The organism is Rhodococcus spelaei, assembly GCF_006704125.1.
Classification (GTDB): domain Bacteria; phylum Actinomycetota; class Actinomycetes; order Mycobacteriales; family Mycobacteriaceae; genus Rhodococcus_G; species Rhodococcus_G spelaei.
The window spans coordinates 1-56,831 of the sequence record NZ_VIGH01000008.1; the positions used below are offsets into that span (position 1 = coordinate 1).

General features: G+C 69.8%; 51 protein-coding genes and 2 pseudogenes (1 of these 53 running past the window's edge). 34 read left to right on the forward strand and 19 right to left on the reverse strand.

Annotated features, from left to right (window positions below; all coding sequences use genetic code 11):
• Nucleotides 1-243: pseudogene (locus tag FK531_RS16985) on the reverse strand (hydroxylase); the annotation flags it as partial.
• A 284-nt stretch (nt 244-527) separates the two neighbouring features.
• Between FK531_RS16985 and FK531_RS16990 the strand changes: the two are divergent.
• From FK531_RS16990 to FK531_RS17005, 4 genes are all read left to right on the forward strand, one after another.
• Nucleotides 528-1,400, forward strand: coding sequence for an alpha/beta fold hydrolase (locus FK531_RS16990; RefSeq protein ID WP_142101436.1), 873 nt, complete (start codon nt 528-530; stop codon nt 1,398-1,400).
• A 131-nt stretch (nt 1,401-1,531) separates the two neighbouring features.
• Nucleotides 1,532-3,067 (forward strand): tRNA (N6-isopentenyl adenosine(37)-C2)-methylthiotransferase MiaB, encoded by a 1,536-nt coding sequence (gene miaB, locus FK531_RS16995; RefSeq protein ID WP_142101438.1) that lies wholly within the window; start codon nt 1,532-1,534, stop codon nt 3,065-3,067.
• Nucleotides 3,064-3,642: an Rv2732c family membrane protein gene (locus FK531_RS17000; RefSeq protein ID WP_142101439.1), complete on the forward strand. Its 579-nt coding sequence runs from the start codon at nt 3,064-3,066 to the stop codon at nt 3,640-3,642. The genes miaB and FK531_RS17000 overlap by 4 nt, the downstream gene beginning before the upstream one ends.
• Before the next feature lie 13 nt (nt 3,643-3,655).
• Nucleotides 3,656-4,609, forward strand: a complete 954-nt coding sequence (locus FK531_RS17005) for a tellurite resistance/C4-dicarboxylate transporter family protein (RefSeq protein ID WP_142101441.1) — start codon at nt 3,656-3,658, stop codon at nt 4,607-4,609.
• On the opposite strand, the gene FK531_RS17010 is transcribed toward FK531_RS17005, so the two are convergent.
• Nucleotides 4,596-5,948: a DUF349 domain-containing protein gene (locus FK531_RS17010; RefSeq protein WP_142101443.1), complete on the reverse strand. Its 1,353-nt coding sequence runs from the start codon at nt 5,946-5,948 to the stop codon at nt 4,596-4,598. The genes FK531_RS17005 and FK531_RS17010 overlap by 14 nt on opposite strands.
• 141 nt (nt 5,949-6,089) lie before the next feature.
• On the opposite strand from FK531_RS17010, the gene FK531_RS17015 reads away from it, so the two are divergent.
• The 10 genes from FK531_RS17015 (at nt 6,090) to FK531_RS17060 (ending at nt 17,346) form a co-directional block, all read left to right on the forward strand.
• Nucleotides 6,090-6,806 carry a class III extradiol ring-cleavage dioxygenase family protein gene (locus tag FK531_RS17015; RefSeq protein WP_142101445.1) on the forward strand — a complete coding sequence of 239 codons (717 nt, stop codon included), beginning with the start codon at nt 6,090-6,092 and terminating at the stop codon, nt 6,804-6,806.
• The gene (gene miaA / locus FK531_RS17020; RefSeq protein WP_142101447.1) at nt 6,794-7,711 is read left to right on the forward strand and encodes a tRNA (adenosine(37)-N6)-dimethylallyltransferase MiaA; all 918 of its coding nucleotides are present in this window, start codon (nt 6,794-6,796) and stop codon (nt 7,709-7,711) included. Before FK531_RS17015 ends, miaA begins: the two co-directional genes overlap by 13 nt.
• Nucleotides 7,712-7,791: 80 nt before the next feature.
• Nucleotides 7,792-8,595 carry a TrmH family RNA methyltransferase gene (locus FK531_RS17025; RefSeq protein WP_142101940.1) on the forward strand — a complete coding sequence of 268 codons (804 nt, stop codon included), beginning with the start codon at nt 7,792-7,794 and terminating at the stop codon, nt 8,593-8,595.
• Between the two features lie 137 nt (nt 8,596-8,732).
• Nucleotides 8,733-9,602, forward strand: coding sequence for a diaminopimelate epimerase (gene dapF, locus FK531_RS17030; protein WP_142101942.1), 870 nt, complete (start codon nt 8,733-8,735; stop codon nt 9,600-9,602).
• A gap of 87 nt (nt 9,603-9,689) precedes the next feature.
• Entirely contained in the window at nt 9,690-11,189 is a 1,500-nt protein-coding gene (hflX, locus tag FK531_RS17035) for a GTPase HflX (RefSeq protein WP_142101448.1), read from the forward strand.
• A gap of 88 nt (nt 11,190-11,277) precedes the next feature.
• On the forward strand, nt 11,278-12,336 hold the full coding sequence (locus tag FK531_RS17040; RefSeq protein ID WP_246098226.1) for a hypothetical protein: 1,059 nt from the start codon (nt 11,278-11,280) through the stop codon (nt 12,334-12,336).
• 101 nt (nt 12,337-12,437) lie between these two features.
• The gene (locus tag FK531_RS17045; protein ID WP_142101450.1) at nt 12,438-13,496 is read left to right on the forward strand and encodes a beta-ketoacyl-ACP synthase 3; all 1,059 of its coding nucleotides are present in this window, start codon (nt 12,438-12,440) and stop codon (nt 13,494-13,496) included.
• Nucleotides 13,497-13,590: 94 nt separating this feature from the next.
• Entirely contained in the window at nt 13,591-14,925 is a 1,335-nt protein-coding gene (locus FK531_RS17050; RefSeq protein WP_246098227.1) for an alpha/beta hydrolase, read from the forward strand.
• A gap of 141 nt (nt 14,926-15,066) precedes the next feature.
• The gene (locus FK531_RS17055; protein WP_142101452.1) at nt 15,067-16,086 is read left to right on the forward strand and encodes a PHP domain-containing protein; all 1,020 of its coding nucleotides are present in this window, start codon (nt 15,067-15,069) and stop codon (nt 16,084-16,086) included.
• A gap of 78 nt (nt 16,087-16,164) precedes the next feature.
• Nucleotides 16,165-17,346: a lipase family protein gene (locus FK531_RS17060; RefSeq protein WP_142101454.1), complete on the forward strand. Its 1,182-nt coding sequence runs from the start codon at nt 16,165-16,167 to the stop codon at nt 17,344-17,346.
• Between the two features lie 412 nt (nt 17,347-17,758).
• On the opposite strand, the pseudogene FK531_RS17065 reads toward FK531_RS17060, so the two are convergent.
• Nucleotides 17,759-18,362 (reverse strand): annotated as a pseudogene (locus FK531_RS17065) (pyridoxamine 5'-phosphate oxidase family protein); the annotation flags it as partial.
• Nucleotides 18,363-18,531: 169 nt separating this feature from the next.
• On the opposite strand from FK531_RS17065, the gene FK531_RS17070 reads away from it, so the two are divergent.
• Together FK531_RS17070 and FK531_RS17075 are read left to right on the forward strand one after the other, a co-directional pair.
• Complete coding sequence (locus FK531_RS17070) at nt 18,532-19,818, forward strand: uracil-xanthine permease family protein (RefSeq protein WP_246098228.1); 1,287 nt, start codon at nt 18,532-18,534, stop codon at nt 19,816-19,818.
• Between the two features lie 151 nt (nt 19,819-19,969).
• On the forward strand, nt 19,970-21,115 hold the full coding sequence (locus FK531_RS17075; protein ID WP_142101457.1) for an acyl-CoA dehydrogenase family protein: 1,146 nt from the start codon (nt 19,970-19,972) through the stop codon (nt 21,113-21,115).
• 87 nt (nt 21,116-21,202) lie between these two features.
• Here FK531_RS17075 and lexA read toward each other — a convergent pair whose 3' ends face one another.
• Nucleotides 21,203-21,934: a transcriptional repressor LexA gene (lexA, locus tag FK531_RS17080; protein WP_142101459.1), complete on the reverse strand. Its 732-nt coding sequence runs from the start codon at nt 21,932-21,934 to the stop codon at nt 21,203-21,205.
• A gap of 346 nt (nt 21,935-22,280) precedes the next feature.
• On the opposite strand from lexA, the gene FK531_RS22455 reads away from it, so the two are divergent.
• Entirely contained in the window at nt 22,281-22,811 is a 531-nt protein-coding gene (locus tag FK531_RS22455) for a LysM peptidoglycan-binding domain-containing protein (RefSeq protein ID WP_181763002.1), read from the forward strand.
• Between the two features lie 108 nt (nt 22,812-22,919).
• Nucleotides 22,920-23,408, forward strand: a complete 489-nt coding sequence (gene nrdR / locus FK531_RS17090) for a transcriptional regulator NrdR (protein ID WP_142101463.1) — start codon at nt 22,920-22,922, stop codon at nt 23,406-23,408.
• Between the two features lie 42 nt (nt 23,409-23,450).
• Here the strand turns inward: nrdR and hrpA are convergent, their stop codons facing one another.
• Nucleotides 23,451-27,377, reverse strand: coding sequence for an ATP-dependent RNA helicase HrpA (gene hrpA, locus FK531_RS17095; RefSeq protein ID WP_142101465.1), 3,927 nt, complete (start codon nt 27,375-27,377; stop codon nt 23,451-23,453).
• 217 nt (nt 27,378-27,594) lie between these two features.
• Here hrpA and FK531_RS17100 point away from each other — a divergent pair, with 217 nt between their 5' ends.
• Together FK531_RS17100 and FK531_RS17105 are read left to right on the forward strand one after the other, a co-directional pair.
• Nucleotides 27,595-28,188 carry a Pr6Pr family membrane protein gene (locus tag FK531_RS17100; RefSeq protein ID WP_181763017.1) on the forward strand — a complete coding sequence of 198 codons (594 nt, stop codon included), beginning with the start codon at nt 27,595-27,597 and terminating at the stop codon, nt 28,186-28,188.
• Nucleotides 28,188-29,420, forward strand: coding sequence for an aminotransferase family protein (locus tag FK531_RS17105; RefSeq protein ID WP_142101469.1), 1,233 nt, complete (start codon nt 28,188-28,190; stop codon nt 29,418-29,420). The genes FK531_RS17100 and FK531_RS17105 overlap by 1 nt, the downstream gene beginning before the upstream one ends.
• Nucleotides 29,421-29,483: 63 nt before the next feature.
• On the opposite strand, the gene FK531_RS17110 is transcribed toward FK531_RS17105, so the two are convergent.
• Nucleotides 29,484-29,735 (reverse strand): hypothetical protein, encoded by a 252-nt coding sequence (locus FK531_RS17110; RefSeq protein WP_142101471.1) that lies wholly within the window; start codon nt 29,733-29,735, stop codon nt 29,484-29,486.
• A 17-nt stretch (nt 29,736-29,752) separates the two neighbouring features.
• Between FK531_RS17110 and FK531_RS17115 the strand changes: the two genes are divergently transcribed.
• Complete coding sequence (locus FK531_RS17115; protein WP_142101473.1) at nt 29,753-30,442, forward strand: hypothetical protein; 690 nt, start codon at nt 29,753-29,755, stop codon at nt 30,440-30,442.
• Nucleotides 30,443-30,806: 364 nt separating this feature from the next.
• Nucleotides 30,807-31,382 carry a transglycosylase family protein gene (locus FK531_RS17120; protein WP_142101475.1) on the forward strand — a complete coding sequence of 192 codons (576 nt, stop codon included), beginning with the start codon at nt 30,807-30,809 and terminating at the stop codon, nt 31,380-31,382.
• Between the two features lie 83 nt (nt 31,383-31,465).
• On the opposite strand, the gene FK531_RS17125 is transcribed toward FK531_RS17120, so the two are convergent.
• Nucleotides 31,466-31,996, reverse strand: a complete 531-nt coding sequence (locus tag FK531_RS17125) for a MarR family winged helix-turn-helix transcriptional regulator (protein WP_142101477.1) — start codon at nt 31,994-31,996, stop codon at nt 31,466-31,468.
• An 89-nt stretch (nt 31,997-32,085) separates the two neighbouring features.
• Here FK531_RS17125 and FK531_RS17130 point away from each other — a divergent pair, with 89 nt between their 5' ends.
• Nucleotides 32,086-32,970, forward strand: coding sequence for an alpha/beta fold hydrolase (locus FK531_RS17130; RefSeq protein ID WP_142101479.1), 885 nt, complete (start codon nt 32,086-32,088; stop codon nt 32,968-32,970).
• A 4-nt stretch (nt 32,971-32,974) separates the two neighbouring features.
• Here FK531_RS17130 and FK531_RS17135 read toward each other — a convergent pair whose 3' ends face one another.
• From FK531_RS17135 to FK531_RS17145, 3 genes are all read right to left on the reverse strand, one after another.
• Nucleotides 32,975-33,649 carry a PhzF family phenazine biosynthesis protein gene (locus FK531_RS17135; RefSeq protein ID WP_142101481.1) on the reverse strand — a complete coding sequence of 225 codons (675 nt, stop codon included), beginning with the start codon at nt 33,647-33,649 and terminating at the stop codon, nt 32,975-32,977.
• Between the two features lie 106 nt (nt 33,650-33,755).
• Entirely contained in the window at nt 33,756-34,283 is a 528-nt protein-coding gene (gene ahpD, locus FK531_RS17140) for an alkylhydroperoxidase, AhpD family (protein WP_142101483.1), read from the reverse strand.
• A 3-nt stretch (nt 34,284-34,286) separates the two neighbouring features.
• Entirely contained in the window at nt 34,287-34,874 is a 588-nt protein-coding gene (locus FK531_RS17145) for a peroxiredoxin (RefSeq protein WP_142101485.1), read from the reverse strand.
• 207 nt (nt 34,875-35,081) lie between these two features.
• Here FK531_RS17145 and FK531_RS17150 point away from each other — a divergent pair, with 207 nt between their 5' ends.
• Nucleotides 35,082-36,005, forward strand: coding sequence for a hydrogen peroxide-inducible genes activator (locus FK531_RS17150; RefSeq protein WP_142101487.1), 924 nt, complete (start codon nt 35,082-35,084; stop codon nt 36,003-36,005).
• A gap of 86 nt (nt 36,006-36,091) precedes the next feature.
• Nucleotides 36,092-37,228, forward strand: coding sequence for an alpha/beta hydrolase (locus tag FK531_RS17155; protein ID WP_246098229.1), 1,137 nt, complete (start codon nt 36,092-36,094; stop codon nt 37,226-37,228).
• Between the two features lies 1 nt (nt 37,229).
• On the opposite strand, the gene FK531_RS17160 is transcribed toward FK531_RS17155, so the two are convergent.
• The gene (locus FK531_RS17160) at nt 37,230-37,976 is read right to left on the reverse strand and encodes a LysR substrate-binding domain-containing protein (RefSeq protein ID WP_142101491.1); all 747 of its coding nucleotides are present in this window, start codon (nt 37,974-37,976) and stop codon (nt 37,230-37,232) included.
• A gap of 56 nt (nt 37,977-38,032) precedes the next feature.
• On the opposite strand from FK531_RS17160, the gene FK531_RS17165 reads away from it, so the two are divergent.
• The 4 genes from FK531_RS17165 (at nt 38,033) to FK531_RS17180 (ending at nt 41,862) form a co-directional block, all read left to right on the forward strand.
• A complete protein-coding gene (locus tag FK531_RS17165; RefSeq protein ID WP_142101493.1) occupies nt 38,033-38,470 on the forward strand; it encodes a DUF5997 family protein in 438 nt (145 codons plus the stop codon).
• A gap of 131 nt (nt 38,471-38,601) precedes the next feature.
• Nucleotides 38,602-39,384, forward strand: coding sequence for a hypothetical protein (locus FK531_RS17170; RefSeq protein WP_142101495.1), 783 nt, complete (start codon nt 38,602-38,604; stop codon nt 39,382-39,384).
• Nucleotides 39,385-39,519: 135 nt separating this feature from the next.
• Nucleotides 39,520-40,071: a TetR/AcrR family transcriptional regulator gene (locus tag FK531_RS17175; RefSeq protein ID WP_142101497.1), complete on the forward strand. Its 552-nt coding sequence runs from the start codon at nt 39,520-39,522 to the stop codon at nt 40,069-40,071.
• 195 nt (nt 40,072-40,266) lie between these two features.
• Nucleotides 40,267-41,862: a GMC oxidoreductase gene (locus FK531_RS17180; protein ID WP_142101499.1), complete on the forward strand. Its 1,596-nt coding sequence runs from the start codon at nt 40,267-40,269 to the stop codon at nt 41,860-41,862.
• Nucleotides 41,863-41,944: 82 nt separating this feature from the next.
• Here FK531_RS17180 and FK531_RS17185 read toward each other — a convergent pair whose 3' ends face one another.
• The 3 genes from FK531_RS17185 to FK531_RS17195 all read right to left on the reverse strand — a co-directional run bounded on the left by FK531_RS17185 (nt 41,945) and on the right by FK531_RS17195 (nt 45,412).
• On the reverse strand, nt 41,945-44,449 hold the full coding sequence (locus tag FK531_RS17185) for a DEAD/DEAH box helicase (RefSeq protein WP_142101501.1): 2,505 nt from the start codon (nt 44,447-44,449) through the stop codon (nt 41,945-41,947).
• A 40-nt stretch (nt 44,450-44,489) separates the two neighbouring features.
• Nucleotides 44,490-44,915, reverse strand: a complete 426-nt coding sequence (locus FK531_RS17190; RefSeq protein WP_246098252.1) for a cupin domain-containing protein — start codon at nt 44,913-44,915, stop codon at nt 44,490-44,492.
• 128 nt (nt 44,916-45,043) lie between these two features.
• Nucleotides 45,044-45,412 carry a DUF4267 domain-containing protein gene (locus tag FK531_RS17195; protein ID WP_142101503.1) on the reverse strand — a complete coding sequence of 123 codons (369 nt, stop codon included), beginning with the start codon at nt 45,410-45,412 and terminating at the stop codon, nt 45,044-45,046.
• Nucleotides 45,413-45,493: 81 nt separating this feature from the next.
• On the opposite strand from FK531_RS17195, the gene FK531_RS17200 reads away from it, so the two are divergent.
• Entirely contained in the window at nt 45,494-46,066 is a 573-nt protein-coding gene (locus tag FK531_RS17200) for a TetR/AcrR family transcriptional regulator (RefSeq protein ID WP_181763003.1), read from the forward strand.
• A 25-nt stretch (nt 46,067-46,091) separates the two neighbouring features.
• Here FK531_RS17200 and FK531_RS17205 read toward each other — a convergent pair whose 3' ends face one another.
• Together FK531_RS17205 and FK531_RS17210 are read right to left on the reverse strand one after the other, a co-directional pair.
• The gene (locus FK531_RS17205; RefSeq protein ID WP_142101507.1) at nt 46,092-47,129 is read right to left on the reverse strand and encodes an alpha/beta fold hydrolase; all 1,038 of its coding nucleotides are present in this window, start codon (nt 47,127-47,129) and stop codon (nt 46,092-46,094) included.
• Nucleotides 47,130-47,242: 113 nt separating this feature from the next.
• Nucleotides 47,243-48,190, reverse strand: a complete 948-nt coding sequence (locus tag FK531_RS17210) for a proteasome assembly chaperone family protein (RefSeq protein WP_142101509.1) — start codon at nt 48,188-48,190, stop codon at nt 47,243-47,245.
• Nucleotides 48,191-48,461: 271 nt separating this feature from the next.
• On the opposite strand from FK531_RS17210, the gene FK531_RS17215 reads away from it, so the two are divergent.
• Nucleotides 48,462-49,175 carry a sensor domain-containing protein gene (locus FK531_RS17215; protein WP_246098230.1) on the forward strand — a complete coding sequence of 238 codons (714 nt, stop codon included), beginning with the start codon at nt 48,462-48,464 and terminating at the stop codon, nt 49,173-49,175.
• A gap of 113 nt (nt 49,176-49,288) precedes the next feature.
• Nucleotides 49,289-50,356, forward strand: coding sequence for a DUF4192 domain-containing protein (locus tag FK531_RS17220; protein WP_246098231.1), 1,068 nt, complete (start codon nt 49,289-49,291; stop codon nt 50,354-50,356).
• A 23-nt stretch (nt 50,357-50,379) separates the two neighbouring features.
• Here FK531_RS17220 and FK531_RS17225 read toward each other — a convergent pair whose 3' ends face one another.
• From FK531_RS17225 to FK531_RS17235, 3 genes are all read right to left on the reverse strand, one after another.
• Nucleotides 50,380-51,387 (reverse strand): phosphatidylinositol-specific phospholipase C, encoded by a 1,008-nt coding sequence (locus FK531_RS17225; protein ID WP_142101511.1) that lies wholly within the window; start codon nt 51,385-51,387, stop codon nt 50,380-50,382.
• Nucleotides 51,388-51,510: 123 nt separating this feature from the next.
• Nucleotides 51,511-52,509, reverse strand: coding sequence for a UDP-glucose 4-epimerase GalE (gene galE / locus FK531_RS17230; protein WP_142101513.1), 999 nt, complete (start codon nt 52,507-52,509; stop codon nt 51,511-51,513).
• Nucleotides 52,510-52,515: 6 nt separating this feature from the next.
• The gene (locus FK531_RS17235) at nt 52,516-53,202 is read right to left on the reverse strand and encodes an iron-dependent transcriptional repressor DtxR (protein WP_142101956.1); all 687 of its coding nucleotides are present in this window, start codon (nt 53,200-53,202) and stop codon (nt 52,516-52,518) included.
• Between the two features lie 138 nt (nt 53,203-53,340).
• On the opposite strand from FK531_RS17235, the gene FK531_RS17240 reads away from it, so the two are divergent.
• Both FK531_RS17240 and FK531_RS17245 read left to right on the forward strand, forming a co-directional pair.
• Nucleotides 53,341-54,627, forward strand: a complete 1,287-nt coding sequence (locus FK531_RS17240) for an acetoin utilization protein AcuC (RefSeq protein ID WP_142101516.1) — start codon at nt 53,341-53,343, stop codon at nt 54,625-54,627.
• Nucleotides 54,628-54,649: 22 nt separating this feature from the next.
• Nucleotides 54,650-56,831, forward strand: partial view of a bifunctional acetate--CoA ligase family protein/GNAT family N-acetyltransferase gene (locus tag FK531_RS17245; RefSeq protein WP_246098253.1) — the 5' portion only. The gene runs 488 nt beyond the window's last position; only the first 2,182 of its 2,670 coding nucleotides appear in the window; its start codon is at nt 54,650-54,652; the stop codon falls past the right edge of the window.

The following is a 56,831-nucleotide window of genomic DNA, read 5'->3' on the forward strand; positions in this document are numbered from 1 at the left end:
GACGATGCCGGTGACCCAGCCGGTCGCGCCGTCCATCGCACCGATCGCCATCGCGGTCTCGGCGAACTCCCGCGGATGCACCTCGAGGCCGCCGTACTGCTTCGGCTGCAGCATCCGGATCGCGCCGGACTCCTTCAGCCGCTTGGCGTTCGCATCGGACAGGCGCATCAGCTTGTCGCCCTCGACGCCGCCCGCGCGGATCTCGTCCGCGTACTGTTCGATCCGATCCAGGACCTGACCCATGACATTCCCTCGTCTCCGTAGATGATCCGGCCGTCGAGTTAAAACTAGAACATGTTTCACCAAATCGGAAGTGGAATGGACCTACTGGTTTCTTCTTCTCGGCGGGGTCCTCACGCCCTCGCGTGACAACGGCGCGATTTGCGATTCGGTGGCATGTGATCGGCCTGATGGCGCTCACCCGCGTCTGTCCTTGTGGTCGGTTGGTCAGGGTTGTCAATGGTGGGCGGCGCGCCGATCCGGTGAATTGCGCGAGCGTGAAATGCAACGTGTTCTAGTCTCGCGGAATGGACGTGACCTACGAGGGGACCAAGCGGGAAGTCGCTACGGACAAGGGGGTGCTGCGGTATCACGAGGCGGGCGAGGGGCCACCGCTACTGCTTCTGCACGGCTCCGGCATCGGAGTGAGCGGATGGCGGAACTATCGGGGGAACCTGGAGGTCTTCGCCGAGCAGTTCCACTGCTACATCCTCGAGTTCCCGGGCTTCGGCGTGAGCGATCCGGTGGACGGCCATCCGGTGATCACGGCCAGCTCGGCGGTGATCCGCTTCATGGACGCACTGGGCATCGAATCGGCTGCGATGGTCGGCAACTCGATGGGCGGCGTGGTCGGAGTCAACGTGGCCATGAGGTATCCCGATCGGGTGAGCAAGCTGGTCACGATCGGGGGCGTCGGGCCGAACATCTTCAGTCAGAACCCGAGTGAGGGCACACGGCTGCTGCAGGAGTTCGCCGACGGTCCCACCCGCGAGAAGCTGGTTCGCTGGCTCGAGTGCATGGTCTACGACCGTTCGGTGATCACCGAGGAACGGATCGAGGAACGCTGGGAAACCGCCAGCGATCCGGCTTCACACAAGACACTTGCCGCGATGTACGGCTCCGCGGCGTTTGCGGCGCAGCAGCAGATGACGGCCAACTCGGACGTGCCGCCGTACTGGTCGATGATGCACAAGGTGCAGTGCCCGACCCTGCTGACGTGGGGGCTCGACGACCGGCAGTGCCCGCCGGACATGCCGATGGTGCCGATGAGACTGATCCCCAACGCCGAGCTGCACGTGTTCCCGAACTGCGGCCACTGGGTGATGGTCGAGGCGAAGGAGGCATTCGAGCGAATTGCCCTGGAGTTCCTGCTGCGGTCGGTCCCCGTCGCCGGCGGCTGACCTCGAATCACCGGACCGGCGTGGATCTGGCGGAATCCGCGCCGGATCCGTTCTGATCCACGCACTCCGGGCTCTACCAGGGCGTATGTCGGGGCGCTCGGGGTGGTGAGCTACCCTGAGACGTGTCAGCAATGCAGGATGAAACCACCCGGGACGGTGCCCGCTCGTACGAAGTGCGCACCTTCGGTTGCCAGATGAACGTGCACGACTCCGAGCGACTGTCGGGGTTGCTCGAGGATGCCGGCTACAGCAAGGCCGAGCCGGGAGTGGTGCCCGACCTGCTGGTGTTCAACACCTGCGCGGTCCGCGAGAACGCCGACAACAAGCTGTACGGCACGCTCGGGCATCTGCGTCCGACCAAGGAGTCCCGCCCGGGCATGCAGATCGCCGTCGGCGGCTGCCTCGCCCAGAAGGACCGCGACACCGTGGTCAAGAAGGCGCCCTGGGTCGACGTCGTGTTCGGGACCCACAACATCGGTTCGCTGCCGACGCTCCTCGAGCGCGCCCGACACAACCAGCAGGCCGAGGTGGAGATCCTCGAGTCGCTCGAGGCGTTCCCGTCCACGCTGCCTGCCAAGCGGGAGTCCGCCTACGCCGGCTGGGTGTCGATCTCCGTCGGCTGCAACAACACCTGCACGTTCTGCATCGTGCCCGCACTGCGTGGCAAGGAAGTCGACCGCAGGCCCGGCGACATCCTCGCCGAGGTGCAGGCACTGGTCGACGAGGGTGTCCTCGAGGTCACCCTGCTGGGGCAGAACGTCAACTCGTACGGCGTCTCCTTCGCCGACCCGGCTACGCCCCGTGACCGGGGCGCGTTCGCCGACCTGCTTCGCGCCTGCGGCAACATCGACGGTCTCGAGCGGGTGCGGTTCACCTCCCCCCATCCCGCGGAGTTCACCGACGACGTGATCGAGGCGATGGCCGCCACTCCCAACGTGTGCCCGCAGCTGCACATGCCGCTGCAGTCCGGCTCCGACCGCGTACTCAAGGCGATGCGCCGGTCGTACCGCAAGGCCAAGTTCCTCGGCATCATCGAGAAGGTCCGCGGCGCCATGCCGCACGCCGCGATCACCACCGACATCATCGTCGGGTTCCCCGGGGAGACCGAGGAGGACTTCCAGGACACCCTCGACGTGGTCCGGCAGGCGCGGTTCACCAGCGCCTTCACCTTCCAGTACTCCAAGCGGCCCGGTACGCCGGCCGCCGAGATGGACGGCCAGCTGCCCAAGGAGGTCGTGCAGGAACGCTACGACCGGCTGATCGAGCTGCAGGAGCAGATCACCCTCGAGGAGAACCAGAAGCTGGTCGGCGCCGAGGTGGAACTGCTCGTCGCCGCCGGCGAGGGCCGCAAGAACGCCGCCACCCACCGGATGAGCGGACGCGCCCGCGACGGCAGGCTCGTGCACTTCCGTCCGGAGGGAGCTGGAACACTCGAGATCGCCGCCGGCGCGATCCGCCCCGGCGACGTCGTCACGACGATTGTCACCGCCGCCGCGCCGCATCACCTGATCGCGGACGGCCCGGTGCTCGGTCACCGGCGCACCCGCGCTGGTGACTCGCACGAACGGGGCATCACCCCCAAGACCCCGCCGATCGGCGTCGGTCTGGGACTACCGCAGATCGGCGCGCCCGCGCCGCTGCCCATCGCGACGGGATGTGACGTATGACCGACAACCGCCCCGAGGACGACCTCGAGCAGTACCGCAAGGACATCGACGCCGCCGAGCGGAAGGTCACCTCGGAGATCGATCCGGGCCTGCGCGGCGTCGTGGTCGCGGTCGGGGTGCTCGCTCTGCTGCTCTCCTTCGCCCTGCCGCACACCGGCGGCGCGAACGGCTGGGACGTGCTGGTCGGCGACGACTCCGCGCTGGCCGAGTCGATCGCGCTGCCCTCTCGGGTGTTCGTCTGGCTGACGTTGGTCTTCGGCGTGGTCATCGGTGCGCTCGCGCTGGTCACCCGGCGCTGGGCGCTGGCGTGGCTGTCGCTGGCGGGCTGCGCGGTCGCGAGTGTGTTCGGCATGCTCGCGATCTGGTCGCGCCAGACCCTCTCGCCTGCCGACCCCGGCGGTGGACCGGGCATCGGACTGATCCTCGGCTGGATCGTGGTGCTGGTGTTGACCTTCCACTGGATCCGGGTGGTGTGGAGCCGCACCGCGGTCCAGCTCGCCGCCGAGCAGGAACGCCGCGAGAAGACCGCGGAGGCCGAGCAGCGTTCCATCTGGGGCGAGGAAAACCCCGCGTAAGTAAAGTCGGGCGATGGACCCGGACCGGGTGATCGCCGCTGTTCCCGCAGGTGCCGGTGCCGCCGCGATGGCGACGGGTGTCGTCTCGGTCGGGTTGCATCTCGCCGGAATCGAATGGTTCTCGATCCTGTGGCTCGGAATCGGCACCGGCATCTGGCTGGCGCTGCTCGGGGTCTTCGCGTTCCGGTTGACCGACGACCGAACCCGCTGGATCGCCGACGCCGACACCCCCGCCGCGCTGACCGCGGTCGCTGCCACCACCGTGCTCGGCACCCGATTCGCGCTGCTGGGGTGGCAGCCGGTGGCAATCGCGGCGCTCGCCGCGGCGTTCGTCCTCTGGGTCGTCCTGAACCCGTTCGTGATCTCGCACTGGACCACGCCGACCGTCGGGACGCACTTTCTGCTCTGTGTCGCCACCCAGGGTCTCGCGGTGCTCGGTGCGACGCTGGCGGCTGACCTGCACGCGCGCTGGCTCACCGGCGCCGCACTCGTGGTGTTCGTCGGGGGACTCGGCTGTTACGCCGCGGTGGTCGCGCGGTTCTCCTTCGCGCAGTTCCGGGCCGGCGCCGGTGACCAGTGGGTCTGCGCGGGCGCGTTGGCCATCAGCGCGCTTGCGGCAGGCAAGCTGATCGTCGCGACCGACGCGTCAGGTTGGGACGGTTGGCCGCACACGGCGGTGCGGGTGCTCGCCGTCGCGCTGGTCGCCGCCGACCTCAGCCTGTACGCGGTGCTCGCGGCCTGCGAGGTGCGGTGGCCGCGACTCTGGTTCGACTTCCGTCGATGGGCGACCGCGTTCCCGTTGGGGATGAGCGCCGTCGCCACCACGACGGTGGCGACGGCGCTCGACCTGCCCTGGTTGCGTGCCGTCGGCTTGGCGCTGATCTGGCCCGCCGCGGTGCTGTGCACGATCCTGCTGGTCGCGTCGGTCAGGTACCTGACCGACGCATCCGCTGCTACCGCTCGTTGACGGCGCCCTCGGCGGCGTCCGCCCACTCGCGCCACTGCTGCGCCTGCGCGAGTGCCTTCTCCGCGTCCTTGGCCTTGCCGGCGGCGGTCGCCTTCGCGGCCTGTTCCTCGAACTGGGCGACCCGCTCGCGGAACTGCGCGGCGCGGGCCATCGCCTCGGGATCGGTTCGGCGCCACTGGGAGTCGACCGCGTCGTGCACCTTCTTCTCGATGGCGCGCAGCTTCGACTCGAGGTCGTGCATCCGCTCGCGAGGCACCTTGCCGATCGCGTCCCACTTCTCCTGCAGGTCGCGCAGGGCGGTGCGGGCCGACTCCAGGTCCTTCGCCGGGTCGATGTCCCCGGCGTCACGCAGCAGCTCCTCCTTGGCGACCGCGTTGCCCTCGAACTCGGCGTCCCGCTCCGAGGCCGCGGCATTGCGGGCCTCGAAGAAGACATCCTGGGCGCCCTTGAACCGTTTCCACAGGGCGTCGTCCGCCTCGCGCGGCGCCCGACCGGCGGCCTTCCACTCCACGAGCAGGTCCCGGAACGCGCCTGCGGTCGGACCCCAGTCGGTCGAACCGGACAGTTCCTCCGCGCGGGTGACCAGTTCCTCCTTGGCCGTCTTCGCGGCCGCCCGGTCCCGGTCCAGCTCGGCGAAGTGTGCACCGCGGCGGCGGTTGAACGCCTCCCGGGCCTTCGAGTAGCGCTTCCACAGCGCGTCGTCGACCTTCCGATCGACCCCGCGGATGGTCTTCCACTCGTCCAGGATCTCGCGCAGCCGGTCGCCCGCGACCTTCCACTGGGTGGACTCGGCGCCGATCTGCTCGGCCTCCGCCGCGAGCTCCTCCTTGCGGTGGGTGTGCTCCTCGCGTTCGTGTTCGCGCTCCGCCTTCGCCGCGACGGCGGCCTTCTCCGAGCCGGCGATCACCTCGTCGAGTCGTCGGGCCAGCGCGTCGACGTCGCCGATGACCGCCGCGGTGGGCAGTGATTCCGCGAGCCCGGCCGCCGCCGCGCGGGTCTTCTTGGCGTCGCCCGCGCCGGAGGACAGCCGCGCCTCGAGCAGGCCCACCTCGGTGGCCAGGTCGTCGTAGCGGCGCCCGAAGTGTGCGAGGCCCTCGGCGGCGTCACCGGCCTGCCAGGACCCGATCTGACGTTCCCCGTCCGCGGTCTTGACCCACGCGGTGCCGTCCTCGTCGACGCGGCCGAAGAGGCTGGGATCGCTCGGCGGGGCCACCGAGGGCGCGTGCACCGCGGCCGGTACCGCAGGCACAGCCGGTTTCACCGCTCCGGGCCTGGGTGCGCCCGGTTTCGGGGCGCCGGGCTTGGGGGCGCCGGGCTTGGGTGCGCTGCTGTCGGTCATGACTCCTCTTCCCTGCCGCGCGTCACGGCTGCCGGTGGCTCGTTCCCTCAGGTTTCATTCAACCCGGAACGAGCGGTCACGACTATTGAAACAGTTCGGACCCCGAGAGTCGGGATTCTGGGGTCGACTACCGTTGCCAGCGTGTTCACCGCCGCTGCCCTGGTCTCCTCGCCACCCCTGCTGATTCCCGCACTGGCGGGTGCGGCCGCGGCCGAGACAGCGGACCTGCGCGAAGCGAGCCTGGCCGCCGCCCTTGCGCTCGGCGAACGCGCCCCGGACTGGACCGTGATCGGCGTCGGACCGACCGAATCGGAGGTGCCGGCCGACGCGCGGGGCACGTTCCGCGGCTACGGCGTGGACGTCCGGATCTCGATGTCGGCCGGTGTCGCGGCCGTCGCGGACCCCGACCTGCCGCTGGCCGCGCTGATCGCCGGATGGCTGCGGGCCGAGGCGTCACCGTGGTCGTCGGCGACCGCCGTGATCGTCGCCGAGGACACCTCGCCGGTGTACTGCGCGGAACTGGGCGCGCGTCTGCGGGACACCTTCGACGCCGAATCGGGCCCGCGCGGACTGCTGGTGGTCGCGGACGGAGCGAACACCCTGACCGCCAAGGCGCCCGGCGCCTTCGACGACCGTGCACCGCAGGCGCAGCGCGAGCTCGACCACGCCCTCGACGTCGGCGACCTCGAATACCTGCGGCAGCTCGACCCGGTCGCCTGCCGCGACCTCGGCATCGCGGGACGTGCGGCCTGGCAGGTGCTGGCCGGAGTGTTCGGTGACGACGCCCCGCGCTGCGACACCTACTACCGGGGTGCGCCCTACGGTGTCGGCTACCACGTGGGGATGTGGTTGCCGTGACCGTCCGCCCCGTCGCGGTGATCGGTCCCACCGCGACCGGCAAGTCCGACCTGGGACTCGAGTTGGCGCATCGTCTCGGCGGCGAGATCGTCAACATCGACGCCATGCAGCTCTACCGCGGCATGGACATCGGCACCGCCAAGCTGCCGCCGGACCAGCGTCGCGGCATCGTCCACCACCAACTCGACGTCCTCGACGTGACCGAGACCGCGACCGTCGCCCGCTACCAGCAGTCGGCGCGCGCGGACGTCGAGGACATTGTGCGCCGCGGCCTCGTCCCGGTGATCGTCGGCGGCTCGATGATGTACGTGCAATCCCTGCTCGACGACTGGGAGTTCCCCGCGACGGACCCGGACGTCCGGGCGAAGTGGGAGGCGGTGCTCGCCGAGCGCGGCGTCGGGGGTGTGCACGCCGAACTGACCCGGGTCGACCCGCAGGCGGCCGCGACCATCCTGCCGACCGACGGCAGGCGGATGGTGCGTGCCCTCGAGGTGGTCGAGCTGACGGGGCGACCGTTCGCCGCGTCCGCCCCGACGATCGGCGAACCCCGCTGGGGGACGGTCCTGCTCGGCGTCGACCGGGACACCGCCGAACTCGACGAGCGGATCGGGCTGCGGACCGACCTGATGTTCGAGCACGGACTGGTCGAGGAGGTGCAGTCGCTGATCGAGAGTGGCCTACGCGAGGGTGTCACCGCGCCACGGGCCATCGGCTACGCGCAGGTGCTGGCCGCGTTCGACGGCGAGTACGACCTGGCGCAGGCGCGTGAGCGGACCCTGATCGGCACCCGCCGGTACGTGCGCAGACAGCGGTCCTGGTTCCGGCGCGACCCGCGGGTGCACTGGCTCGACGGTGCCCGCCCGGACCTGGTCGAATTGGCAATGACAACGGTGGAGAGAGCGTGACGAAGAAGACGCAACGGACGACGGCGCCGCGGAAAACGGCGCAGCGGACGACGACGCAGTCGGGACACCGCGACCCGCGGGTGACAGTGCGCAACGCCCGTTTCCAGCAGTGGCAGTCGTACCTGAGCACCAGGACCAAGCGCACCAAGGCGGGCCGGTTCCTGATCCAGGGTGTGCGACCGCTGACCCTGGCCCTCGAGCACGACTGGCCGATCGAGACGATGCTCTACCGCATCGGCGACACGCCGCTGTCGGCGTGGGCGCGCGGCATCCTCGACGGCTGGTCCGGCGAGAAGGTCGGGGTCAGCAGCGAACTGATGGCCGAGTTGGGGGAGAAGACCGACACCGCACCGGAACTCGTAGCGGTCGCGAAGACCCGGCAGCGGGGGCTCGGCGCGCTCGACCCGACCTCCCGTGCGCCGCTGGTGGTCGTGTTCGACCGGCCGGCCTCGCCGGGCAACCTGGGCACGCTGATCCGGTCCGCCAACGCCTTCGGCGCCGACGCGGTGATCGTCGCCGGGCACGCAGCCGACCCGTTCGACCCGCAGTGCGTGCGCGCCTCGACCGGTTCGCTTTTCGCGCTGCCGGTGTACTCGGCGGCCGACGCGAGCGAGGTGTCGGCGATGCGGGAACGGCTGCGACGGGCCGGCCGTGATCTGATGATCGTCGGGACCGACGAGGACGGCGCGGTGCCGATCTTCGAGCACGACTTCGGTGGAGGCACGATTCTGGTGATCGGAAACGAGACCCGCGGCATGAGCGCCTCCTGGCGCGCGGCCTGCGACGTGACGGTGAGCATCCCGATCGGAGGGGCTGCGAGTTCGCTCGGCGCGCCCTCGGCGGGCGCGGTGTCTCTGTACGAGATCGCGAGGCAGCGAGCATGAGCGACGACGAATTCGACATCGAGTGGCAGACCAACCCGGACGGGCTGTCGCGGACGACCGCAGCCAGGCTCGCGGCCCGGCTGGCGCTGTTCGCCGGCGTCGACGAGAAGGACGGCCATCTCGGTAACATGACGGGCATGGAATTCAGCAAGGGCCACGGCACGGAGAACGACTTCGTCGTGCTGCCCGACCTGGATGTTCAGCTCGATTTGCGCGCCGACCGCGTCGCGACGCTGTGCGATCGCCGCAGCGGCATCGGCGCCGACGGCGTGCTCCGGGTCGCGCGAGCCGGTGCCCTGCGCGCGGCGGGGGTGCTTGCCGCGCTGCCCGAGGGCGTCGGTGAGGGCGACTGGTTCATGGACTACCGCAACGCCGACGGCTCGATCGCCGAGATGTGCGGCAACGGAGTTCGGGTGTTCGCGCACTACCTGCGTGCGACCGGGCTGGAGCGTGCCGACGAGTTCGTCGTCGGCAGCAGGTCCGGTCCCCGGCCGGTGGTCGTGCACCGCTGCGACGGCTCGACCGGTGAGGTGACCGTCGGCATGGGCGCGGTCCGTGAGCTGGGTGCGTCCACCGCGACGGTGGACGGGCAGCTGCTGACCGGTCTGGGCATCGACGTCGGCAACCCGCACCTGGCGTGCGTCTCCGACTCCCTCACCGCTGACAAGCTGGCGAGCCTGGACCTGACCCGCGCTCCGATCTTCGACCTGACGCTGTTCCCGAGCGGTGTGAACGTGGAGATCCTCACGCCGCTCGTCGACGGTTCGGTGGACATGCGGGTGTACGAACGCGGGGTCGGCGAGACCAGGTCCTGCGGCACCGGCACGGTCGCGGCGGCCGTGGCGGCACTGCGTTCGGCCGGTCGCGCCGAGGGCGAGGTACGGGTCCGGGTGCCGGGCGGCGAGGTGCTGGTCACTCTGCAGGGGGGCCGAGCGTGGCTCAGGGGGCCGTCCGTGCTGGTCGCCTCCGGTCGCATCGGCGAGGCGTGGTGGGACGCGCTGGCCTGACAGAGCACACGCCCTGTCGCGTCGCTCGCCCCGGCACACCGATAACCAGGTGCACGGGGCGGCCCGGCATGGGACCATGGGCGTCGTATGACGAACACACACGGCAAGACCGACTCCCACGGCTTCGACGAGTACGAGGCCGACCACTTCGACGAACGTCACGGCCACGATCCCTCGATCGGCGAGATGCAACTCGACGACCGCAGTGCGCTGCGCCGTGTCGCTGGATTGTCCACCGAACTCACCGACGTCACCGAGGTCGAGTACCGGCAGTTGCGCCTCGAGCGCGTCGTGCTGGTCGGCGTCTGGACCTCGGGCACCGCGGCGCAGGCAGAGGCCAGCATGGCCGAGCTCGCGGCGCTGGCGGAGACCGCGGGTTCGGAGGTGCTCGAGGGCCTGGTGCAGCGGCGCGACAAGCCCGACGCCGCCACCTACATCGGCTCCGGCAAGGCGAACGAGCTTCGCGATGTCGTGTTGGCGACTGGCGCGGACACGGTGATCGCCGACGGCGAGCTCACTCCCGCACAGCTGAACGCGCTGGAGAAGGTCGTCAAGGTCAAGGTCATCGACCGGACCGCGCTGATTCTCGACATCTTCGCCCAGCACGCCACCTCCAGCGAGGGCAAGGCCCAGGTCGCACTGGCCCAGATGCAGTACATGCTGCCGCGGCTGCGCGGCTGGGGTGAGTCGATGTCCCGGCAGGCCGGTGGCCGCGCGGGCAAGGACGGCGGCGTGGGAACCCGCGGACCGGGCGAGACGAAGATCGAGACGGACCGACGCCGGATCCGCGAGCGGATGGCGAAGCTGCGCCGCGAGATCAAGGAGATGAAGGGCGCCCGCGACACCAAGCGCACCCAGCGGCTGCGCAGCGAGGTGCCGTCGGTCGCGATCGTCGGCTACACCAACGCGGGCAAGTCGAGCCTGCTCAACGCACTCACCGGTGCGGGCGTGCTCGTGCAGAACGCGCTGTTCGCCACCCTGGACCCGACCACCCGCAAGGCGGCGTTCGAGGACGGTAGACAGTACGTGCTCACCGACACCGTCGGGTTCGTCCGGCACCTGCCGACGCAGCTGGTCGAGGCGTTCCGGTCGACGCTCGAGGAGGTCACCGACGCCGACCTGCTGGTGCATGTGGTGGACGGGTCCGATCCGTTGCCGACCGACCAGATCAAGGCCGTGCGCGAGGTCATCACCGAGGTGCTCCGCGAAGCCGACGCGCCGCGCGACAGTGACATGGGTCGCTCCGCAGGCTCCGCTCCTGCGGAACTGTTGGTGGTCAACAAGATCGACGCGGCCGATCCCGTGACGCTCACCCAGCTGCGCAGCCTGCTGCCGGGGGCCGCGTTCGTCTCCGCCCGGACCGGCGAGGGTATCGCGGAACTGCGCGAGCAGTTGGCAGAGCTGGTGAAGTCCCCGGAGGTCGAGGTCAACGTCCTGGTGCCGTACACGCGCGGCGACCTGGTTGCCCGAATTCACGCGGATGGGCGAATTCTCGGGTCCTCGCACGAGCCGGAGGGCACACTGGTCCGCGCGAAGGTGCCGGAGGCGCTGGCCTCCGCACTGCGGGACTACCGTCACAGCGCCTGACGGACGGGACTGACCATGACGGAATCGGGCGTACTCGCCTGTGTCGACGCCGCGCGCACCGCGGTCGAACCTGTGCCCGGGCGCGCCGATGCGTAGCAGGCTGGGGTTGCTCGCGCTGGCGGTGATCGGGTCTGCGCTGGCGACTGCAGCTCCGGCGGGGGCCGCGCCGGGGTCGAGTGGGTCGGCGGGCTCGGGCTCGGCGGTATCCGACGCCCGATTCGAGACGCTGTGCACCCCAACCGATCCCGGTCTCACAGAGCTTTCCGGGCTGGTGTCCACCGGGGACCGGATGTACGCCGTCGGGGACAGCGGCACCGACGACTCCGTCTGGGTGCTCGACAACCAGTGCCGGGTCACCGGGACGTTGCCCGTACCGCGGACGCCGGTCGACGTCGAGGACATGGCCTACTCGGGTGGCCGACTCTGGCTCGCGGACATCGGAGACAACTCCAGCGTCCGCCCGCACGTGTCGCTGACCGACATGGATCCCGGAACCGGTGCGGGCGCCATGCACCTGCTCACGTACCCGGACGGTCCACACAACGCCGAGACACTGCTCGTGGGCCGTGACGGGCGTCCGGTGATCGTGACCAAGGAAGTGCTGGCGGCGAGTGGGATCTACCGCCCCGCCGGCGGTACCACTCTCGACCAGCTCGGACCGGGCCCGGCGCCGCTGCAGCGCGTCGGGCAGATCGCGTTCGCGCCGACCGACACCCCCGGCAGCCCGATGCCGGTCGCGGGGTCGATCCTGGTCACCGGCGGCGCCGTCAGCGCCGACGGCCGGGTGGTCGCGGTGCGCACCTACACCGACGTCTACCTGTATGCAGCACCCGACGGTGACATCGCCGCCGCCCTGACCCGAACGACACCGATCCGGGTCCCGATGCCGAACCAGCCGCAGGGCGAGGCGATCGCGTTCACGCCGAACGGCGACCTGCTCAGCGCGTCCGAGGCCAACGGCGGGCCGCTGCCGCCGATCCAGATCCTGCGCGGCGCGACCGGACTGGTCGACCTGCCCGAGGTGACGGTCGCGGCGGCGCAGTCCGGTTCATCGGGTCGGGGCGCGGTCGTCGCCGCCGGCGTGGGCACCGGAATCGCCGCCACCGTCGGCGCCGCGGCGTGGCTGGGCGTCCGTTCCCGGCGTTGAGCGAACCGGCCAGATCGCGCGATCCGATCGGTAGGCTCCATGCCGATTCGTCGTCGGATGACCACGGGCACAATCTCACTGCTGCGGAGGGCTTGGATCAGATGTTCACCATTGCGGTCAAGAAGGGGCACGAGAACGTTTCGCTGCTCGGTATCGGCGCCTACCGCCCCAATCGCATCGTCAGTAACGCCGAGGTGTGCGAAGTCCTCGACTCCACCGACGAGTGGATCTACGACCGCAGCGGGATCCGCAATCGTCGTTGGATCAGCGGCGACGAGACAGCCAAGTCGATGGCGGTCGCGGCAGCCGAGCGCGCGATCCGGAACAGCGGCATCGACAAGGAGCAGATCGGCGCGCTCGTCCTGGCGACCGGCAGCTGGAAGACCAAGATCCCGCACGGCGGCCCGCAGGTGGCGCACGAACTGGGCATCAACGGCATCGCCGCGTTCGACATCGCGTCGGGCTGCGGTGGTTTCGGCTACGGACTCGGCGTGGCCACCGACATGATCCGGTCCGGTTCAGCCAAGTACGTGCTGGTCATCGGTGTCGAGACGATGTCCGTGGTGATGGAACCGACCGATCGCAACACCGCGTTCATCTTCGGAGACGGCGCCGGCGCGGTGGTGGTCGGGCCCAGCGAGCGGAACGGCATCTCGCCGACGGTGTGGGGCAGTGACGGTGAGAACGCCGGGGCGATCAGCCAGAACTACGACATTCCCGCGTACATGGACCGGGCGCAGGCCCTGCAGGACGCGGGTGTGGATGCGGAGCCGATCGGCCGCATGGTGGTCAACATGGAAGGCCCCCGCGTCTTCCGGTGGGCGGCGATCACCCTGCCCAAGGCGCTCGGCTCCATTCTGACCGAGTCCGGTGTCGCGATCGAGGACATCGAGGTGTTCGTGCCGCACCAGGCCAACGCGCGGATCAACGACCTGATGAAGAAGAACCTGGGGCTCGGCGATCATGTGCCGGTGGCCAACGACATCGAGAACACCGGCAACACCTCGGCGGCGTCGATTCCGCTCGCGATGGAGGAGATGCTGGTGTCCGGCAAGGCCAAGGGCGGGCAGCTCGCGCTGCTGCTCGGCTTCGGCGCCGGGCTTAGCTACGCCGGACAGGTCGTCACCTTGCCGCCGGCGCCGGTCGAAAGCAGCTTCTGACCTTCGAGCGCGGCGCGGCCTGCCCCCCACGCCGCGGTGCGTCGGCCGGGTGTCCGATTGGGTTCGGCGCGGGTGGTCCCGCGATACTGACCCGGTGCAGTCCGTCCACCACCTGCTGACCTCCGCGTCTCACCTGTCGGTCACCGGCCGATCGGCGGCGGCGGCGATGCTGGCGGTCGGAGTGGCCGGCGGACTCGGGCTCGCTGCCGCGGTCGGTCGAATGTCGTTGCGCGCCGTGGCGATCGCCTCGGCGGCCGCCTGCGCCGCAACCGTCGGTGTGGTCGTCGTGGTGTGGGCGGCGTTCAGGCCGCTGCCGGTGCAGCTGGCGGGCCGCGATGCGCTGGTGGTGGCGGTCGCACTGCTGGCGCTGTTCGTCGCGGTGGCCGTCGCGGCCCGCTCGTCGGGCCGTCGGCGGACGGTCGCGGCGGTGCTTGCGGCGTGCGCCCTGTGCGCGTCCGCGGTGGGCGTGGTGAATCGGGACGTCGGCAGGTATCCGACCCTCGGCGCACTGGCCGGGCACCGGCCGCCGCCGACCGCGCGGCTCGCCGACTTCGACGCGGTACCCGGCCCGCAGCAGCGGGTGCAGACCGGGTCGCCGACCGCCGCGGTCTGGCAGTCCCCGGTGCGCCGCACCCTCGACGGAATGGTCACACACGCCGAGATCCCCGGTATCGTCTCCGGTTTCACGGCGCGACCGGCGCTGGTCTACCTGCCGCCCGCCTACCTGGACACCCCGCGACCGCTGCTTCCGGTGCTGGTGTTGGTGGCGGGTGATCCCGGTCAGCCCGACGACTGGCTCGGCAACGGCCTCGCCGAGACCGTCACGGCGTTCGCCGCCGCGCACGACGGGTTGGCGCCGGTCGTGGTGGTGCCCGACGCGCTCGGCGCCACCGACGCCGTGCCGCTGTGCCTGGATTCGCGACTCGGGAACGTGGACACCTATCTGGCCGTGGACGTCCCGGCGTGGGTTGCCGGTCATCTGCAGGTCGACGACGCCGCGCAGGCCCGGGCCATCGGCGGGTACTCCTACGGCGGCACCTGCGCGATCCAGCTGGCCACGAACCATCCCGACGTGTACCCGACGTTCCTGGACATGTCCGGCCAGGACGAGCCGTCACTGGGCGAGCATGCTGCCACCGTCGCCGCGACCTTCGGGGGCGACGAGTCCGCGTTCGCCACGGTCAGCGCCCGCGAGGTGTTGGCCAAGCACCTTCGCCCCGGCGTGTCCGGCGTCTTCGTGGTCGGCGCCGACGACGACGAGTACCGGCCTCAGCAGCGGCGAATGTACGACGCGGCCCGCGCCGCCGGCATGGACGTGCGGTACTACGAGCTGCCCGGCGGCCACAGTGGGCAGGTGTGGGTCCCGGGCTTCGCAGGCGAGCTCGACTGGCTCGCGCGGCGCACCGGCCTGCTCCCACCCGTCGAGTGACGCCTGCCCGTCGAGTGACTCCTACCCAGCGAGTGAACGGACCGTTCAGGCCCTCCACGAGACTGAACGGTCCGTTCACTCGGCCCGGTGGCGGCGCCGAACCGGTGGCCAGGGTCCGGTCGATGGCTCAGGATGGAGGTCATGGACCCGGTCGCGGCGTTGCGCGAGATCGCCTTCTGGCTCGAACGCGCACGCGCCGAGACACACCGGGTCAAGGCGTACCGGCGCGCCGCCGAGGTCGTCGAGGCCCTGTCGCCGGAGCAGCGCGACCGGCTCGGCCGGACCGACACCTGGACCGCGCTCAGCGGTGTCGGGCCCAAGACCGCGGCCGTCATCGCGCAGGCGTGGGCGGGCCGGGTGCCCGACTACCTGACCGAGGTCAAGTCGAAGGCCCAGCGGATCGGAGAGGGTGGCCGCGAGCTGTTGGCGGCGCTGCGCGGGGACCTGCACACCCATTCGGACTGGTCCGACGGCGGTAGCCCGATCGAGGAGATGATGCGGCGGGCCGCGTTGATCGGGCACGAATACTGCGCACTCACCGACCATTCGCCGCGTCTGACGGTCGCGAACGGATTGTCCGCGCAGCGCCTGCGTCGCCAGCTCGACGTGGTCGCGGAGCTGAACTCCGAGCTCGCGCCGTTCCGCATCCTCACCGGCATCGAGGTGGACATCCTCGACGACGGCACCCTGGACCAGGAGCCGGAGCTGCTCGCCGAGCTCGACATCGTCGTCGCCAGTGTGCATTCCAAGCTCGCGATGGAGTCCGACGCAATGACCCGGCGGATGGTGCGCGCGGTCGCGAATCCGCTCGTCGACGTGCTCGGGCACTGCACCGGCCGGCTGGTCGAGGGTGGTCGCGGCACCCGCCGCGAGTCGGCGTTCAACGCGGAGGTCGTGTTCGAGGCGTGTAAGCAGTTCGGCACCGCGGTCGAGATCAACAGTCGTCCCGAACGCCGCGATCCGCCGTCGCGGCTGATCCGCCTCGCGCTCGAGCGCGGTTGTCTGTTCTCGATCGACACCGACGCACACGCCCCCGGACAGCTCGACTTCCAGGGTTACGGCTGCGAGCGGGCACAGTCCTGTGACGTCCCGGCCGAGCGGATCGTCAACACCTGGCCGGTCGACGAACTCCTGTCCTGGACGGCGGGAAGAGAAGCTTGACCAGATGGTCAAGCAACCCATAATGTCGCGGTGCCGTCCGCATCCCGCGAACGGACCTGTCTCGCAGAAGGAGCCGTCGTGAGCCCCTCCACTCGACTTCGCGCCGGAATTCTCGGTCTCGCTCTCGCCATCGGCGGCGGAGCCCTCGGTTCGGCGCCCGCGGTCGCCGCCCCGAACTCCACCGCGCCCGGCACCGTGACCGCCACGGCCCCGCTGCCACAGGAGCTCTGGTACCCCGGCACCGCACACGCCGAGAAGCTCACCTACTGGACCGTCGGCGCGAACGGTCGGCCGGCGCAGAGCACCGGCACTGTGTTCGTACCTGCCGGTCGGGCGCCCGCGGGTGGCTGGCCCGTGATCTCGTGGGCGCACGGCACCGTCGGCCTCGCCGACGACTGCGCGCCCTCGGTGGCGGGACCGGCCGCCCGGGACCGCGACTTCGAGTACCTGGGAACCTGGCTGGCCCAGGGTTACGCAATCGTCGCCAGCGACTACGCCGGACTCGGCACCGAGGGCACGATGCCGTACCTGGACGGCAAGGCGGAGGCCCACAGCGTCGTCGACATGGTCAAGGCCGGCCGGAGCGCCGAGCCGACCCTGTCGAACACGTGGGTCACTATCGGCCAGTCGCAGGGCGGCGGAGCGGCAATCACGACGGCCCGCTACGCGACCGAATTCGGTGGTCCCGCCCTCGATTACCGTGGCGCCGTCGGCACCGGCGTTCCCGCCTACATCGAGAACATCGTCGCGCTCGCCGGCCCTGGGGTGCCGCCGATCGGGCTGCCCGCCGGGCTGACCGCGTACGGGCTCTACATTCTCGCCGGCCTCAACGCCGCACACCCCGAGGTGAACATCCCGTCGCTGCTGAACGCCGAGGGCAAGGACTGGATGGCGAAGGCCGAGTCCGAGTGCATCGGTCCGTTCGAGGAGTCGGTGCGCGGACTGGTACTGGGCTCGCTGTTCGCCAAGCCGCTGTCGTCGATCCCGAACGTGCACGGCCTGCTCACCGAGTACATGGGGATCCCCGAAACCGGGTACGACAAGCCGTTCTTCATCGGTCAGGGCCTCAAGGACACCGACATCATCATGCCGTCGACGCTGCTGCTCGGTAGCACCCTCGCGCGCAACGGGGAGCCGGTCACGTTCAAGACCTATCCGACCGACCACAGCGGCACCATGGCCGCGTCCCTGGCCGACACGGTGCCGTTCGTGCGGGCCCTCTTCGACGGCAAGACGCCAGCACCGTCGTTCGGCAGCTGACAGTACCGGCCGAAGGGGGCGAAACCCGGTCCGCCGGCTCGGTGTTCGGGTGATCAACACCGGGCCGGCGGACGAACGGCTTGGTCAGCTGGATGCTGGACAGACGAGCGTCACGGCTCGGCCAGCACGGGTTCCGGCGCGACCGGCTGTGCGGCCTTCCTGGCCCTGGTCCGAGCCGGCGGGTCCGCGACCGCGGACTTCTTCGGCTGCACCGCCTTCGGTTCCGCGGGCCTGGTGGTCGTCGCGCGTGCAGCGGTGGTGCCGCGACTGGCCTTGACGGTCGTTGCTGCCGACTTCTTCGCCCGGCTTCGCTTGGCCGGGGGAGTAGCGGGCTGCGTGTCCCCGGGAGCCGTCGCTGCGGGGATCTCGGGCACGGCCGGTGCATCGCCGGCCTGCCCTGTCCTCGGCAGCTCGGGCGGGGTCGCCTTGGCGTCGAAGTAGTCGCCACCCTTGCGGCGGACGTCGTCGGTACCCCAGTCGCGGTTGCGCGCCACCGGCGCCATCTGCGGAATGTGCTTGCGGCAGTGGATGTAGGCCTCCTCGACGTCCACCACCACCCAGCGCTCGGGGGTGCGGCCGGTCGCGTGGTCCTCCGGCAGGTCGGGCACTTGGGCGCGCAGGTCGAGGTCCTCGACGATCCGGGCAGTGCCGTTGACGTGCAAGCCGATCAGGTCGTGGACGAAGTCGATCATCAGGATCCCGACGTGCGGGTTCTCCCGGATGTTGCCGAGGCTGGCCATCACGCCGTTGCCGCGGTACTCGGGATACGCGAGCGTGTGCGGATCGATGACGTGCATGAAGCCGGGGCCGCCGGCCCGGAACGTCGAGTCGCACTCGCCGCGGGAGTCGGCGGTCGCGATGAATGCCATCTCCTGTCGGCCCGCGAACTCGATCATCGTCGGATTCAGGTGGGCGAGAACCTGATCTGAGTAGAACCGTGCCGCGCGCTCACCGGTTCCGTACTCGTTCTGCAGCTCATGTTCGCCGACACTCCCCACGGTGTCACGAATTGGCATGGGACTCCTCATAAGTTGGACACGCCCGCCGACGGCGGACGATGCTCGCCGGTAACGCTAGCCGGGCGAGCGATCGACCGCAGCCGATCCCCCCGCCGCCGCCGACCGACCGACCATGCCGGGACGGGCGGTGGGACGAATGCCTCGTCGCGGCCTACCATGTGCCTCCGTGACGAAGCGAGAGACGACAACCCGGCCCGCCGGGTTCGGGTGGGTACTGCACGGCAACGGCAAGACCATTGCCGACGGGGCGGTGGTGGCCCCGGAGGAACGGCTGAGCTGGCCCCGCACGGTCGGGATCGGCATGCAGCACGTGATCGCCATGTTCGGTGCCACCCTGCTGGTCCCCACCATCACCGGCTTCCCGGTCACCACCACCCTGCTGTTCTCGGGCATTGGAACGGTGCTGTTCCTCCTGATCACCCGCGGCCGGGTGCCCAGCTACCTCGGATCGTCGTTCGCGTTCATCGCCCCGCTCACCGCGTCCGCGGCGGACGGTCCGGCCGCGCAACTCGGGGCGGTGCTCTCGGTGGGCGTGGTCCTCATGCTCGTCGGCGTCGCGGTCAAGCTGGCCGGGGCCCGGGTGCTCGACGCGGTGATGCCGCCGGTGGTCACCGGCGCGGTGGTCATGCTGATCGGGCTGAATCTGGCTCCCGCGGCGGTGGGTTCGTTCGAGGCGCAGCCGCTGGTCGCCGCGGTGACCCTGGCCGCGATCCTGGTGGTGACGGCCGCGGGTCCCGGACTGTTCGGCCGCCTCGGCATCCTGGTCGGCGTGGTCGTCGGCTGGGTGTTCGCGGCCGTCACCGGGGGATTGGCCACCGAGCGCGTCGACGCGCTGCGCGAGGCCGCGTGGGTCGGTGTCCCGCACCTGCGCGGTCCGGAGTTCCAGTGGTCGGTGATCGCGCTCGCGCTGCCGGTCGTGATCGTGCTGATCGCCGAGAACGTCGGCCACGTCAAGGCCGTCGCCGCGATGACCGGGCGTTCGCTCGACGACGTCGCCGGCGACGCCCTGTTCGCGGACGGACTCGCGACCACGCTCGCCGGTGCGGGCGGCGGGTCGGGCACCACCACCTACGCGGAGAACATCGGCGTGATGGCGGCGACTCGCGTCTACTCGACCGCCGCGTACTGGGTGGCGGCCGCGACGGCGATCGTGCTGGCGTTCTCGCCGAAGTTCGGGGCGCTGGTGTTCACCGTGCCGGACGGCGTCATCGGCGGCGCGACCCTCGTGCTCTACGGCCTGATCGGCATTCTCGGCGTGCGGATCTGGTCCGAGGCGAAGGTCGACTTCACCGATCCGGTGAACCTGACGGTCGTCGCCGCCGCGATCGTGGCGGGCATCGGCAACCTGACGCTCTCGATCGGCTCCGTCGAACTGGGCGGGATTGCCTGGGGATCGGTCGGCGTCCTCGTCGGTTACCCGTTGATGCGGGCACTTGCCCGGCTGCGCAGGTGACCTGTGTCGGCAGGGGCGCCGCTGTGCGCCCCCGGTCACACTTTTCGCTCGTTCGGGTCATCGACCGCCCCGTGACAGCGGCCTAGCGTGGAATCCAGGTACGCGCCGAGCTTCGACCGTCCCGGCCTACGTAGATCACACAGGAGCATTGATGGAACGCACGATTTTCGAGCCCGAACACCTTCTCTTCCGTGAGTCCTACCGCAAGTTCCTCGAGCAGGAGGTCGCACCCAACCACGACAAGTGGGAAGAGGCGAACATCGTCGACCGCGAGGTCTGGAAGAAGGCCGGTGAGCAGGGCTTCCTCGGCATGGCCGTGCCGGAGGAGTACGGCGGAGGCGGAGTCGAGGACTTCCGCTACAACGCCATCGTCACCGAGGAGACCACCCGCGGCGGCTTCAGTGGCGTCGGGTTCATGCTGCACAACGACGTGGTCGCGCCGTACCTGATGAAGCTCTCGAACGACGAGCAGAAGCAGCGCTGGCTGCCCGGCTTCTGCTCCGGCGAGATCATCACCGCCATCGCGATGACAGAGCCCGGTACCGGCTCCGACCTGCAGAACATCAAGACCCGCGCGGTCAAGGACGGCGACGACTGGATTCTCAACGGCGCCAAGACCTTCATCACCAACGGCATCAACGCCGACCTGGTGGTCGTGGTGGCCTGCACCGACCCCGAGAAGGGTGCGCAGGGCTTCTCGCTGCTCGTCGTCGAGCGGGGCATGGAGGGCTTCGAACGTGGACGCAACCTCGACAAGATCGGCCTCAAGGCGCAGGACACGGCGGAGCTCAGCTTCACCGACGTCCGCGTACCCGGCAAGAACCTCCTCGGCGAGGAGGGCATGGGCTTCATCTACCTGATGCAGAACCTGCCGCAGGAGCGCTTGTCGATCGCCGTCGTCGCGGCCGCCGCGATGGAGTCCTGCCTGGACATGACGATCCAGTACTGCCGCGACCGCAAGGCGTTCGGCAAGTCGATCGGCAGCTTCCAGAACACCCGCTTCGTGCTCGCCGAGCTGGCGACCGAGACCACCGCGGTACGGATCATGGTGGACAAGTTCATCGAGCAGCTCAACGACGGCAAGCTCACCGTCCAGGAGGCCGCGATGGCCAAGTGGTGGACCACGGAGCAGCAGGTCAAGCTGATCGACCGGTGCCTGCAGCTGCACGGTGGCTACGGCTACATGCGCGAGTACCCGATCGCCAAGGCGTACATGGATTCTCGCGTCCAGACGATCTACGGCGGCACCACGGAGATCATGAAGGAGATCATCGGCCGGGGCCTGAACCTGGGCTGACCCCTCGATACCGAGAAGGCCCGCGACGGATTTCGTCGCGGGCCTTCTCGTGTCGACTGCCCGGATCGAGGGGCCTGGCTGGTGGTGTCAGATCTTGCGGATGACGGTGACGACCTTGCCGAGGATCGCTGCGTCGTTGCCGGGGATCGGCTCGAACAGCGGGTTGTGCGGCATCAGCCAGACCTGGTTCCTGGTGCGCTTGAAGGTCTTGACGGTCGCTTCGCCGTCGATCATGGCGGCCACGATGTCCCCGTTGTCGGCGACGCTCTGCTGGCGGACGACCACCCAGTCGCCGTCGCAGATGGCCGCTTCGATCATCGACTCCCCGACGACCTTGAGCAGGAACAGTGATCCCTCGCCGACGAGTTCGCGGGGGAGTGGGAAGACGTCCTCGACGGCCTCCTCTGCAAGGATCGGTCCGCCCGCCGCGATCCGCCCGAGCACCGGCACGAAGGTCGGCTTGGGAAGTTGCGTGTCGGTGGACTCGGCGCCTGCGGCCGCGGCCTGTTCGAAGCCGGCCTCGGTATCTGCTGCACCCACCCCGTCGTCGAGACCGCGGACGTCCACCGCGCGTGGACGATTCGCATCGCGACGCAGGAAGCCCTTCTTCTCGAGCGTGCGCAACTGGTGCGCCACCGACGAGGTGGACGTCAGACCGACTGCGTCGCCGATCTCGCGGATGCTCGGCGGGTAGCCGCGCTCGCTGACCGACGCGCGGATCACCTCCAGTACCCGGCGCTGTCGATCCGTGAGCCCCGCCGTGAGGTCGGCGGTCCCGCGGGGGGCTGCCGAGTCGTCGCTGGAGCTGTCGTCCTTCATGGGAGAGCCTCCTGAGGTTTTCGGAACGCTGCGTCTCGTCGAATGCCGCGTTGTCTTTTCAAGTGCCGCGTTGTCGTCAAGTGCGCTGTGTGGTTGCTGCCGGGGTTGTTCTGGTGCTGCTGGTGTGACTGGTGTGGCTTCTGCCACGAATCTAGCTCGAAAACCCGTGCGTATCAAACATCTGTTCGACGCGAGTTGTCGCAACACGAGACTTTGTCGGACCGGCGTGGTAGAAATCGAACATGCGTTCTTTCGAACGCCTGATCGAACACCCGGACTTGGCAAGGACCTGGGATCGAGAAAGCTCTCCGGAGCGTCGACTCCCAGGAACATCGAGGAGGTTCTGATGAGCGTTGCGATGGACAGTGGTTACACGTACTCGGGTGGTCGCGGGTACTCGGGTGGACACGGGTACTCCGGTGGTCACGGTTACCCGGGTGGTCACGGCGAGGCTGAGCGTGGGCACGTACCGGCACGCCGCGCGGGGGACGTGCGTCCGCTCCGCCGGACGGTCGCCGATCGCCGGCCCGGTGGCAGGCCGCTCGAGTACGGCCGGGTGCGGGTCCCGGTCTCGCGCGCCCCGCATGCCGTGGACCGGCGCGGAGTCGGTTTCGGATCGACGGTGGTGGGGGTGCTGCTCTCGGTGCTGGTCGTGGTCGGGTTGCTCGGCATCGCGCAGTTGCGGTCGAACCCCGGCGCGGTGCCCGGCCGCACGGAGGTCGTGCAGGTGCGCAGTGGGGAGTCGCTGAGCGAGATCGCGACCCGGGTCGCTCCGGACTTCCCCGTGAACCAGGTAGTCGAGCGGATCGTCGCCCTGAATGCGCTCGGTGGGTCCGGCCTGCATCCGGGCCAGTCACTCGTTGTGCCTGCAGGCTGAGCGGGGACACGCGCGATGACGCCGGGCGCGGCGGTATCCTCGAACCCTGTTGGCCCCACCACATCCAGTGGACAAGTCGGGCACCTCGGTTCAGACGAAGGACTCGCCATGCATTGCCCGTTCTGCCGGCATCCAGATTCGCGCGTCGTCGACTCCAGGGAGGCGGACGAGGGCCAGGCGATTCGCCGTCGGCGATCCTGCCCGGAATGCGGCCGTCGATTCACCACCGTCGAGACCGCCGTGCTGTCCGTCGTCAAGCGCAGCGGCGTCACCGAGCCGTTCAGTCGCGAGAAGGTCGTCCGTGGCGTACGGCGGGCCTGCCAGGGTCGGGCGGTGGACGACGACTCGCTCTACAAGCTCGCGCAGAAGGTCGAAGAAACAGTCCGGGCCGGCGGGTCCGCGGAGATCCCGAGCAACGAAGTGGGCCTGGCGATCCTGGGTCCGCTCCGCGATCTCGACGAGGTCGCGTACCTCCGCTTTGCGTCGGTGTACCGCTCGTTCAGCTCGGCCGAGGATTTCGAGCGTGAGATCAAGGACCTGCGCGTGCACCGCGAGGACGTCGCCGCCGCGGAGGCCCGGGGCGACAGTCCCGAGTGACGCGCCGCCGCGGGTCGCACGTGAGCCCGGACCAGCCTGAAGCTACCGGGTGATCGCCGCGATCGCCTTGCGGACCCGCTTGTCCGACACGGGATACGGAGTGCCGAGCGACTGGGCGAACAACCCGACCCGCAGCTCCTCGATCATCCACCGCACGGCGTCCACGTCGGCGTCGTGATGCCGCCGCTCGTCGAGGCGGGTGAGCAGTCGGCCGTAGTCGTCGTAGACGGTGTCGAGCACGGCCAGGGACTGCCGGTCACGGGTCGCCGAGCCGGGTAGCGCCTCGAGTCGCTTGACGGCGGCGTCGAGATAGCGCGGCAATTCGCGCAGACGCGTGGTGCCGGTGTCCGCCACGAAACCCGGGTACACCAACGAGTCCAGCTGCTCACGGACGTCGTCGGTGGCCTCGCCGCGGGTCTGGTCGAGCAGGACCCCCAGTTGCTGGGCGCGCGCCAGCACCGGGACCACCAGCCGCACCAGCACCGCGACCTGGCGGGGGAGGTCGCCGCGCACCGCGGCCTGCAGCTTCTCGTAGCCCTCGGGTGTGCGGGACGGTCCGCCGGCGGCATCCATCAGCTCGTCCACCGCGCACGCCCGGCAGTCCTCGACGAGGGCTTCGACGCTGCCGTGCGGATTCTGGCTCAGTGCCAACCGGTCCCGGGTTCCGAGCCCACCGACCGCGGACTTCGTGGGGGTCGGGATCGCGCGCAGCAGCAGCGCCCGGGTGCCCTCCCGCATCGCGCGGCGCTGCTGCGCCGGTGTGCTCAGCACCCGCACGGCGACGCCGTCCGCCTCCGCGACCAGGGCCGGGTAGCCGACGACCTTCTGGCCACCGAGGTCGCGGGAGACCGTCTCCGGCAGCGAGCCGAGGGTCTCGGAGGTCCACACGGTCGCGGCGGGACGTTCGGTGGTCGCGGCGGCCTTCGACACGGCGGCCGCGACGCGGGACGACTGCTGGGCGCGCAGGTCGTCGACACTCTTGCTGCGGCCGAGGACCTTTCCGCCGGGATCGACGGCGACGAAGGTCATCCGCAGGTGCTCGGGCAGAGCGGTGACGTCGAAGTCGGTGGGTGCGATGGGGGTGCCTGCCATCCGGGTGAGCTCGCGCGCCATCGCCACGGTGAGCGGTTCGGTGCGCGGCTTGACCGCCGACAGGGCCGCCTTCGCGAAGTCGGGCGCCGGGACCACGGTGCGCCGCAGCGGCTTCGGGAGTGACTTGATCAGCGCGGTGACGAGTTCCTCACGCATGCCGGGGACCAGCCAGTCGAACCCGACCGACCGGAGCTGGGCCAGGACCGCGACCGGAATCCGTGCGGTCACACCGTCGTCCTCGGTGCCCGGTTCGAACTGGTAGGTCAGCGGGAACGAGATGTCGCCCTGGCGCCAGGTGTTCGGGTAGTCCCCGCCCAGCACGCCGGCCGCGTCCGGGTTCACGACCTGTGCCGCGGTGAAGGTGAGCAGTTCCGGATCGGCCCGTCGTGCCTTCTTCCACCAGGTGTCGAAGTGCCTCGCGGACACCGCTTCTGCGCCGACGCGCTGGTCGTAGAACTCGAACAGGGCCTCGTCGTCGACCAGGATGTCGCGCCTGCGCGCCCTGGTCTCCATCTCCTCGACGTCGTCGAGCAGTGCGCGGTTGCGGTGGAAGAACTGGTGCTGGGTCTGCCACTCGCCCTGCACCAGGGCGTGCCGGATGAACAGCTCGCGGGAGGCCTCGGGGTCGATGGAACTGTAGGTGACCGCGCGCTTGGCGACGAGCGGGATGCCGTAGAGGGTCACCCGCTCGTAGGCCATCGCGCAGGCCCGCTTGGTGGACCAGTGCGGCTCCGAGTACGTCCGCTTGACCAGGTGCGGGGCAAGCTTCTCGGCCCATTCCGGCTCGATGCCGGCTGCCATCCGCCCCCAGAGCCGGGTGGTCTCGACCAGTTCGGCGGCCATCACCCAGCGCGGTGGCTTCTTGAACAGGGACGAGCCGGGGAACACCGCGAAGCGGGCGCCGCGCGCGCCGAGGAAGTCGCGCTTGTCTCCCTCACGCAGGCCGATGTGCGAGAGCAGGCCCGACAACAGCGCTTGGTGCACCGAGTCCGGCGAGGCGCCAGCCCCCTCGTTCGAGGTGGCGTCGGCCACGCTCCAGCCGAGTCCGCGGGTGATCTGCGAGAGCTGGCCGTGCAGGTCCTGCCATTCCCGGATCCGCAGCCAGTGCAGGAACTCGGCCTTGCACATCTTCCGGAACTGGTTCGACGACAGTTCTCGTCGTTGTTCGCGCAGGTAGTCCCAGAGCTTGAGATAGGCGAGGAAGTCCGAGCCCGCGACGTTGAACCGGGCGTGTTTCTCGTCGGCGGCCTGCTGGTGCTCGACGGGACGCTCGCGGACGTCCTGGATCGAGAGGGCGGAGACGATGACGAGCGTCTCGCGCAGGCAGCCGGTGGCGTGGGCGTGGGCGAGCATGCGGGCCATCCGCGGGTCCACGGGTAGCTGTGCGAGTTCCCGTCCGACCGGCGTCAGTTCGGCGACGCCGTCCTTGCCGGCCGGCTTGATCGCGCCGAGTTCCTCGAGCAGCGCGACGCCGTCACGCACGGCGCGGGGGTCGGGTGGCTGGACGAACGGGAACGCGGCGATGTCGCCGAGGCCGAGCGCGGTCATCTGCAGGACCACCGAGGCCAGGTTGGTGCGCAGGATCTCCGGTTCGGTGAACTCCGGACGGGACTCGAAGTCCTCCTCCGAGTACAGCCGGATGCAGATACCGTCCGCGACACGACCACAGCGGCCGGCGCGCTGGCGGGCCGAGGCCTGCGAGATCTCCTCGATCGGCAGGCGCTGCACCTTCGTCCGCACCGAGTAGCGGGAGATGCGGGCGGTGCCGGGGTCGACGACGTACCGGATGCCGGGCACCGTCAGCGAGGTCTCGGCGACGTTGGTGGACAGCACAACTCGGCGTCCGGTGTGTCTCTCGAACACCCGGTGCTGCTCGGCTGCGGACAGTCGCGCGTAGAGCGGCAGGACGTCGAGACCACGAATCTTGCGCTCGCGCAACGCTTCCGCGGTGTCGCGGATCTCACGTTCGCCGGACAGGAACACCAGCACGTCGCCGTCGCCCGCCGCGAGCAGTTCCTCGACCGCCTCGCCGACGGCATCGACGGGGTCGCGGTCGAAGGTCTGCTCACCGACGTGCACGGTCAGCGGCCGGTAACGCATCTCCACCGGGAAGGTACGGCCCGACACCTCGACGATCGGTGCGGGCACCCCGTCGACGGCGAAGTGCTCGGCGAACCGTTCGGGGTCGATGGTCGCCGAGGTGATGATCACCTTGAGGTCGGGCCGGCGGGGGAGCAGCTGCTTGAGGTAGCCGAGGATGAAGTCGATGTTGAGGCTGCGCTCGTGCGCCTCGTCGATGATCAGGGTGTCGTAGCGGCGCAGCAGCCGGTCGCGTTGGATCTCGGCGAGCAGGATGCCGTCGGTCATCAGCTTGACCAGGGTGCCGTCGGAGACCTGGTCGGTGAAGCGGACGGTGTAGCCGACGCTCTCGCCGAGTGGGGTGTCGAGTTCCTCGGCGATCCGCTCCGCGACGGTCCGGGCCGCGAGCCGCCGGGGCTGGGTGTGTCCGATCAGGCCGCGGATGCCGCGACCGAGGTCGAGACAGATCTTCGGGATCTGCGTGGTCTTGCCGGAACCGGTCTCGCCGGCGACGATCACCACCTGGTGCGATTCGATGGCGGCGGCGATGTCGTCGCGGCGGGCGCTGACCGGCAACGCCTCGGGGTAGCTGGTCTTCGGGACGTGTGCGCGGCGGGTGGCGACGCGCGCCTGCGCCTGCGTGACGTCCCGGCCGAGCGCGGCCAACGCCTCGGGGCTGCGAGCGCGGTCGAGCTTGCGGCGCAACCGATGCTCGTCGCGGAGGGTGAGGTCGGGCAGGAGTCGGCTGATCTCGCGCCGGTCGAGGCCTGGCTGCGCGGCGGGCGGTGTGGTGGACATGCTGCAGACAGCCTATCGAAGCCCACCGCGGCGGACCGGCCCGGCGCACGCGCGTCGAATCCCGCGCCGGTGCACGCGCGTCGAACCCGCGCCGGTGCCCTGCGCGTGCGACGATCTGCCGGTGAGCGACCTCGCCGAGAAGCCGGCCCATCCCCACACGCATCCACTCGTCCGTGTCCTGCGCCTGGCACTGGCGGTGCTGGGCGTCGTCGCCTTGATGTGGATTCCAGTGCACAGCGGGGACAGTCCCGGTTTCAGTTACTTCAACTACTTCAGCTACTTCACCGTCCTGAGCAACGTGCTGGCCGCGATCGTGCTCGTGGTGGGTGCCGTCACCGACCCCCAGGGCACACGGTGGCAACTGTTCCGGGGTGCAGTGACCGTCTACATGGTCATCACCGGCATCGTGTACGCGGTGCTGTTGGCGAACATCGACGTCGGCATGCAGGGCCAGTGGACGAACGAGGTCGTGCACCGGCTGCTGCCGCTGGTGCTGTTCCTGGACTGGGTGCTCAACCCGCCGCGGATGCGGATCAGCGACGCGCAGTCCCTCACCTGGCTGTGGTTTCCCTTCGTCTACGGCGTGTACACGCTCATCCGCGGTCCGATCGTGGACTGGTATCCCTACCCGTTCATCAACCCCACCGACCAGGGCTACCTGCAGATGTCCATCGGACTGGTCGTGCTGCTCATCGGATTCGTCCTCATCAGCCTCGCCGTCAACGTCGCCGGGCGGCTGGGTCGGCGCTGGCGATACGGTGAGGACACTCCCTCGGCGTCCGTCGGGGGAGTCGACAGGGAGGTCGAGTAATGAGTTCGAGCGGTTCACTCTGGCACGGGTTCGCCGACATGGGCGCGGTCCAGCGTGACGGCGCGTTCGTGGTCAGCCGCGGTGACGGCGCCTACATCTGGGACGACCGGGGCACCCGGTACCTCGACGCGACCGCCGGCCTGTGGTTCACCAACGTCGGGCACGGCCGCACCGAGATCGCGGACGCGGTGGCGAAGCAGCTGTCGACGGTCGCGCACTTCTCGAACTTCGGTGACTTCGCGCCCGAGACGACCATTGCCCTCGCCGAGCGGCTGGCCGCGATCGCCCCGGTGCCCGGGAGCAAGATCTTCTTCACCTCCGGCGGCTCGGACTCGGTGGACACCGCGGCGAAGCTCGCCCGGCGCTACTGGCACGAGATGGGCAGGCCCGGCAAGAAGATCGTCGTCGGTCGCCAGAAGGCCTACCACGGCATGCACGTCGCCGGCACCGCGCTCGCAGGCATCCCGGTCAACCGCGAGAACTACGGCGAACTGATGCCGGACGCGCGAACGGTGGAGTGGGACAACGCGAAGAGCCTGCTCGAGCTGATCGAGCGTGAGGGCGCCGACTCGATCGCGGCGTTCTTCTGCGAGCCGATCATCGGTGCCGGCGGCGTCTACCTGCCGCCGGAGGGCTACCTCGCCGAGGTCCGAGAGATCTGCCGCGACCACGACATCCTGTTCGTCGTCGACGAGGTGGTCACGGGGTTCGGCCGGATCGGCGGCGCCTGGTTCGCGTCGACCCGGTTCGACCTGCAGCCCGACATGGTGACCACGGCCAAGGGGCTGACGTCGGGTTACGTCCCGATGGGTGCGGTGTTCATCGCGCCGCGGGTCGCCGAGCCGTTCTTCGCCGGCGGCGTGTGGTGGCGGCACGGGTACACCTACGGTGGTCACGCCGGCGCGGCCGCCGCGGCGATGGCGAACCTGGACATCATCGAGCGCGAGAACCTGCTCGCCGAGTCCGCACGGCTGGAACGTTCGCTGCACGAGCACCTTTCGCCGCTGGCCGAGCATCCGCGAGTGCAGGAGGTGCGCAGCGGACTCGGTGCGGTGGCGGCGGTGCAACTGGCCGACCCGGCCGAGGCGTTGCCGTTCGTGAAGACGCTGCGCGAGCACGGCATCTCGGGGCGCGCCGCGGGCGTCGGTGCGATGCAGATCTCACCGTCGTTCGTGATGACCGACGACCAGGTCGCCGAGATGGCGTCGGGCATTCGCGCCGCGCTGGGTTAGGCGGCTCCGCCGCCTGTGCGCGCCGTTCACCCCGATCGGGGTGAACGGCGCGCACAGTTCGGGTCAGCGCCCGCGGCGAATCAATTGCGAGAGACGTTGGGCGAGGGTGGGTTTCACCGGTGTGAGATCCACCCTAGGCCGGTCGGCGGCCGTGGTGGCCTGCGCGAAGCGGGCGTGCAACCGGGACCGCACCTCGTCCGGCGTGTACGCCCGACGCTTGCGTTCTGACTGGACCGCGAACGCCCCGGTGGCGGCGACACCGACGACGCCGGCGAGTCCGACGAGCTTCCACAGGGCTCTGGCGTTGAGGCGCATGGCTTTAGGCTAGGGCCATGAGTCGGCGGATGCACGAATCGCAGGTGAGCCTGGACGTGGCCGTGGACGCCACCCGGACCGGGGACATCTGGATCTTCCGTGGGCAGTCCGGCGCCGATCGTGCCATCCAGACGCTGACCAACAGTCCCGTCAACCACGTGGGCATGTCCGTGGTCCTCGACGACCTGCCGCCGCTGATGTGGCACGCCGAGCTCGGCCACTCACTGCAGGACATGTGGACCGGCCGCTTCCAACGCGGGGTCCAACTGCACGACCTCCGGGCCGCGGTGCAGGTGTGGGGCGCGCGGTACGGCCAGCGAGGCTGGATCCGTCAACTCGACCGCCCGGTCACGAGGGCGCAGGAGGACGAGCTGATGCGCACCATCGCCCGACTGGACGGGACTCCGTTCCCGTCCACCGCGAAGCTCGCCTCGCGCTGGTTCGGGGGCAGGCTGCCGTCGCTGCATAGACGCCGCGACGACGAGAAGGCGGCGGGCCTGGAGAGCGCGTACTGCGCCGAGGTGGTCGCGCAGACCTACGAGTCGATGGGCCTGCTGACCGAGCGGAGGAAGACGAACTGGTACGACCCGGGTCGGTTCTGGAGCGGGGACCGCCTTCCGCTCGCCGACGGCGTCCGGTTGGGCGGCGAGGTCGAAGTGGTGCTCAGCGAGGCGGATCTGGTGGCAGGGCGCGCCCCGAGGGACTGATCTCCCGGCCCATCCAGTGACCGGCGCCACTTTTGTACGGTGTCCGTCGTCACATTTCCGACGCGAACCGCGAAGTCTGGTTCGTCTCGAATCGCCGTGGTGCGCTGGGGGGACTCCCCCGCTACGGCATTGGTAACGAATTGTCTCGGCGAATCGCCGCCCCGTGACCAACTCGTGACAATCACCTACGGTCATTCACAGCTCGAGACAACCGAGCTACCGCCGACCCGCTACCGCTCGATCCTGTCCCGCGGGCCGGACGCCACCAACTCCCCGGGACAGGAGTGCGACGGAGCCACGCTCGCCCTGCGCCCTGTAGGCGCCCGAGCCCCGTCCGCCAGCGGCAAGGAGAGGATCTACCCGAATGAACAGCTTCACCATCAAGCGCGCCGTCGGCGCCGTTGTCGCCACCGGCGCGCTCGTCGCCGTTCCCTTCGCGATGAGCACCGGTACCGCCTCTGCCGCCGGCCACAACTGGGACGGCGTCGCGAACTGCGAGAGCAGTGGCAACTGGTCCACCAACACCGGCAACGGCTTCTACGGTGGCCTGCAGTTCACCCAGAGCACCTGGAACGCCTACGGCGGCTCGGGCAGCGCCAGCAATGCCAGCAAGGCGGAGCAGATCCGTGTCGCGGAGAACGTGCTCGCGGGCCAGGGCGTCGGTGCGTGGCCGGTCTGCGGCCAGTACCTGACGTCGGGCGCCTCGGACGTGTCCGAGCCGGTCACCTACGAGGCCCCGGCCGCCAACCCGGTCCAGCAGGCTGCCTCGCAGATCGCCGAGTCCGCGCCGGTCCAGACCCTCGGTGCCTCCACCTATGTCGTCCAGCTCGGCGACACCCTCTCGAAGATCGCCGCCGACCACGGCGTCGACCTGTCGAAGCTGGCCACCCAGGTGCAGAACATCGACCTGATCTTCCCCGGTCAGACGCTTGCGCTCTGACCGAGTCTGATCAGCCCAGACGCTTGCGCTCTGATCGAGTCTGATCAGCCCAGACGCTTGCGCTCTGATCGAGTCTGATCAGTTCAGACGCCGTCTCCCTCAGGGGAGGCGGTGCCGAGGGGCCCCGATGGCGAGTTGTTCGCCGCCGGGGCCCCTCGTGCGTTGTCGACGGCGTGCTGCATGTCCGTCAGGAATCCGAGGATTGTCGCCATCTCTCGTGGGCTGTACCTGTCGAGGGCGGCCGTCGCGTGTGCGATCACCGGACCGAAGAACGACTGCCCGAGTGTGATCGCCGCGGGGGTGACCTCTATGTGCACCCGCCGGCGGTCCTGGGGGTCGCGCTCGCGTCGCACGTGTCCCGCCTTCTCGAGGCGGTCGATCAGTGCCGTGACGGACGCAGAGTTGAGGTGCAGTTCCCGCCCCAGCAGACCCGGGGTTGCGGGTCGGCGACTGCGTTCGGTGTCCAACAGGCAGATCAGGGCACGGATATCGGTGGGGTGCAGTCCGTGGGCGCGGGCGAATTCCGCCCCCAATAGATGCAGCTCGACCGTCAGTGTGCGAAGGCGATGCACTGCCTCGACGGATTCGTCCGCCGTCCGGTTCTCGGTTCCCACGGTGGTCTCCCGTTCCTCTTGACGCACACTCTACTGTCTCGATAGAACTATTATCTCGACCAATCGAGATAATAGAATCGAGGATCCGGATGGCCCACCCGTCGGTGCTTGACTTCACGACCACACCCTCCGGGGTCGACTTCTTTCGCAAGTACGACCGTGTGCTCGAGAAGTGGCCGATCGGCACGGTCGGGCTCGATCTCGACTCGGAGTACGGAACGACCCGTGTCAACGCGTGCGGTCCGGTGGACGCTCCACCGGTCCTGCTCCTCCCGGGTGCGGGCGCGACCTCCACGGTGTGGTTCGCGAACGCCGCCGCACTTGCGGAGCGGTACCGGGTTCTCGCGGTAGACCTGATGGGCGACGCCGGCCGCAGCGCCGCGAGTGGTCGGAGGATTCGGGGTGTCGACGACCTGCTCGGCTGGATCGACACGGTGGCGCAGGGGACGGGGCTCGACTCGTTCGCCGTGGTCGGTCATTCGTACGGGGCGATGATCGCGCTCGCGTACGCCCTCGGCCGCCCAGACAGGGTTCGGAAGATGGCGTTGCTCGACCCCAATTCCTGCTTCGCTGGCATGCGACCGGGATATCTGGCCCGCGCAGTTCCGCTACTGGTGCGGCCGACCGAGAAGCGCGAACGTCACTTCATCCGGTGGGAGACCGACCGGCGGGAGGTCGACGAGAGCTGGTTGGATCTGATCGCCTGCGGGACGGCCTCGTTCCCGAAGTCGAAGACGGTGGTCCCCAAGCGTCCGTCGCGGGAGGCCGTCTCCGCATTGACAGTCGATACGACAGTGATCCTCGCCGCGGAGAGCCGGGTGCACGACAGCAAGTCGGTGGCCGCGGCGATCGGGGCGTCGGCTCCGCGGCTGCGGACCTGCGTGATCGAGGGCGCCACGCACCACACGATGCCGATGAGTCCCGCGACCGCGGTGAGCGAGGCGATTCTCGCTGCGATCGACGGTCCGCGCTGAACCGCTACACCTGCCGGGTCTCCTGGGGGTAGACCCGGCCGCCGACCTCGATCCAGCCGTCGGGGGAGTAGTGGGTGAGCAGGTGCGAGCCGCGTCCCTGGGTGATGTGCAGGTTCCGGCGCAGGTGATCGGTGATCCGTACCGCGGCGGCGCCGGTCGCCTCGTCTTCAGGGACGCCGAGGCCGGGGGCGAACATGCGGGATCGGATCGCGCCCTCGCCCGCCCACGCCCACAGGTAGTGGTGGCCGCTGTCGAAGGCGGCGGCGCGGGCGCCCTGCACGGCCGTCGAGTCGGGGGCCGCGTGCAGGGTGAAGTCGGGTGCCCAGTCGGCTTTCGCGCGGACCCAGGTGATCGCGTTCTCGACGCGGGTGGTGACCGGGCCGGCGGGCACCTCGAGGGTGTCGACAGGCAGTCCGCGTCGACGCAGCCACCATGACAGCCCGACGGTCGGATGGCCGGCGAACGGGAGTTCGGTGGTGGGGGTGAAGATCTGCGCGGTGGCCACGGTCTCGCCGGGCTCGGGCAGGTCGACGAAGACGGTTTCGCTGTATCCGAGGTCGGCCGCGAGCTGCTGGCGTCCGGGCGGCGCCACCGACGCGGCGTCGACGATGGCGAGTGGATTGCCGTGTCGCCCATCGGGATCGGTGAACACCCGGACGACGTCTACCTCGATGCTCATGGATGAACGATACCGCTGTACACAACGATCGGACCCCCGAAACGACTGTGCGCGCCGTGCACCCCGGTTGGGGTACACGGCGCGCACGGGCGGCGCAGCCGCCTCGCTAGGCGAGCGTCTCGTTCGCGACGATCGCCTGGGCGACGCCCTGGAGCGTCGCGGCGACCTTGACGGACTCCCAGACCTGCTCCTTGGTGAGGCCCTCCTTGCGCACGACGGCGTCGTGCGCGGCGGTGCAGTCGTGGCAACCGTTGATGGTGGACACGGCCAGCGACCAGAGCTCGAAGTCGGCCTTCTCGACGCCGGGGCTGCCGATGATGTTCATCCGCAGGCCCATCCGCACCTGAGCGAACTCGTCGCCGAGGAAGCTCTTGGCGCGGTACGCGACGTTGTTCATGCCCATGATCGAGGCGGCGCCGAGGGCGGCGTTGTAGGCCTCCGCGGACAGCACGTCCGCGGCCTCCTCCGCGATCTCGCGCAGCACGGTCGCCGACTTGGTGGCGGCGGCGCAGGCGAGGAAGGTGCCCCACAGCTGCTGCTCGTTCAGCTCGGTCGAGCGAGCTAGCGAGCCCAGGTTGAGCTTGAGGTCCTTGGCGTACTCCGGAAGGGAGTTCTTCAGGTTCTCGACGGACATCGCTTAGACGCTTTCCTTGAGGAGCTCGCCGGCGTTGATCGTCGGGTCGCCCTTCTTCCAGTTGCAGGCGCACAGCTCGTCGGACTGCAGCGCGTCGAGGACACGCAGGACCTCGTCGACGTTGCGGCCCACGGAGCCCGCGGTGACGGACACGAACTGGATCTCGTTGTTCGGGTCGATGATGAAGGTGGCGCGGTCCGCGACACCGTCGGCGTTGAGGACGCCGGTGGCCTCGGCCAGCTCACGCTTGAGGTCCGAGAGCATCGGGAACGGGAGGGTCTTGAGGTCCTCGTGCTGTGCACGCCACTGGAAGTGCACGAACTCGTTGTCGACGGAGGCGCCGAGCACCTGCGCGTCGCGGTCCGCGAACTCGTCGTTGAGCTTGCCGAAGGCGGCGATCTCGGTGGGGCAGACGAAGGTGAAGTCCTTCGGCCAGAAGAAGACGATGCGCCACTTGCCGGCGTAGTCGTCGCTGGTGACCGTGGTGAAGTAGTCGTCGGGCTGCTGTGCGTCGACCTTGGTGAGGTCGCCGCCGATGACGGCCTTGAGGTTGTATGCCGGGAACTGGTCGCCGATGGTCAGCAGAGCCATGTGTTGTCGTCCTCCTAGTTGGTGACTTCGAACTTCTTCGCGCGCAGCGGCACCCGGTGGGTGGTCGCTGGATGTGTCGTAACACCGCCGAACGGGTCGTGCGGGTCTGGACTGAGCAGGTCCGCGACCGGCGTTCTTTGGTATGAGTCCATAGTGCCCGAAACCTTTCAAAAGGTAAAGGCGATAGATGCCACTACACTGATAAGCATGTCCGATCAGAGTTATCAGCCGACACTCTCGCAGCTGCGTGCCTTCGTCGCGGTGGCCGAGTATCGCCACTTCGGCACGGCCGCAGCACGTTTGAGTGTGAGCCAACCCACACTCTCGCAGGCGTTGGCGGCCCTCGAGAACGGTCTCGGGGTGCAGTTGATCGAGCGCAGCACCCGGCGAGTGCTCGTCACCCCGGCCGGGTCGGCGTTGCTCGCCCAGGCGAAGGTGATCCTCGACGCGGCCGACGGATTCGTCGCGACCGCGGCCGGCGTCGGTGACGCGCTCGCCGGAGCGCTACGCATCGGACTGATCCCCACGGTCGCTCCCTACGTGCTGCCCGCGCTACTGCCCGCGCTGCGTTCCGAACTTCCCGCGGTGACGCCGCAGGTGGTCGAGGACCAGACCGCCCGACTGCTGGAGGCGCTGCGCGGCGGGGCGCTCGACGTCGCGGTCCTCGCACTGCCCTCCGAGGCGCCCGGGATGGTCGAAATTCCGTTGTACACCGAGGAGTTCGTGGTCGTGGTGCCGACCGGGCACGCGCTGGCCGGTCGCGACGACCTGGCTCTCGACGTGCTCGACGAGTTGCCGCTGCTGCTGCTCGACGAGGGTCACTGCCTGCGGGACCAGACCCTCGACCTGTGCCGGTCGGTGGACGCGCACCCCGTCTCCGGTGACACCAGGGCCACCTCGCTCACCACCGTGGTGCAGTGCGTGGCGGGCGGTCTGGGCGTGACTCTGGTGCCGGCGTCGGCGGTCGCGGTGGAGACCGCCCGGGGCGACCTCGCGACGGCACGCTTCGCCGCGCCCGCGCCGGGGCGCACGATCGGGCTGGTCTTCCGGGCGTCGAGCGGTCGGGCGGAGAAGTTCGGCCAGCTCGCCGAGTTGGTGCGGTCGGTGGCGCCGGTCCTTCCTCTCGGGTAGAGCAAACCTCGCAAACCGCTCGAGAAGGACGGGCCGTTGATAGCGTCGCTCACCGATCTGAGTCGTCCTGCAAGATGGGGTGTGCGTTGAGTTCGAAGAGTCTCGTGTCCGCGATCGGCCGCCGTCGTCGCGGGTCGCGCCGGTTCGGCGTGGCGGTCGCGACCGCCACGGTGGTTGCGTTCACGGGCGGTGTCGCGCAGGCTGCCCCCGACCTGGGCAGTTCGGGCAGTTCGGACACCGGCAGTCTGGACGCGGGGAGCCTCGCGAGCGGGAGTGTCGGCGCCGGCTCGTCGATTCCGCCGGCCCTGCAGGAGGATCCCGGCCCGCCGCCGCCCGTCCGCGACGACATCACCACCGCGGCGATCGTCGCCGAGTCCTCGCCGACCGCGCAGACCCAGCGGCTGACCGTCGCCTCTCCCGCACTGCGGCGCGAGGTCACCCTCGACGTGCTGCTGCCCGCGGACCGCTCCACCGCGCGGCCGGTGCTCTACATGCTGGACGGCGTCAGCGCCCGAAACAACAAGAGCGGCTGGATGACTCACGGTGCGCCCGAGTTCTTCGCCGACAAGGACACCAACGTGGTGATGATCAACGGCGGCCGCGGGAGCGTGTACACGGACTGGGACCAGGCCGACCCGAAACTCGGCTGGAACAAGTGGGAGACCTTCATCGCCGAGGAGTTGCCGCCGCTGATCGACGCGAAGCTCGGCACCAACCGGGTTCGCGCGGTCGCCGGACTGTCGATGGGCGGGCAGGCGGCGATGATGCTCACCCATCGCCACCCCGACCTCTACCGCGGCGTCGCGGCGTTCAGCGGTTGCTTCACCACCGACGACACCCTCGGCCGGCTCACCATTCAGACGTCAGTGACCTCGCAGGGCGGCGACCCGACGAACATGTGGTCCTCGCCCAACGGCCCGCAGTGGTCCGAGCACGACTCGGTCAAGAATGCGGAGAAGCTGCGCGACAAGCAGATCTACCTGTCGGTCGGCAACGGGATCCCCGGCAAGTACGAGTCGAACACCGACCCGAAGACCCTTGCCGTCGGCGTCGCGCTCGAGGTCGGGTCCAAGATGTGCACCGAGAAGCTCGAGTCTCGCCTCGACGCGCTGAAGATCCCCGTGACCGTGCGCTACGAGTCTCAGGGCATCCATGCCTGGGGGTACTGGACCGAGCAGCTGCCGAAGGCGTGGCCCACGCTGCGGAAGGCGCTGGGGCTGTAGGTCAACGCCTGCCGCGGCCCCCGGACCGCTTGCCGCCCTTGGTGGTTCGGCGTTCGGGGGTAGCGGTCCGCCCGGCGCGCGCCTGCTTGGCCGCCGTCTTCTGTGCCGCGGTCAGCTTGGGTGCGGGCTCGTCCGCGCCGCGGCCCCGGGAGCTGTTCGCGGTGCGTCCGCGCACGATCCCGACGAACTCCTCGACCAGTTCGGTGGTCGCGTCCTCGGGCCAGGCCAGTGCGACCGGCGACTCCGGGGCGTCCGTCACCGTCCGATAGGTCAGGTCCTTGCGGTGGTGCAGCCGGGCCAGGGACTGGGGGACCACCAGGACGCCGATGCCGGCGGCGACGAGTTCGATCGCGTCGGCGGTGGTGGCGGGCCGTTGCGCCGCGGGGACGCCGGGCAACGCGTCCCAATCCAGCGCGTCGTCGAGGGGATGCAGCACCACTTCGGCAGCCAGGTCGGCGCGCGTCACCGCGTCCGCCGCGGTGACCAGGTGGTCCTTCGGCACCACGACCACCGGCGTCTCGGAGTACAGCGCGATCACATTCAGTCCGGTCCGGTCGATCGGCAGTCGCACCAGCCCGGCATCGGCGGCGCCGCCGCGCAGTACTCCCGCGGCGTCGGCCGCCGTGGTCGTGGTGAGTTCGAGCGGGACCTCCGGTAGCCGTTCCTTCCAGATCCGCACCCACTTCGACGGGGTCACGCCGGGGACGTACGCGAGCCGGAACGGGATCGGTGCGGTGGGCTCGGTCATTTCGGTGAGCCTACCGGGGCGCGGGCGCGTTGCCCCTGCTCGATAGGCTGACCCCCATGAGTTCGCAGAAGACACCCCAGACGATGAAGCCCGCGACGGCGGCCAAGAAGCTGGGCGTGTACCTCGAGGCCACCCCCGCCGAGTTTCAGGCCGGTGAAGTCTCCCGCGACGAACTCGCCGAGCTGCGCGACAACCCGCCGCAGTGGTTGGTGGCGTTGCGCGCCGACGGCCCGCACCCGCGCCCGGTGGTCGCGGACAAGCTCGGCGTCTCCATCGCGGGCCTCGCCCGCGGCGGCGTGACCGACGCGCTGACCACCGCGCAGATCGACGCGCTGCTCGCCGACCAGCCGGACTGGCTGCGGGCCGAGCGCGCGTCGCTGGTGGAGGTCCGCAAGGACGAGAAGCGGATCAAGGAGCAGCAGGCGGCCAAGCGTGAGCAGTCGAACCGGCGCGAGCGGTTCGCGAAGCCGATCCACCACCCGAACGAGGACTGACCCCCCCGCGGCCGTGATCGGGGTAACGCCACGAGACGTGCCGTCGATGAGGTTAGGTGTCGTGGGACTCGATCAGCGAGTCCGAGCGGACCAGCGATCAGGAGGCCCCACGCGTGTCGTACCCGGCTGACATGAGCTCCGAACCGACCGTCGTGATCCCTCGCGTGGAACCCGGGGTGAACCCCGACGAGGGCCAGGGACCGGATCCGAGTCCGGGTCCGCGGTCGCCGTGGCGCGGGCCTGTGGTGGCCGCTGGAGTGTCCGTCGCGGCACTGATCGTCGGCGCGTTCGGCGGATACATGTACGGATCGTCCGGATCACAGGCGTCGACCCCGGCCGTGGCGGCGACGACGCCCGCGCCCACCTCGGTCGCGCCGGTGCCGGCGCCCGGTCAGTTCCTGGCGACGACCGGCACGGTCGACTCGATCTCGGGCGGCTCGTTCGTCCTGGTCACCGCCGACCGCACGAGGGTGACGGTGCGGACCACCGCGACGACCCGGCTGATCACCCAGCGCGGAGCTGCGCTGACCGATCTGCGGGTGGGGGACCCGGCGGTGGCCTCCGGCACCCGGTCCGGATCCGACCTCACCGCCGACCTGGTGATCGCGGGCGCGCTGCCGGGCTTGGTGCCGACCACCACGCCCGCGGCCGCACCGGTCGCGACGCAGGCATCCGAACCGGCGGCGTCCACCCAGCAGTGGGTGCCGCAGCCCGAACCCACCACGACGGTCCCGGTGTCGCCGCCTTCGGTGGTCCAGCAGGCGCCGGCCGTGCCGCCCGCCCCGGCTCCCACCACCGAGATCGGTCCCAAACGCAGCGACTACGGACCCAAGCAGGACAGCTACGGACCGAAGGGCGACTACGGGCCCAAGGGCGACTACGGACCGAAGCAGGACAGCTACGGCCCCAACTGATGTGACACACGCCGGCGCGCCGCCCGAGCGGTCCCCGAGGGTGAGATTCACGACCCAGGGGAGCCGGTTGTCCCCGGGGATCTCCTCGCGACGTGTGAGGCTGTCCCGGGCGGGACGGGCGGGGATAATGGCGCAATGCGGTCACACGGGAAGATCCTGGACGCCACCCTGGGGTTGATCGGGAGCGGCGGATTCGAGGCGGTCTCCATCGCGTCGGCGGCGCACGCGGCCGGCGTTACTCGGCAGACCGTGTACAGCATCTTCGGCTCGCGCGAGGAGTTGGTCTCGCAAGCGATGGCGGGTCACATGACCGAGGTGGCGAGAGGACTCCAGGCCGGGCTCGCAGCCGCGCGTAATCCGTGCGAGTACGTGGTCGAACTGATCGTGGCGTGCCGGAGCAGCGTTCGCACCGATCCCGTGCTGATCACGTTGCTGCGGTCCGAGAGCAGCAACCCGCTGTTCGACTCGGGGGCGGTCGGCCGAGCGAAGGCGGTCGCGCGCACCCTGCTCGCGCCGCTCGTCGAGCTGTACCCGGAGGTCCGGCCGCGCTTCGACGACATCGTGGAAATCTCTGTGCACCTTGGCCTGTCGGCGGTTTTGTTCGACGACGACGCGCTCCGGAGCGACGACGACCTGCGCGCGTTCCTCACTCGGTGGCTCGCACCAGCGATGCCGCCGCTTCCGTGAGGGCAGTGGTCCCCGTCCTGGGCTCGGACTTTCCAGAAACTTCTTGACACTTTCTGCGAGAAGTGTCTAGTTTTAGCCGTCCTGGTGAACCGGGCACGGCAGTCGCCGTTCTTCGCTCTCCCGACTGCCCGCGGTTCCAGCGTGCTCACGCGCGTACGCCAGGGGTCACTCGTCGTGCACAACTGGGGGTAGCTGATGTCCGGGATCAACCGTCGTTCGTTCTTCACTGCCGCCGCCGCAGCGGGATTCGCGGTGGCCGGCGCCCCCGCGGCCCGAGCCGCGACCGGGATCGCCGCGCAGGTGCGGCGGGTCCCGCTCACGAGCGAGGACCGCCGGGTTGTCGTCGTCGGTTCCGGATTCGGTGGCGGCGTCGCGGCCTTGCGGCTGGCCGAAGCCGGGGTGCCGGTTCTGGTGTTGGAGCGCGGAATTCGGTGGCCGACGGGTCCGAACGCGCGGACCTTCCCGAATCCGACCGCGCCGGACAAGCGGGCGCTCTGGTACCGGTCGAGCCCTCAGCTGTTCGGGAAGCCGGTGGCGCTCGAGCCGTTCGCCGGCCTGGTGGAAGCGGTCGTCGGTGAGAACATGACTGCGCTCTGTGCGGCCGGGGTGGGTGGCGGATCGCTGGTCTACCAAGGGATGTCGCTGCAGCCGTCCGAGGCCGTGTTCAACACCTTCTTCCCGAACGAACTCGACTGGCAGACGATGAACCGGGTGCACTACCCCCGCGTGGCCAAGATGCTCCAGCTCGCGACCGCTCCCGACGCACTCGTCTCCAGTCCCAGCTACCGGGCGCCCCGGGTGTTCGCCGAGCACGTCACCCGCGCAGGCCTGCCGTTGTCGAAGATCCCGATGCCGATCGACTGGAACTTCGCGCTCGCCGAACTCCGCGGCGATATGACGCCCTCGTACACCGACGGGTCGGGCGCGCTCGGCGTCAACAACGGCGGCAAGCACTCCGTCGACGTCACCTACATCGCGGCTGCCGAGGCGACCGGGAAGGTCACCGTCGAGACGTTGCACGAGGTTACCGGAATCGAGCGCACAGGGGGCGGTCGGTGGCGGGTCCACGTCAATCGGATCGACACCGCCGGAACGGTTCTCGAGAACAAGGTTCTCACCACCGACGCGCTGGTCATGGCCGCGGGCAGCCTGAACACCACCAAGCTCCTCGTGCGCTCCGCGGCCACCGGGCAGATCCCGGACATGCCCGACGCACTCGGCGGCGGCTGGGGGACCAACGCCGATCGGATCTACGTGTGGACCAACCCCGTCGAGGAATTCGGCGCCACCCAGGGCGGGCCGGTCGTCTACGGCAGCCTGAACTGGGACGACCCGCGCAGTGCGCACACCGTCATCCAGGCGTCGATTCCGTCGATGTCGGTCGATGCTCGCAGCACGATGATGGTCGGGTTCGGGGTCAGCGAGGGACGCGGCCGGTTCGCGTACGACGCCGGCGCGGACGAGGCGAAGCTGCACTGGCCGAAGGACGGCGATGCGGTCATCCAGAACGGCAGCATCGGACCGACCGCGCACAAGATCGCCGGACCGGCCAGCTTCCTCACCGACACCAACGTCCTCTTCCCGTCCACCTGGCACGCGCTGGGCGGCGCGAGCATGGGTGCGGTCTGCGACCTCGACGGGCGCGTGCACGGTCAGCGTGGACTCTACGTCCTCGACGGTGCGCTGATGCCCGGCACGGCCGGGGCCTGCAACCCGTCCATGACCATCGCCGCCATCGCCGAACGGGCAGTGGACAACCTGGTCGCCCGCGACGTCGGCACGGTCATCTGACAGTTCGCGGGCCAATTCGGCAACTGTGAGCGCGAAGTACCCCGGCCGGGGTGAACGGCGCGCACAGGCGGCGCAGCCGCGCTTACCCCTCGACGACCTCGAACTCGTCGAAGACCACCTCGCCGGAGGCGTCGGACTCGGCGAGGTTCACCTCCCCGACCAGTGCCCAGCCGTGGTCGCCGTTCGGGTCGGCGAGGGTCTGACGCACCCGCCACAGTTCCGGCTCGACCGAGACGGTGAACAGTTGCGGGCCACGGGCATCCGGTCCGGTGCCGACCTCGTCGTACTCGTCGAAGTACAGCTCCATCAGGTCGGCCCAGTCGTCGGCGTCGAGTCCGTCGCCGAGGTCGGCGAGCAGGTCCCAGCGCCGGCGGGAGGCCAGTTCGACCCGCTTGAACATGGCGTTGCGGATCATCACCGTGAACGCGCGGGTGTTCGCCGAGACGGGGCGCGGGATGTCGGCGCCGAATGCGATCTGTTGGTCGTCGCCCTCCGCGCCCGGGTTGGTCAGCTGCTCCCACTCGTCGAGCAGCGACGAGTCGACCTGGCGGATCAGCTCGCCCAGCCACTCGGTGATGTCCTCGAGTTCCTCGGTGCGCGCCGAGTCGGGGACCGTCTGGCGCAGCGCCCGGTAGGCGTCGGCCAGGTAGCGCAGCACCAGGCCCTCCGACCGCGCGAGCCCGTAGTGGCTGACCAGTTCGGCGAAGGTCATCGCCTTCTCCACCATGTCGCGCACCACCGACTTCGGGGACAGCGCGAACTCCGCCACCCACGGGTGCCCGCCGCGGTACGTCTCGAACGCCGGGAAGAGCAATTCCTCCAACGGTTTCGGCCAGGTGACGTCCTCGAGCAGCTCCATCCGCTCCTCGTACTCGATGCCGTCGGCCTTCATCTGCTGCACGGCTTCGCCGCGCGCAGCGTGCTGCTGGGCCATCAGGATCTGCCGTGGGTCGTCGAGCGTGGATTCGATCACCGACACCACGTCGAGCGCGTACGTGACGGCGTCGGCGTCGAGCAGCTCGATCGCGGCCAGCGCGAACGGCGACAGCGGCTGGTTCAGCGCGAAGTTCTGCTGCAGGTCCATCGTCAGGCGGGCCCACGAGCCGTCCGCGTCGGGGGCGTCGAGCTGCTCGACGACACCCGCCTGGAGCAGTCCGCGGTACAGCGCGATCGCCCGCAGGATGTGCTTGCGCTGCTGCGGCCGCGACTCGTGCGAGTCCTCCAGCAGGTGCCGCATCGCGTCGAAGCAGTTGCCGGACCGGGCGATCACGTTGAGCAGCATCGAGTTCGACACCCGGAAGCGGGAGACCAGCTGTTCGGGTGAGGCGGCGACGAGGCGCTCGAACGTCGGCTCGCCCCAGGACACGAAGCCTTCCGGTGCCTTCTTGCGCTGAATCTTCTTGAGCTTCTTCGGGTCGTCGCCCGCCCTGGCGACCATGCGGTAGTTCTCGATCTCGTGCTCGGGCGCCTGCACCACCACCGTGCCCATGGTGTCGTAACCGGCGCGGCCCGCGCGGCCCGCGATCTGGTGGAACTCGCGCGCCCGCAGGTGCCGGGTGCGGGTGCCGTCGTACTTGGTCAGTCCGGTCAGCAGCACCGTGCGGATCGGCACGTTGATGCCGACGCCGAGGGTGTCGGTGCCGCAGATGACCTTGAGCAGGCCGTCCTGCGCGAGCTTCTCGATCAGTCGCCGGTACTTGGGCAGCATCCCGGCGTGGTGCACGCCGATCCCGTGACGGACCAAGCGGGAGAGCGTCTTTCCGAACCCGGTGGTGAACCGGAACCCGCCGAGTGCGTCGGCGATCGCGGCCTTCTCCTCCTTGGAGGACATGTTCACGCTGGTCAGCGCCTGCGCTCGCTCGAGCGCCGCGGCCTGGGTGAAGTGCACGACGTACACGGGGGCCTGGTTGGTGGTCGCGAGCTCCTCGATGGTCTCGCCGATCGGGGTCTTCGCGTACGAGAAGGTCAGCGGCACGGGCCTTTCCGTCCCGCCGACCACCGTCGTCGGCCTGCCGGTCCGGCGGGTCAGGTCCTCCTGGAAGAACGACACGTCCCCGAGGGTGGCCGACATCAGCAGGAACTGGGCATGCGGCAACTCGATCAGCGGGACCTGCCAGGCCCAGCCACGGTCCGGCTCCGAGTAGTAGTGGAACTCGTCCATCACGACCTGGCCGATGTCGGAGTCCGCGCCCTGGCGCAGCGCCAGGTTCGCCACGATCTCGGCGGTCGCGCAGACGATTGGGGCGGACGAGTTCACCGAGGCGTCGCCGGTCATCATCCCGACGTTCTCCGCGCCGAACACCTCGCACAGGGCGAAGAACTTCTCGCTCACCAGTGCCTTGATCGGGGCCGTGTAGAAGGTGCGCCGGCCCTGCGCGAGCGCGGCGAAGTGCGCGCCGATCGCGACCATCGACTTCCCGGACCCGGTGGGGGTCGACAGGATGACGTTGGCGCCGGAGACGACCTCGATCAGCGACTCCTCCTGAGCGGGGTACAGCGTCAGACCGCGGTCGCTCGCCCACCCCGCGAAGGCGTCGAAGAGCGAGTCGGCATCGGGGCTGGCGGGGACGAGGTCGGTGAGGAGCACTGATACAGGCTATCGGTCGTCGTCGGCGCCGCGTGTGCGGTCAGCCCGCGGCCGCTGCGCCCCGGTCCTGCCACCACAGGGGTGCGTCGACGAAGTGGTTGTCGTACTCGTCCTGCGCGGCCGCGAGTTCCGCGAGGGTCGCCTCGCCGGCCTGGATCCGGGCGAGCAGTCGGAAGTACCCGAACCGCTCGACTCCCGGGGTCAGCACGATGAGGACGCGGGCGGGCGAATCCGGGGTGGCGCCGAAGGCGTGCGGCATGAGCTTGGGCACCACCAGCGACCCACCCGCTCCGACGGTGGTGATCTCGTCGCCCGCCAGCACTCGTAGCTCGCCCTCGACGACGTAGAAGAGTTCGGAGGACCTGGTGTGGAAGTGCGGGGCGGCGCCGTTCGCGCCGACTCCGAGCCGGACCTCGAGCGAACTGAGCGCGCCGCCCGTCGAGGACGCGTCGAAGAGCAGGTGCATGGAGGCGTCGTCGTTCCCGACCACCTCGGCGTGTCCGGCGGGGACGGACACTGCATGTTCGCTGGAGTTCGTCATGTCGGTCATTGCTGTCTCCTCGGTGGGTGTCGGGTGCGGGTCATGCAGTGAGGTCATGCAGTGAGCAGTCCGGCGGCGACGAGCATCGCGAGTGCGGTTGCGCCGTGAATTGCGAACGCAGTCTTACGGTTTCCTCCATTGGTCAAGATGATGAGCATGTCGCCGATCGGAATGAGAGCGAGTACGAGGACCAGCAGTGCGAGCTGATCGCGTGCGGCGAAGGTGAAGACGATCAGCAGCAGGCCGGTGGTGACGTCGCGGATGCCCTTGACCTGCCACCAGCCCCGAGCGTCGGGGGCGGGACTGGTGGGCAGGCCGAACCCGGCGGCATTGCCGGCGTTCTTGGCGAGGTAGGCGAGGCCGATTCCGATGATGCCGAGCGCCCCGATCCAGGTGATGACGAGTCCGATCCAGTACAGCATGCGAATGCCTTTCGTTTGTAGGACTGCTATCGACGATAGGATATCTATGAACGAAAGTCTACCGGTGATAGAATTTGGATCATGGGTGTTCGAGAACGCAAGGAACGTGAGCGGCAGGACCGCGAGCGGATGATCGTCGACTGCGCTCGCCGCATCGCCGAGGACGAGGGCTGGCCGGCAGTGACGACACGTCGGCTGGCCGACGAGATCGAGTACAGCCCGCCCGTGCTCTACGGGCACTTCCCGGAAGGCCGGGACGGCATCGTCAGCGCCGTCGCGCTCGACGGGTTCCGCGACTTCGCGCGAGTCATGCAGGAGGCGACGGAGGGCGAGGCCGAGGGTGATCGGCTGGCGGTGTTCGTCGAGGCCTACCTGCGGTTCGCCGAAGAGAACCCGGCCACGTACGAGGCCATGTTCTCGATGCGGTTGGGCGTACGGTTCGCCGACGAGTCGACGCCGTCGGAGCTTCGCGAGGCGTTCGCGGTCCTGGTGTCGGCGGTCGGCGGAGAGGATGCGGGTAACGCCGGGACCAGGGCCGAGGTCTTCTGGAGTGCGCTACACGGGATGTGCGTGCTCACGCAGGGGCAGCGCCTGAGTCTGGACCGGGACAACAGGTCGGCGCGCATCGAGGTCCTGGCCGGGCTGTTCGGCTGAACGGCTCGAGAGGTCGAGCGGCCGGTCAGGTCGCGCTGCGCTCGTCCGCCCCCATCGCGCCGAGTACCGCCTCGCGGGTGTCGGTCGTTCCGGTGATCTGTGCCTCGCCGACGCCGTCGATGAGCATCTGTCGCCAGGCCGCCGCGTCGAACTCGATCGGGCTGGTGGAGGCGATGAACTCCTCGACCGCCCGCAGGAAGCGGATCGGGTCGTCGTGGAACGGGAAGTGGCCGCTGCCCTCGAAGATCTCGATTCGCGAGTCCGGCAGTGCCGAATGCGCGAGGTAGGCGTGGCTGACCGGGATCACCGCGTCGCGGTCGCCCCAGATGATCTGGACCGGCAGTCGGGCGGTCAGGTAACAGCGGTCCAGCATGGTGACCACCTGGCCCCGCCAGTCGACGACCGCCCGCAGGGTGCGCAGGAAGGCATCGCGCGCGGTCGGGTCGGGCAGGTCGCTGAGCACCCGCACCAGGTCGGGAGCGTCGTGGAAGATCGCGATCGACTTGAATGGGCCGCGGTACAGCTGGTCGACGACCTTGCCCGCCAGCCCCAGGGCGCTGGTACAGCCCGGGATCTGCAGCAGTCGCAGTGCCTGGTTGGCGATCGGCAGCGCGGCGAACCGCAGTGCCGGGTTGACGTCCTTGGTGACCCCGCCGGGCGCGACCAGGATCAGCCGCTCGATCATCTGCGGGAACTGGTAGGCGAACTGCAGTGCGACCCCGCCGCCGAGGGAGTGCCCGACCACCGTGGCCCGGTCGAATCCGAGGACGGTGAGCAGGTCCCGCATGCCGTTCGCGTAGGCGGCGATCGAGTAGTCGGCCCGCGGCTTGTCCGAGCGCCCGTGCCCCAGCAGGTCGGGGGCGATGACGGTGAAGTTCTTCGCGAGGTGCGGAATCACCTCGTTCCAGGTCGAGGAGTTGTCGCCGATCCCGTGGATGAGCAGCAGCGGAGGTCCGTCACCCGCGATGCGGACCGCCCTGCGGTAGCCGTGGATCGTCCGGAAGACGAGGCGGGGCTCGGTGTCGGGCACCGTGCGCAAGGTGCGCTTTCGTCCTGCACTCATGTCGACTCCTGTCGCCGGTCGGTCCGACTGTCCTCGGACCGACCCACCGAGCTAATGATTTGGACGATCGTATAGTTCGGGTCCCTGACGCGCGGGGTAACTGTAAAACGGAATCACAGCCCTCGCTCGGTGCCGCCGTCGCCGCCTTCCTGACCGAGCTCCGCGAGGAACTTCTCGAACTCGGCGCCCAGCTCGTCGCCGCTGGGGAGCTCCGCGTCACTGGCCAGCAGCGTGGACTGCCGCTCCTGCGCAGCGACGTAGGTGTCGTACTGCCGCTCGAGTGCCTGCACCACCGACTGGACCTCGTCGTTCCCGGTGATCTGTGCGTCGACCTGCTCGCGCACCCGCGCGGCGGCCTCGCCGAGCGCTGCCAGCGGCAACTGCAGGTCGGCGATCTCGCCGAGGCTCTCGAGCAGGGTCTCCGCCGCTGCCGGGTAGTCGGCCTGGGCGAGGTAGTGGGGCACGTGCACCGAGTAGCCCATCGACTCGTGCCCGTGCTGCGCCATCCGCAGCTCGAGCAGTGCGGAGGCGCTGCCGGGGATCTGCAGTTCGCCCGACCAGCTCTGGTTCTCCCCGATCAGGTCCTTGTTGGACGAGTGCGCGGTCACCCCGAGCGGCCGGGTGTGCGGCACGGCCATCGGGATGGCGCCGAGCGAGATGGTGCGGCGCACCCCGAGCTGCTCGGCGAGCAGCCGCACCGCGGTCGTGAACCGCTCCCACTTCAGGTCGGGCTCGAGCCCCGCGAGCAGCAGGAACGGCGTTCCGGCGGTGTCCTTGAGGGCGTAGAGGTTGAGCTCCGGCTCGTCGTAGTCGGAGAAGTGGTCGGCCTTGAAGGTCATCGACGGTCGACGCGAGCGGTAGTCGATCAGCTCGTCGACCGCGAACGAGGCCACCAGTTCGGACTCGAGGCTCTCGCGCAGGTGCGTGGTGGCCAGCTTGACGGCGTGACCGGCGTCGGAGAAACCTTCCAGCCCGTGCACGAGCACCGGGCCGCGGCCGTCGTGCGCAGAGACCTGCGGCGCCGGGAACTCCAGCTCGTACATCCTCGACTGATCGTCCATCGTGACCCCTTCACATCCTTCGTTCTCGTCCAGTGTCCCTCACCGGCCGAGGGGGGCGCGCACCCCGTCACACCCTTGTTCGTTACTGGGAAAACATGGTGTGCGGTGGCGTTCATTCCCGGCGCGCGATGATTGTGCCGACAGCGAAACGCACCGACCGGCGTGGAAGTTCCCGCGACGTCCGCCGACATCGCGACTCGGCCTGCGGCAGCCATGACCGGCGGGGTGGCACAGTGGACGGACACGCCCCGTCAGCACTGGAGGATTGACGTTGAATCGCCGCACCCTGGTCGCCGGTCTCGCCGCGCTCACCCTGTCGCTCGCGGGGTGCTCGTCGTCTGTGTCCGGTGTCGCGGAGCCCGCTGCCTCCGCCGACGGGACGGGCGGAGCGGGGCAGTCCACGACGACCGAACGGATCTCCGCGTCGCTGGACTCGATGCTGCTCACTCCCACCGACTTTCCGACTCCCTACCAGGCGATAGTGCTGGCACCCCAGGCCGTCGCGCAGGCCGCCGCGGACCTCGGCGGAATTCCCGCGGGCGCGAAGGTCGACCCGGCCGGCTGCAAGCCGCCCACCCAGGACTACGGGCCGGATTCCACCGCGATGATCGTCGGTACGGACAACGACAAGCGCGCCACCGTCACCGTCGAACTGACCCGGGTCGATCGCCCACTGGCCACCAGGACCGCGGAGATCGGTCAGTGCCTCGAGGTGGCCACCACCAAGGACGGCGCCACCGCACACGTCACCACCAAGATCCTGCCCGGCCCGCCGATCAACGCGGACGACACCATGGCGATGCGGCAGACGGTCACCTCCGGCGAGGCCGGCGCGACCGTGAAGCAGTCGATGCTCACACTCGTCGGGCAGGTCGCGGACGTGCGGATATCGGCCACCTACATGTCGTTCGGTGACGGGAAGCCGGACTCGGCCACCCTCGACCAGGTGTTCACCGAAGCGGTGCAGCGGGTCCACGCGGCCTGACATGTCCACCCCCACCGGAGATCTGTGGACTGAGTTCGGATTCATCCACAGGCACCCGGATCGGCCCAGGAGCGGCGCACCGGGGTGACGGTGGACCGCTGCAGTGTTCGGGCATGGCAACCATGCATTCGAACTCGCTCCCCGACGCGCACGGCCCAGTCCGGATCAGCGATCCCGGCGACCTGATCGCGGCGATTCCCGCCCTGCTCGGCTTCTGGCCGCGCCGCTCGCTGGTCGTCGTCTGCCTCGGCGGAGGCGACCCATCGCTCGTGCGCGCCGTCATGCGGCACGACCTACCGTCCGGCGGGGTCGGCTCGGCCGACCGGGACGCGCTGGACCGGATAGTGCACGTCTGCGGGCGCGAGGAGGTCGACTCGGTGGTCGCGGTAGTCGTCGACGAACGCGCCAACCGGCGCGGCACCCACAACGCGCTGGTCGACGAACTCGGCGCCGGCCTCGCCGAACACGGCATCCCGATGATCGGCGCGCACGTGCTCGCCCAGGTCACCGCGGGGCAGCGGTGGCGCGGCCTGCTCGGCGACATGCGACGTGGAGTGCTGCCCGATCCGGAGGCCTCGGAGGTGGCGCTCGCCCAGGTGCTCAGCGGCAGGGCGATCAGGGGCTCCCGGGAGGAACTCGAGGCGATCCTGGAACCGGACCCGGTCCGCGACCGGCAGCGCCTTGCCGTCCTGATCGGCCGCGCCCACGACAGGGCCGGCGCGCCCGCCGCGGCGACGCAGCGAGAGAGGCTCGAATTCGTGCTCGGCCGGATCGCGGACCTCGCCTCGTCGGTTGCACCCACCGACGACGACGTCGCCGATCTGGCCGTCGCACTGGCCGATGTCCGCGTTCGCGACTCCCTGCTCTGCCTCGCGGTCACCGACGAGGCCGACGCCGCCGAACAGTTGTGGATCCTGCTCGCCCGTGCGCTTCCGGACCGCGACCGCGCGGAGGCTGCTGCGCTGCTCGGGTTCAGCGCCTACGCGCGCGGGGACGGTCCGATGGCAGGGGTGGCCTTCGCGGCGGCGCTGGGCGCCGATCCGGACCACCGGCTCGCGGCCCTGCTCGACGACGCACTGCAGTCGGGAGTCCGGCCCGAGTCGGTGTGCGAGCTCGCGGCCACCGGGCGGGACGTCGCCGGGCAGATCGGCGTGCGGATGCCGCCGCCGGTGCGGTGCTGACTGTTGCGCCCCGCACGCGCAGATCAGCGGAAGTCGTTGTGCGCGATGATCTCCGCGACCAGGGCGGCGGTCGGGAAGTCGGTCATGACGACACCTGTGCGCCCGTCCGCTCCCGCCAGGTAGTCCACCGCCCGCGCGTTCATCCCGGTGACGCCGAGCGCGCCGTCGGCGATCGTGACGGGCAGCGCGCCGCTGACGATGGCGCCGGGATCCGGTACGCCCGTGGCGCTGAGGTGGTTGACGTACAGCGTGCTCGGCGAGCCGACCCCGGCGCGCTCGAACTGCGCGCGGGCCTCGTCCCACTTCCGCGGGACGTCGGCGAGGCCCGACAGCACGTAGTCGTCCTGGATGTCCATCCGGTTGCCGCCCCACTTCGGCCCGTAGGCGGTGGTCGCCGAGAAGTCCTGCAGGATGACGATCCTGCCGCGGGTCTGGCCGAGGGTCGGGATCGACCCGTCGTACCCGGCGGGCGGGGTCCACAGGTGCTCGCGCAACAGGTCGCGGGTGTCGGGATTGTCGTGGAGGTACCAGTTCAGGGTGTCCTGGTACGAGCGGGTGTTCTCGGCCTCGGTGTCCTCGCTCTTGAGTCGCATCAGTACGGTCTCGGTCGGATTCACGCGGAGGAAGTCGGCGACCTCGCGGACGACGTCGGTGAAGTTGGCGTGCAGGTATTCGGGGCCGTGGTGGATCGAGAACGCGTCCCGGAAGTGCCGGGTCCGGATGTCGAGGGCGCGCACCCCCGCATCCAACTGCGAGGGCAGGGAGGCGTCCTGGGTTTGCGAGACGATCGAGGCGCCGGCGGTCATGGTGTCGTGGGTGCCGGGGACGGACAGCGAGGCCAGGCTCGCGTCGTCGGGCAGTCGCCGCATCCAGTCCGGGTCGTGCGCGCCGGCGAGACGGTCGCCCGCCGAGGAGCCTGCCGACCCCGTCGAACCCGCGGACGCGGCCACGGCCTGCGGTGCGGCGAGCGACAGCGGGGCGAGCAGCAGTGCCGCGATCAGGATGGCGCGGCGCACGGGGGAGGGTGCCATGGAACGAACCTTTGCCGGAGAGGGACGCGGACAGTTCACCGAGCGGTCGGAACCTCGCTCGGTGAACGGTCCGCAGCATCCCATGCCACCCGCGGCCGGTGGCGCTTTTCGCTCGAAGTGCGGTCAGTCGCGGCGGACCGCGTGCGAGCGGTCACCGAGATCCTGCAGGAAGGTCCAGGCGTCGGCCACGATGACGTCCAGGTCGGTGCGCTGCGGCCGCCAGCCGAGTTCGGCGATCGCCTTCTCGCTCGACGCGACCAGTACGGCCGGGTCGCCCGCACGGCGGGGAGCGTCCTGCACCGAGATCGGCAGTCCGGTCACCCGCTGGCACGCCGAAATGACTTCGCGCACACTGAATCCGGCCCCGCTGCCCAGGTTGTAGATGCTGTGGACGCCGGCGGTGGCCTGCGTCAACGCCAGCAGGTGCGCCTCGGCCAGGTCGAGGACGTGGATGTAGTCGCGCACCGCGGTGCCGTCCGGGGTCGGCCAGTCGGTGCCGAACACCGAGATCTGCTCGCGCTGCCCGAGCGCCACCTGCAGCACCAACGGAATGAGATGTGTTTCCACGACACGGTTCTCGCCCGCGCCGCGGTAGGCGCCCGCGACGTTGAAGTACCGCAGGCTGGTCGCCGCCAGTCCGTAGGCGTTGGCGTACGAGGTGATGGCGTGGTCGATCGCGAGCTTGGTGGCCCCGTACGGATTGGTCGGCCGGGTCGGGTCGTCCTCGGTGATCGGGGTCCGCTCCGGTTCGCCGTACGTCGCCGCAGTCGAGGAGAACACCAGTCGAGGCGTGCCCGACGTCCGGATCGCCTCCAACAGGGCAAGTGTGGTGACGACATTTCCGCGCCAGTACTTTTCGGGCTCGACGACGGACTCGCCGACCAGCGACTGCGCCGCGAAATGCAGCACACCGTCGAAGCGGGGACCGGACGAGCCGTTCCCCAGTACGGATCCTGCCAGCTCGGCGACGTCGCCCTCGACGAACTCCGCGCCCGCCGGAACGGCATCCGCATTGCCCGTCGACAGGTCGTCCACGACGACGACCTCGTGGCCGCGCTCGATCAGCACGGTCGCACACACACTGCCCACATAACCGGCGCCGCCGGTGACCAGAAGTCGCACGAGCCGCTAGACCTGCTTGACCTGGACCGCGTGGGCCAGTTCCTCGGGCAGGTCGATTCCGCTGTGGCCGGAGGCGGTGATGGTCACCCAGCCCGGCTTCGTCTCGACCGTCACGCGCGCATCCGGAACGACGCCCGCGTCACGGAGTCGGCCGATGACGTCGGGATCGGACTGCACGTGTTCGGCCAGCCGGCGCACCACTACCGCGGTCGGCGTGCCCGAGGGCACGTCGGTGAGCCGGATCAGCGTCTCGCCGTTGTCCGTCGGGCGCTTGAGACCCAACTGCGCGAGCCCCGGAATCGGGTTGCCGTACGGCGAGGTCGTCGGGTTGTCGAGCACCTCGACCAGACGCCGCTCGACCTCCTCGCTCATCACGTGTTCCCAGCGGCACGCCTCGGCGTGCACCTGGTCCCAGTCGAGGCCGATCACGTCGACCAGCAGTCGCTCGGCGAGCCGGTGCTTGCGCATCACCGCGACCGCCAGGTCACGGCCCTTGTCCGTCAGCTCCAGGTGCCGGTCACCGGCGACCAGCAACAGTCCGTCGCGTTCCATCCGGGCCACCGTCTGGCTCACGGTCGGTCCGCTCTGCTCGAGTCGCTCGGCGATCCGAGCGCGCAGCGGAACAACGCCTTCTTCTTCAAGGTCGTAGATCGTCCGGAGGTACATCTCCGTGGTGTCGACCAGATCCTTCACGCTCACGCCCCTTCGTCTCGCATGATTCTACCTAGATACACAGCCGAATCGGCGCGGCACTCGCGCGACGACGCCTCACAACGCTCAACACCGTCCGCGGCTCGCGCGTTCCCCACCCCCGCCAGTAGCGTGAGTTCCATGGCCGTGATGTCCACTCCCGCCCCCGACGGTCTGCGCCGCCGCGCCGACGGAGTCGTCGTGTGGAGCCCCGAGTATCTCGACTACCGGTGGAGCGCCGACCATCCGATGAATCCCACCCGCCTCGACCTGACGATGTCGCTGGCACGCGGACTCGGACTGATCGAGGGTGCGGAGGTGGTTCGTCCCGACCCCGCGAGCGACACCGACCTGCTGCGCATCCACACCCCCGCCTACATCGCCGCGGTGAAGGCGGCCGGCAGCGGACCGGTGCAGGGCCTCGCCGACGCCCGCGCCGAGGGCGAGCAGGCCCCGCACGGACTCGGCAGCGAGGACAATCCGATCTTCCCGCGCATGCACGAGGCCAGCGCGATCCTCGCCGGCGGTTCACTGGCCGCGGCCAGGGAGATCGCCTCGGGCCGGGCCCGCCGGGCCGTCAGCATCGGCGGCGGGATGCACCACGCGATGGCGGACTGGGCCTCCGGGTTCTGCGTCTACAACGACGCCGCGATCGCCATTTCCTGGCTGCTGGACAACGGGTTCGACCGCATCGCCTACATCGACGTCGACGCCCACCACGGTGACGGCGTCCAGCACGCCTTCCTCGGCGACCCGCGGGTGCTCACCGTCTCGATCCACCAGCATCCCGCGACCCTGTGGCCGAACACCGGCTGGTCCAGCGAGGTCGGATCGGGGCGGGGGGAGGGCACCGCGGTCAACCTGCCGGTGCTGCCGGGGACGGTGGACTCGGTGTGGCTCAGGGCCTTTCACGCGGTAGTGCCCGGGGCGGTCGCGGCGTTCAAGCCGCAGATCGTGATCAGTCAGTGCGGCGTGGACAGTCACCGCGAGGATCCGCTCGCGGACCTGAGCCTGACCGTGGACGGCCAGCGGGCCGCCTTCCGTGCCATGCGCGATCTCGCCGACCGGTACGCCGAGGGCCGGTGGATCGCCGTCGGCGGCGGCGGGTACGGCCTGGTGCGGGTGGTGCCGCGGGCCTGGACCCACCTGATCGCGACTGCCCTCGACCGCGACCTCGACCCCGCGCAGCCGACCCCGGTGCAATGGCGGGACCGGGTCGCCGCGATGGCGCCGAATGTCGAGCTGCCCCTGACGATGAGCGACGGCGTCCAGCCGGACTACCTGCCCTGGGACGGTCCCGGCGGCACCCCCGAGACCGGCACGGAAACGCTCGACCGAGCGCTGGTGCGGGTCGACGCGGCGATCGTCGCGACCCGCCGCGCGTGCTACCCACTGCTCGGCATGGACCCGGAGGATCCCCGTGACTGACCCCGCCCGCGAGTCGTCGGCGCTGCCGCCGACCCGACAGTCCGGCCTGCGGCCGCCGTTTCCCGCGCACTGGCTCGCGGACGTGCTCGCCACCGACGGCGGCGTGGTGCACCTGCGGCCGATCCTGCCTGCGGACGCGGACAAGCTGATCGCGTTCCACGCCAAGCTGTCCGAACGCACCCGTTACCTGCGCTACTTCGGGCCGTACCCGACCATGTCCAACCGCGACGTGGTGCGGTTCACCACGGTCGACCACCACAACAGGGTGGCGTTCGTCGCGGAGCTCGGCGACGAGATCATCGCGGTGGGCCGGTACGAGCGACTGCTCGACGTCGGGGACGGCAATTCCGCGGAGGTCGCGTTCGTCGTCGCTGACGCGCACCAGGGCCGGGGCCTCGGCCCGATCCTGCTCGAGCACCTCGCGGGCGCGGCCGCCGAAAACGGTCTGACGATGTTCGTCGCGGAGGTGCTCGCCGAGAACCGCAACATGGTCAGTGTGTTCCGCGAGGCCGGCTACCAGGTCAGCCGCAGCTTCGACGGCGGCGTGCTGCGGCTCGAGTTCGCGATCGACCCCACCGAGGCGCTGCTGACGGTCCGCAACGCGCGGGAGCGGGCAGCGGAGGCTCGGAGCGTGCGCAACCTGCTCAGCCCACAGTCGGTCGCGGTGATCGGAGCGTCCACCGACAGCGCGAAGATCGGTAACGCGGTGCTGCGCAACCTGCTCGGTGCCGGCTTCGCCGGCGCGGTCTACCCGGTCAACGCCGAGCACCGTTCGGTGCGCGGGGTGCGCGCCTATCCGTCCGTGCACGAGATCCCCGACGACGTGGACCTGGCTGTGGTCGCGGTGCCCGCCGAGGCCATCGACGCCGTCCTCGACGACTGCCTGGCCAAGGGTGTGAAGGCGCTGGTCGTGGTGTCCGCCGGTTTCGGTGAGTCCGGCCCGGACGGGGTCAGTTCCGAACGGCGACTGGTCCACGCGGCGCGAGCACACGGCATGCGGCTGGTCGGGCCGAACGCGTTGGGGGTGGCCAACACCAACGGCGCGGTCCGCCTCAACGCCACGCTCGCGCCCGCACTGCCGCACGGCGGCCGCGTCGGGTTCTTCTGCCAGTCCGGCGCGCTGGGCATCGCGATCCTCGACGAGGCCGCACGCCGGCGGCTCGGGCTGTCCACCTTCGTCTCCGCAGGCAACCGCGCCGACGTCTCCGGCAACGACCTTCTGCAGTACTGGGATTCGGACCCGGAGACCGAGGTCGTGCTGCTGTACCTGGAGAGCTTCGGCAACCCCCGCAAGTTCTCCCGGATCGCGCGTCGCGTGGCGCGCAACAAGCCGATCGTCGCGGTCAAGTCGGGCAGGCACGCGGTGCCGCCCGCGCTCAAGGCCACCAGCGTGGAGATCGACGACTCCATCGTCGCCGCGCTGTTCGAACAGGCCGGGGTGGTGCAGGTCGGCTCGATCGACCAACTCTTCGACTGCGCCGTGCTTTTCGGCTACCAGCCGTTGCCCGCCGGCCCGCGCGTCGCGGTGGTCGGGAACTCGACCGCGCTCGGGGTGCTGGCCGCGGACGCGGCCCGCTCCGAGGGACTGACGGTCGCCGGTCCGGTCGACCTCCGCGCGCAGGCGAGCCCCGAGGAGTTCGCCGGTGCGGTGAGTGCGGCGATCGCCGACGAGGAGGTGGACTCGGTGATCGCGCTGTTCGTGCCGCCGGTGGCGATGGACGCCGAACCGTACGCGAAGGCCCTGCGTGACGCCGCTCGCGACACCGGCAAGCCGATCGTCACGACCTTCCTTGCCGCGGAAGGCATTCCGGATGTGCTGGCGGTACTCGGGCCGGACGGCAACCCGGTCCGCGGATCGGTGCCCTCGTACCCGGGCCCGGAGCGGGCGGTGCTCGCGCTGGCCAGGGCCTGGCGCTACGCCCAGTGGAAGGTGCGGCCGAGCTCGACCGTGGTGCGTCCGGACGGCATCGATGCCGACCGCGCGGCGAGGTTGGTGCAGTCGTGGCTGGGCGACGGGGAGGGACGTTGGCTCACCGACTTCGAGGCCGCCGAACTGCTCGCCTGTTACGGCATCCCGGTGGTGGACTTCGCCGCCGCGAACTCGGAGGACGAGGCCGTCGCCGCCGCGGAGGCACTGGGATTTCCGGTGGCGGTCAAGGCCACCGGCGAGCAGTGGCGGCACCGGCCGGACCTCGGCGGGGTGC

Coding starts and splice junctions, on each gene's coding strand:
- FK531_RS17000 (WP_142101439.1), top strand. CDS start 3,064: ATGACCGACAACCGCCCCGAGGACGACCTCGAGCAGTACCGCAAGGAC.
- FK531_RS17170 (WP_142101495.1), top strand. CDS start 38,602: ATGAGCTCCGAACCGACCGTCGTGATCCCTCGCGTGGAACCCGGGGTG.
- FK531_RS17210 (WP_142101509.1), bottom strand. CDS start 48,190: ATGGACGATCAGTCGAGGATGTACGAGCTGGAGTTCCCGGCGCCGCAG.
- FK531_RS17055 (WP_142101452.1), top strand. CDS start 15,067: ATGGACCCGGTCGCGGCGTTGCGCGAGATCGCCTTCTGGCTCGAACGC.
- FK531_RS17110 (WP_142101471.1), bottom strand. CDS start 29,735: ATGCGCCTCAACGCCAGAGCCCTGTGGAAGCTCGTCGGACTCGCCGGC.
- FK531_RS17225 (WP_142101511.1), bottom strand. CDS start 51,387: ATGGCACCCTCCCCCGTGCGCCGCGCCATCCTGATCGCGGCACTGCTG.
- FK531_RS17005 (WP_142101441.1), top strand. CDS start 3,656: ATGGACCCGGACCGGGTGATCGCCGCTGTTCCCGCAGGTGCCGGTGCC.
- FK531_RS17100 (WP_181763017.1), top strand. CDS start 27,595: ATGTGGATTCCAGTGCACAGCGGGGACAGTCCCGGTTTCAGTTACTTC.
- FK531_RS17075 (WP_142101457.1), top strand. CDS start 19,970: ATGGAACGCACGATTTTCGAGCCCGAACACCTTCTCTTCCGTGAGTCC.
- nrdR (WP_142101463.1), top strand. CDS start 22,920: ATGCATTGCCCGTTCTGCCGGCATCCAGATTCGCGCGTCGTCGACTCC.
- hrpA (WP_142101465.1), bottom strand. CDS start 27,377: ATGTCCACCACACCGCCCGCCGCGCAGCCAGGCCTCGACCGGCGCGAG.
- FK531_RS17120 (WP_142101475.1), top strand. CDS start 30,807: ATGAACAGCTTCACCATCAAGCGCGCCGTCGGCGCCGTTGTCGCCACC.
- FK531_RS17145 (WP_142101485.1), bottom strand. CDS start 34,874: ATGGCTCTGCTGACCATCGGCGACCAGTTCCCGGCATACAACCTCAAG.
- FK531_RS17105 (WP_142101469.1), top strand. CDS start 28,188: ATGAGTTCGAGCGGTTCACTCTGGCACGGGTTCGCCGACATGGGCGCG.
- FK531_RS17205 (WP_142101507.1), bottom strand. CDS start 47,129: ATGAGTGCAGGACGAAAGCGCACCTTGCGCACGGTGCCCGACACCGAG.
- FK531_RS17165 (WP_142101493.1), top strand. CDS start 38,033: ATGAGTTCGCAGAAGACACCCCAGACGATGAAGCCCGCGACGGCGGCC.
- ahpD (WP_142101483.1), bottom strand. CDS start 34,283: ATGTCCGTCGAGAACCTGAAGAACTCCCTTCCGGAGTACGCCAAGGAC.
- FK531_RS17190 (WP_246098252.1), bottom strand. CDS start 44,915: ATGCACCTGCTCTTCGACGCGTCCTCGACGGGCGGCGCGCTCAGTTCG.
- FK531_RS17130 (WP_142101479.1), top strand. CDS start 32,086: ATGGCCCACCCGTCGGTGCTTGACTTCACGACCACACCCTCCGGGGTC.
- FK531_RS17040 (WP_246098226.1), top strand. CDS start 11,278: ATGCGTAGCAGGCTGGGGTTGCTCGCGCTGGCGGTGATCGGGTCTGCG.
- FK531_RS17175 (WP_142101497.1), top strand. CDS start 39,520: ATGCGGTCACACGGGAAGATCCTGGACGCCACCCTGGGGTTGATCGGG.
- FK531_RS17180 (WP_142101499.1), top strand. CDS start 40,267: ATGTCCGGGATCAACCGTCGTTCGTTCTTCACTGCCGCCGCCGCAGCG.
- FK531_RS17010 (WP_142101443.1), bottom strand. CDS start 5,948: ATGACCGACAGCAGCGCACCCAAGCCCGGCGCCCCCAAGCCCGGCGCC.
- FK531_RS17240 (WP_142101516.1), top strand. CDS start 53,341: ATGGCCGTGATGTCCACTCCCGCCCCCGACGGTCTGCGCCGCCGCGCC.
- FK531_RS17135 (WP_142101481.1), bottom strand. CDS start 33,649: ATGAGCATCGAGGTAGACGTCGTCCGGGTGTTCACCGATCCCGATGGG.
- FK531_RS17195 (WP_142101503.1), bottom strand. CDS start 45,412: ATGCTGTACTGGATCGGACTCGTCATCACCTGGATCGGGGCGCTCGGC.
- hflX (WP_142101448.1), top strand. CDS start 9,690: ATGACGAACACACACGGCAAGACCGACTCCCACGGCTTCGACGAGTAC.
- FK531_RS17160 (WP_142101491.1), bottom strand. CDS start 37,976: ATGACCGAGCCCACCGCACCGATCCCGTTCCGGCTCGCGTACGTCCCC.
- FK531_RS22455 (WP_181763002.1), top strand. CDS start 22,281: ATGAGCGTTGCGATGGACAGTGGTTACACGTACTCGGGTGGTCGCGGG.
- FK531_RS17045 (WP_142101450.1), top strand. CDS start 12,438: ATGTTCACCATTGCGGTCAAGAAGGGGCACGAGAACGTTTCGCTGCTC.
- FK531_RS16990 (WP_142101436.1), top strand. CDS start 528: ATGGACGTGACCTACGAGGGGACCAAGCGGGAAGTCGCTACGGACAAG.
- FK531_RS17115 (WP_142101473.1), top strand. CDS start 29,753: ATGAGTCGGCGGATGCACGAATCGCAGGTGAGCCTGGACGTGGCCGTG.
- FK531_RS17200 (WP_181763003.1), top strand. CDS start 45,494: ATGGGTGTTCGAGAACGCAAGGAACGTGAGCGGCAGGACCGCGAGCGG.
- FK531_RS17220 (WP_246098231.1), top strand. CDS start 49,289: ATGGCAACCATGCATTCGAACTCGCTCCCCGACGCGCACGGCCCAGTC.
- dapF (WP_142101942.1), top strand. CDS start 8,733: ATGGAATTCAGCAAGGGCCACGGCACGGAGAACGACTTCGTCGTGCTG.
- FK531_RS17150 (WP_142101487.1), top strand. CDS start 35,082: ATGTCCGATCAGAGTTATCAGCCGACACTCTCGCAGCTGCGTGCCTTC.
- lexA (WP_142101459.1), bottom strand. CDS start 21,934: ATGAAGGACGACAGCTCCAGCGACGACTCGGCAGCCCCCCGCGGGACC.
- miaB (WP_142101438.1), top strand. CDS start 1,532: ATGCAGGATGAAACCACCCGGGACGGTGCCCGCTCGTACGAAGTGCGC.